We start from the raw sequence: 57,671 nt of genomic DNA on the forward strand, positions 1-57,671 counted from the left end.
CCACGACAAGGACCAAAGTCTCCACCACAAGCGTCGCCACGGCTTGCCCCTTTGCAAATCAAGCACTTACGCGCAACCCAAGATCCAATTCCCGGGAAAGCAACGGCGAGTTGAGAAAGATGGGTTAGCGTCGGTCTCGGCCGATCCCGAGTTCAGCGTCAAGTACAAAGCGCATTTCTTACTTGGCGCAACCGATGTTAGGCAGCCATCCTGAAAGCAATCTGAACGTTTTCTGAATCTTTATTCAGGCACGGCACAGGTCAAGATCGACAGAGCGCCGGCACCCGGCGCGAAGCGCGCGGCATGGGCTGCTCTGTGGCCTACAGATCCAGCACCAGCAGCGGGCTGCGGGCCCGCGAACAGCAAGGTGTGAACAGACCGTTGCCGGCGCGCTCCTGTGCCGTCAGGAAGCGGTCGCGATGTTCCACCTCACCCTCCAGAACCCGGGTCAGGCAGGTGCCGCAGACGCCTTGCGCGCAGGAGGTCGCAATGTCGATTCCGGCTTCGGCCAGGGCCGCCGTCACGGTCTTCTCCCTGGCGACGTGAATGATCTTGCCGCTGCGGGCCAGCTTGACGTCAAACGCCACGTCGTTCTCCGAGCTGTACAGCTCGGCCGAGAAATACTCGCGATGCAGCTGCGCTTCGGGCCAGCCTTTTTGCTGCGCCGTGGCCATCACCAGATCCATGAAGGCGCTCGGGCCACACAGGTACAGATGGGTATCCGGCGCCGGACGATCGAGCAAGGCCGGGATGTCGAGCAGTTGCTCCGCCGGTCCGTCGCTGTAGTGAAACGAGACCCGCCTGGCAAAGCTTGAGCGCTTGATACGGTCGGAAAACGCGGTGCGTTCGACCGAGCGCGTGCAGTAGTGCAAGGTGAAATCGGCCCCGACCTCGGCCAGCCGTTCCGCCATGCACAGAATGGGCGTTACACCGATGCCGCCCGCCAGCAGCAAATAGCGCTGACGCGAATCATCCAGCGGAAAGTGATTCTTCGGCGCGCTGACTTCAAGCAGGTCGCCAACCTTGAGTTCATCGTGCATGGCACGCGAGCCGCCGCGCGAGGCCGCATGGCGCAGCACGCCAATGACATAGCGGTGTGTTTCTTTCGGGTCGTTGCACAAGGAGTACTGCCGCACCAAGCCATCGCCAACGCTGACATCGATGTGTGCCCCGGCACTGAAGGGCGGCAAGCTTTTCCCCTTCGGGTCGACCAACTCAAAACTGCAGATGGCGTCCGCCTCGACCGTCTTTTTGACCAGTTTCAGTACCAGCTTGGGATTGACCGATTTACGGAATTTGCGGCGAAGATAGGGACTGAACCCGGAGTAGGCTTGAACACCGACGCCCAGCGAAGCCAGCAACAGCAGCAATTGGTAAGGCAGTCCGCCCACCATCCCGGCGTGAATGGCGATGCAGTACAAATAGATTTTCCGGCCGATCTGCTGATCGGCGGCATAGTGCTCCAGCCTGAGCGTTTCGCCGCTGAACGCATCCATGTAGTGATAGCTTTTTGCAAGCTCGTGCGGCCGGCCTTTCTCAAGAATCTCTGCGCCGTAAGCATCCTCCGGTTTGGCCGGATAGCGCAGCGAAGCCCACTCGATATCCGGCACCCGCGCTTTGGTTTTTTGCCAGAAGACTTCCATCGGAAGGCGCTTGGCTGCCTGTGCCGTCGGCTTCGATTTCGGCTTCTCCGGCGGCACATAGCCGGTTGCGCTGTAAATCAGGTTCTTCACCGGCTCAAACCCAATCGGCAATCCTGTGACAGTGATCACGATCAGCACCAGGGCGCTGTAAAGACCAACGAACTTGTGCAGGCTCAGGGTGCGGGCACTGCCCGGCAGCCGCGCATTGAACTTGAGCGCCGCCTTCAGAGCTTGCCGGCTGCGCGGCCACCAGAGCGCAACGCCGCCGCCAATCAGAAGCAGCAGGAAGACGGTGTTGACCCAGCCGGCCAGCGTCCGGCCAAGCTTCAGATCGGTAAAGAAGCGAAAACGGTGCAAGCCGTCCATGACGCCAAAGAAACCGCCGTATTGATTTTGCACACCCAGCACCTGCGCATTGCAGGGATTGAGGTAAACGTAGTCCTTGTCGGTGAACATCACGGCGACCGAAGCGCTGTCGTCGGTAGTGACCTCGATGCCTTGTAGCTTGGCTTGTGGATGGGCGGCTTTGGCAGCGGCGGCCAGTTTGTCGAGCGCCAGGGGTGCCTCGCATTTCGGAACCACATGCAAATCGCGGTAGACAAGGTCCTCAAGTTGCGGTTTCAGGACGAAGCCGGCGCCGGTCAGCGCCAGGAACACAACCACCAGACCCAGCGTCAGCCCGGACCAGGTATGCAGCCATAGCAATTTTTTTCGAAAAGAAGAATTCATCGCCATCGTGATCCGTGCATTGAGAAAGATGAGGGCTGCTCAGGCGCATCCGACCATGGCCTGACCCAGCCGCCTCCCGGCAAGGCAAATGAAAGCAAGCTCGATTTCAATCTGCCATGCCACCAATCATGACGGCCCAACCTGAAAGCAAGCTGAAGACTTCCTGAACAACAATTCAGGAAGGCCCCGAAAAGCGGCAGTCGAGGCTTAGCTGAAGACGCCCCCGTACTGCTTGCGCAGATCGCCTTTTTGCACCTTGCCGGTTCCGCCCACCGGCAGGGCATCGAGAAAGACGACGTCGTCCGGCACCCACCACTTGGCGACGCGCTGGCTCAGGAACGCCAGTATTTCGTCGCGTTCCAGCGCCTGCCCGGGCTTGCGCACGATGAACAGCAAGGGGCGCTCGTCCCACTTGGGGTGCTTGACGCCGATGACCGCCGCCATCGCCACCGCGGGATGGCCCATGGCGGCGCTTTCCAGGTCGATCGAACTGATCCACTCGCCGCCGGTCTTGATGACGTCCTTGGTCCGGTCCCGGATCTGCATCACACCCTGGGCGTCGATGGTGGCGATGTCGCCGGTCGGGAACCAGCCGTCGACCAGCGGCGAGGTTTCACCCTTGTAATAGCCGGTCACTATCCATTGCCCGCGCACCAGCAACTCGCCCTGCGACACACCATCGCGCGGCAAGGTGGCACCGTTCTCGTCGACCACCTTGATCTCGACGCCAAACAGCGATTTGCCTTGCTTGGCGACGATGGCGTGGCGCTCGGCGGCAGGCAATTCCATCTGCCCGGGGGCCAGGGAACTCATGGTGGCCACGGCCGTGGTTTCGGTCATGCCCCAGCCATGGCGCACCTCAACGCCGTAGTCGTCGACAAACCTGGCAATCAAGGCGGCCGGCATCGCCGAGCCACCGACCGCGGTGCGCCGCATGCTGGAAAAACGCAAGCCGTTTTGCTGCACATGCTGCATCAGCGCCAGCCAGATGGTGGGCACGCCGGCACTGACGGTGACCTGCTCCGCTTCCATCAACTCATACAGGCTGGCACCGTCCAGGCGCGGCCCCGGCAACACCAGCTTGGCCCCGGCCAGCGGTGCCGCATAGGGTATGCACCAGGCGTTGATGTGAAACATGGGAACCACCGGCAGCACCGTCTCCTGCGGCGACAGCGACATCACGCCCGGCATGCAGCCGGCCATGGCATTGAGCACGATGGCGCGCTGCGAATAGAGCGCACCTTTGGGGTTGCCGGTGGTACCCGACGTGTAGCACAAGGCGGCGCCGCTGCGCTCGTCGAACTGCGGCCAGTCGAACTGCTCGCTGTGCGGCGCAATCAAGTCCTCATAGCTGAGCACATTGGCAACGCCCTCCAGCGCCGGCGTGTTGGCCGCATCGCTCAGGCAAACCCAGGCTTTCACCTTGGGGCAGTGCGCGGCAATGCCCTTGACCAATGGCGCGAAAGTGGCGTCGAACAGCATCACCGCATCTTCGGCGTGGTTGATGATGTAGATCAGTTGCTGCGGGTGCAGGCGCGGGTTGCAGGTATGGATCACCATGCCGCTGCCCGACACCGCGTAATAGGCTTCCAGGTGGCGGTGGTTGTTCCAGGCAATGGAGCCGACCGCGCTGCCGGCGCCCAGGCCCAGTTGTCTCAAAGCATTGGCCAGCTTGCGCGCACGCGCGGCGCACTGGGCGTAGGTGTAGCGAAACAGGGGGCCGTGGGTCTCGCGCGCCACCACTTCGACCGCGCCGTACTGGGCGGCTGCGTGTTCGATGACATCGGAAATAAGAAGGGGGCGGTCCATCATGAGGCCGGGCTGAAGCATGGGTTGTCTCCGGGGTTGGTTGTTGAAAGTCAGCCCGGTACTGTATCAGCCGCCGCCACGCAACATGTACAAATCAAAGCGTTTCATGAAGCTGTAGCGCTGGGCTTCACTTAGGCCAGCGAAGCGAAATGTCACCAGCAGGCGCGGTATGCGCACCAGGGCAATGACGCGCGGCTCGCCGACTTGCCATTTCAAACCCAGCGCGCCGTCCCCGATGCGCACGCCGGCCGAGTGGTCCTGCAACTTCCAGGGATGCTCGCCAATGGCAGCCGGCAGCCAGCGCAGCCACTCGGTCTCGGTGCAGCCCATCTCGCGCTCAAAGCGCTCAGCGTAGAAAGACTGCATGCTGGTCAGTTCCAAAATTCACGATCTCATCCCTTCGTTGCCGACGTCAGGGGCTTTGTCATTGCGGGCCTGACCCGCAATCCATGGATGCCGGATCGGGTCCGGCATGACAGCTTTGGAGATTCAACATGACAAGCTATCAACCACCCGCAATAGGCGGCCAGATCGCCAGTACGTCGCCATCGCTCAAGGTCTGGCTAGCGTGTTTTTCGGGCTCTATGTATTTGCCGTTGACCAGCACCAGATGCACCAGCGCCGGCGGCAATTGGTAGGGTTCCAAGACCTGAAGAATGGTGGCGCCGTCCGCCACCTCCAGCTCCACGATATTGGTATAGCGCGACGCCGCGGGCAGGTAATCGGTGAGCGTGGCAAAGAGCTTGAGCGTGATCTTCATGCGTCGCAAATTCTAGCGACGCCGCTCGTCCTGCGCACCGGCCCAGGCGCTTTGTCCCTGGGCGCTGGCCAGGTAGGCTTGCATCAGCCGGGTCGGGTCGTTCATCAGGGTGTCTTTCCAGGCCCCCAGCTTCACCTGGCCTTCCACCAGGCCGCGCATGACGCCCACGTGCTCGGTCCAGCCGACCGCGTTGCAGCCCACCAGCACCTGGTCCTTGAACTGCAGACTCAGGTGCCTACCCGCAGCCTTGTCGGTCAACTCGACATGCTCGCCACCGGGCACGCCTTGCCAGTCACCAAAGCTGGCGGAAACCAGGCCCAAAGTGTCCAGCACGTTGATTAGCGTCACCCCCTTGAGCTCGGCGCCGGGCGCTTTGCCGGCGGCAAATGCCACCATGTTCAGGGCGGCCACCCGGGCCTGCTCGGCGGCGTTGGGCTGGATCGCGCTGACCATGGTTTTGCCCGACACCTTGTCAAAGGCTTCGGCGCAGTCGCCGGCCGCAAAAATGCCCGGCACATTGGTTTGCAGATGCTCGTCGGTCAGCACGCCCAGCAAGCAGATGACGCCGGAGTTTTCCAGAAAGCCGATGGCGGGCCGCACCCCCGCCGCGCTGATCACCAGGTCCGCCGACAGCGTCTGGCCATTGCTCAGGCGCACGCTCAGCGGGCTTCCCTGATCTATCGCTTCGACCCGCGTATCGGTAAACACCTGCACGCCTTTGGCCTCGACCCAGTCGCGAATCATGCCACCGGCGGTAGCCCCCATCATGCGCGGCACCATGCGGTCGCCCATCTCGACCACGCTCAAATGCACACCGCGCGCCGCCAGCGCTTCCATGATGATGCAGCCGATGAAACCGGCACCCAGTTGCAGCACCCGGGCTCCTTTGGTGGCCAGCGCCATGATCTGGCGGGCGTCGTCCAGCGTCCAGCAGGAGTGGACGCCCGCCGTGTCGATGCCGCGAATGGGAGGTCGCACCGGCCGCGAGCCGGTGGCAATCAGCAAGGTGTCGAAGCCCAGCACCTGAGCGTCCTCCAGCGTGACTGTCTTGCCGGCCGCGTCGACCTGTTTGACCGACGCCTGCAGCACTTTGACCTGCAAGTCGGCAAAGTGGGAAGCACTCTTGCGCAGGTAAGTGCCACTCTCACCCACCTTGCCCATCAGCAGGTAGGGAATCGCCATGCGCGAGTAAGGCGGCTCGCGCTCGTCGCCAACGATCGTGATGCGGTCCGCCGGTGCGTGCTTGCGGATGGTTTCGGCGGCGATGACACCGGCCGGGCCGGCGCCTAGGATGAGGTGATGGGTCATGACACTTTCAGAGGCTCAGACGCGCGCGGGTTTCGGCCGTTGGGCGCCCTTCGCTGTCCCAGCCGCGAACCTCGTAGTACTTGGGCAGCATCTTGGCCAGCTCATTGACTTTGCCCTTGGCCGGGCCGGTCTTGCAGGCCTCGGTCAACAGACGCGGGGGCAGGCTATCGTCCTTGGAGGTAAAGCCGGCCCGGTTGTTGAACTCGCGCTCCATGTTCCAGATGCGCTCACCGATCTTGGCCAGTTCCTCGATCGTGAACTGCTCGCCGCAAGCGCCTTGCATTTGCGGTGCCAGATCCTGCAGACCCCAGGCAAAAGTGGTGAAGATGCACAGGCCGGAGGAGTCGAAGGCGGCGGTGGCGTCCTGGAACGCCTTGACCAGATCGGGCTTGCCCTCATGCTCCAGCGGATCGGTCTTGACCGGAATGCCCAGCACTTCGGAGGCAATGGTGTAGCCGCGCAAGTGGCAGCCGCCCCGGTTGGAGGTGGCGTAGGCCAGACCGATACCCTGAATGGCGCGACCGTCGTAGGCCGGGAACTCCTGGCCCTTGGAACTCATGCTCAGCTCGGGGTGCCCATACTTGGCCGTCAGGCGCTTCGAGCCCTGACCGATTTCCTTGCCGAAGCCGCGGCCATTGACGGTCTCTTCGGCCAGGAAGGCCAGTGCCTGGGCCGAGCCGAACGGCGCTGCTATGCCTATCAGTTCCTTGGACAGCACGCCCATGTCGTACAACTCCATCACCGCACCCACCGTGGTGCCGAAGCTGATCGGGTCTATGCCCTCCTCGTTGCACAGCAGGTTGGCATATTGCAGCGCTTCCAGGTCGTTAACGCCATTGGCCGCGCCCAGCGCCCAAGCCGCTTCGTACTCCAGTCCACCGTTGGCACCGCGGTACTGCGGCTTGTTGACAATCGTGAAGTGACCCTCGTCCATCTTGCTGATGCGACCGCAGGCGATGGTGCAACCAAAGCAGGCCTGATTGGTGACCAGGTGCTTCTTGCCGTCGCTCTTGCGCGGCGCCGCCATGGCTTCGGCACCGATGTCCTTGGCGCCTTCAAACTGGTTGTCGCGGTGGTTGCGGGTCGGCAAGGCGCCCACTTCGTTGATGACACTCATCAACACCTGGGTACCCATCGCGGGCAGGCCGGTGCCGGTGACGCCGTTCTCCGCCAACACCTTTTTGCCGGCCTTGACGGCCGCCATGAAGGCTTTCGGGTTCTGGATATTGCCAACGCCCTTGGTACCGCGCACGGCGATCGCCTTCAGGTTCTTACTGCCCATCACGGTGCCCACGCCGGAGCGGCCGGCAGCCCGGTGCAAGTCGTTCACGACACTGGCAAACAGCACGCCGTTCTCGCCCGCCTTGCCGATGCTGGAAACGCGCGTCAGCGGGTCTTGCAGGCTCTTCTTGAGCATCTCCTCGGTCTGCCACACGCTCTTGCCCCACAGGTGGCTGGCATCGCGCAGTTCAGCCACATCGTCGTTGACGTAGAGGTACACCGGCGTGGCGCTCTTGCCTTCGAAAATCACCATGTCCCAGCCGGCCATCTTGAGCTCGGCACCCCAGTAACCGCCCGAGTTGGAACAGGCAATGGCGCCGGTCAGCGGGCTCTTGGTGATCACCGTGTAGCGACCACCGGTGGAGGCCATGGTGCCGGTCAACGGGCCAGTGGCCCAGATGATCTTGTTGGCACTCGACAGGGGATCGGTTTTGGCGTCCACCTCTTCCACCAGGTATTTGGACCCCAGGCCGCGCGAGCCCAGGTAAGCACGCGCCCAGTCCATATTGAGCGGCTCGGATTTGACGGTACCCGCGGTCAAATCAACGCGAAGAATTTTTCCAGCCCATGACATGATGCGTGCTCCTTAAGCGGCGGTAGGTTGATTGCCAAGCTTGTCGGCCCATTGCGCCATCTTGCCCAGACCGGTCCAGTTGGCGTCAATGAAGGTGATGGCGCCGGTGGGGCAGGCATCGGCACAGGCCGGCTCGCCGCCGCACAGATCGCACTTCTGCACCTTGCCTGTTGATTCGACGTAATTGATGGTGCCGAACGGGCAGGCGATGGTGCAGACCTTGCAGCCGACACAGGTGGCCTCGTTGACCACCTTGGCACCGGTCGCCTTGTCCACCGTGATGGCCTCCACCGGGCAGGCATGCAGGCACCAGGCCTCGTCGCATTGGGTGCAGGTGTAAGGCACTTTTTTGCCGGTATGGTGGAAGTCGAACACCTTGATACGCGATTTGGCGGTGGCGAAAGTGCCGTAGTTCTCGAAAGAACAAGCCATTTCGCATTGCAAACAACCGGTGCATTTGTCGGCGTTGATATGCAACACTTTTTGCATGTATGTCTCCTGCGGGTTGTGGCACCTATGAAGTGCCGTTCCTATGAAATTGAGTACATAGCGATTGTTGGGGGTTCGGGAGATTTTTGCCTAGGTAGTAACCCTAGGCCGACACACGAGGCAGTGCGAAATTCTCAATTTGAAACACTGGGCAGGAAAGTCCTTTGTGTACGAGAATTATCAAAATCGTGAAATCGCCAACACACCCAGCCCCATGACCAGTCCTGTCACCGCCAGCACCAGCCTGCGACTGAGCGCGATAGCGCAGGCCCGCCGCACCGCGCTGCAAGACCGCGCGGCGCTGCCGCCGGGCTGGATTGCGCCCTGGATCGAGCGCTCCTGGCAGCGCTGCATCGGCCTGGGCCTGCAGCCGCAGGAAGCGGTGACTTTTGATGTGATAAGCCACCTGCAGATGCGCCAGACCACGGAGGCCAACCAGCGGCTGGTGGCGACGGCCAAACCGGTTTTGGAGAGGTTGGGACGCGCCATCGTGAACACGCGCTACTTTGCCATTCTGACCAACGCCGACGGCATCGTGGTGGATGTCGGCGGCGCCGTCGATCGCTCCGACCGGCGCGCCGACAGCATCACCCGCATCGGCACCGATTTGTCGGAACGCAAGGTGGGCACCACGGCCATCGGCGCGGTGCTCAATGATTTGCAGCCGGTCTGGCTGCACCGGGGCGAACATTTCTTTTCCGACACTTCTCATTACAGTTGCGCTGGCGCGCCCCTGTTCGGCCCGACCGGTGCTTGCGTCGGCATGCTGGATTTGACTGGTATTGATGCGGTCGAGCGCCCGGAACTCAAGCATCTGGTCACCCAGTCGGCGCAAAAAATTGAGAACGCGTTGCTGCTGGCGCAAACGCACAAATTGATGTTGCGTCTGAACTGGCCAGGCAACGCGCTGGGCAGCGAAACCGATGGCATCCTCTGCCTGGACGCCGACGGCTGGATCACGGGAGCGAACCAGATCGCGCGCCAGATGGTGCCGAATCTGGCCAGCGCGGGTCAGCCCGGCGTGCATGTCAGTTCGGTCTTCGGCATGGCTTACGAGCTGCTGTTCGATGCCGTTCACCGCCCTGACGCGACGCTTGAAATTCCGCTCTGGACCGGTCTTCGCTTGCAGGCGCTACCCCTGGCGAGTTCGCTGGAGGCTTGGTCGGTTGATGCCGGACAACGCCCCCGCAGTGCGGAAAGTGTGCCGCTCAAGGAAATCGAGGTCAGCCTGATCCGCAAAGCCGTCGAACAAGCCCGCGGCAATGTGGCCCAGGCCGCTCGCGCCCTGGGCATCAGCCGCGCCACGGTGTACCGCAAATTGGGCAACACCAAATGACGATGGCCCGGCGCTGCCCAAGGTGAAGAGCTTAGTCCTTGCGCGGCACGCTGCAAACCGTGTCGCCGGGATCGTTGGGGGGCACCGCGTTGCCATCTTTCGCCGGGCCCACTTCCATCGCGCGCGGCAAGGCCACGCCGTTTTTAATGGCCAGAATTTCAGCCATCACGCTGACCGCTATTTCGCTGGGCATCTTGCTGCCGATATAGATGCCTATCGGTCCGTGCAAGCGCGCCAGCGTCTGCTCGCTCATCCCGAAATGCTGGCGCAGACGTTCGTGGCGCGCCTGGTTGTTACGGCGCGAGCCGATCGCGCCAACGTAGAACGCCTCCGAATTCAAGGCCTCCAGCAAGGCCAGGTCGTCCAGCTTGGGGTCGTGCGTCAAGGCCACGACGCAACTGCGTTTGTCCGGCTTGAAGGCGATCACGACGTCGTCCGGCATCTCGCCCAGAACGTTCACCCCCAGCACCGACCAGGAGCCGCGGTACTCCTCGCGCGGGTCGCATACCGTCACGGCGAAGCCGTTGAACAAGGCCATGGTCGCCAGATATTCCGTGAGTTGCCCGGCGCCTATCAACAGCATGCGGTAGCCCGGTCCGAAGGTGTTCACCAGTTCCTGGCTGGACAGGGACAGTTCGCTGGCCACGCTGGCGGGCCGCAGGCTGACCGCGCCGTCGCTCAGCCGGACGCAGCGTTGCACCAGTTGCCCGCCATCCAGCAGCGCCACCAGTTCCGCCAGTTTCTGCGGGTCGGGATCGTACTCCAGCAACAACTCCAGCGTCCCGCCGCAAGGCAATCCGAAACGGTGCGCCTCATCGGCCGTGATGCCATATTTGACGGTCGCCGGCGCACCCCTGGGCATGCTGTCGACGCCGCTCTGCTTGGGCTCCGGTGCCGCTTTTGCAGCGGCCCGGGTGTAGCGGTAAATCAGGTCGTCCTCAATGCATCCACCCGACACCGAGCCAACCACCGAACCGTCTTCGCGCAGCGCCATGATGGAGCCGACCGGACGCGGCGACGAGCCCCAGGTTCGAACCACGGTGGCGAGAATGGCCCGCTGGCCGGCCTGACGCCACGCGCTCAGGGTGCGCAAAACAATGAGGTCCAGGTTTTCCATAGCTGCTCCTTGGCGCTGGCCGCCCTCAACCGAACGAGCGCAGCACCCAAAAACCGATACCCAGCACGATCAATCCGGCAATCCAGATCCATGCCGGCAGGCCACTGGCCGCGCTGGGTGCGGGCGTTTCTGACGCAGCCACCCGAGCGGCGTAGGCCTGCGGGTACTTCTTCTGCATTGCTTCATCGAAACGTTTGAAAAAATCTTCCGCCATCGACTTGGCGGCGCCGTCGATCAGGCGCTGGCCCAACTGCGCCACCTTGCCACCGACCGATGCATGCACCAGGTAACCCAACTCGCAGCCTTGCGGGTTCGCCAGCAGCTTGATCTGGGCCGTTCCCTTGCCGAAGCCGGCAACGCCACCCTGACCATCGAAGGCAATGGTGTAGCTGCTGGGGACCACGATGTCGTTCAGGCTGATCTTGCCCGTGAACCTGGCGGCAATCGGGCCGATCTTGAGTGCCAGGGCGACTGCGTATTGGTTTTCACCGCTGGCTTCCATCTTGTCGCAGCCCGGGATGCAGCTCTGAATGACCGCGGGATCGTTCAGCGCCTCCCAGGCTTGTTGTTGCGTGATCGCCAGTTGCCGATTGCCTTGCATGTCCATGGTGTGAATCCTTTATTCGGGTGCCAATCAGGGTGTTTGATTCGAAGTATTCAGACAGACCGCTTCAACGACCCATCAAGGCCGCCAGGCTGCCTGCCAGTTCTTCGAGTTTGCTCACGTTGTGCACTGCCAGCATGCCGTGTGCCTGGCGTTGCAGCACGGCGGCGCCGCGTGCCAGCGCTGCGTAGCCGTCAAAGCGCAGCAACGGGTTGAGCCACAGCAGGCGCCGGCTGCGCCGGCGCAACCAGACCAACTCCTGTTCCAGCAGCTCGGGCGCACCGGTATCCAGACCATCGCTGATGATCAACACCAGGGTTCGGCGCCCAACCAGTCGCCGTGCATGCTGCTCGCGCAAGGTGCCAAGGGCGGCGCCGAGTTGAGTCCCGCCGGCGAAATCTTCAATCGCCTGGCTGGCGTGGGCCAGCATCTCGTCGCTGTCGGCCAAGCGGAACGCCGGCGTCAGGTCGGTCAGCTGGGTGCCGAAGGCAAACACGTCGCGGCGTGGATGGCGGCGCGTGGCGGCATGCAAAAACGCCAACAGCAAACGGGCATAACGTTCCATCGAGCCCGACACATCGACCAGCACCAGCAACGGCAGCAACTGCTGGCGCCGCCGCAGCAGGGGCAGCCGCATGATTTCGCCGCCCGAGCGCACCGCTTGCCGCAGCACGCCGGGCCAGTGCAGTTGCGTGCCGATGGCCGCCGACCGGGTGCGCCGCGAGGCGAACTGCGGCAGCGGCAACGCGACATCGCGCGCCAGGCGTTCGACCAGACGGTATTCGGTGGCCGACAGCGCATTGAAATCGGCATGCTTGAGACGATGCAGGTCGCTGGCCGTCATGGCGGCGTCGAAGTCCACCTTCTGCTCCTGCGGTTTCGGCTGGACTGGCTGGCCAAAAGCTCTCTGCGGCGACAAGGCCTCGCGCACCCGCGGCCGGCGCTTGCTCGGCTCGGCCTTCCCTTCGGCGCTGGGCAGCAATTGCGACAACAGCTTTTGCGCCACTTCGGGGTTGCGGAAGAAGGCGTCGAACAGTTCCCGGAACACCAGCCGGTCCTGCTCGCGATTGACCATCACCGCTTCCATCGCCGCGCCGACGTCGGCCTTTGAGCCCAGTCCGACGGCCAACGCCGCATCGGCCGCCAGCGCAATGCGCGAACTGTCCACCCGCACCCCAGCGCGGCGCAAGGTGCGCCCAAAAGCGGTGAAGTTGTCGGCCAGCTTGCCCGACCTGGAATCGCCCAGCAACATGGTGCGCTCAGTCCAGCATCATGCCGGCGCCTCTTGCGGCTTGAGCAACTCGGCGCTCATGTCGCGCGTCAGCGCCGCCACGTCCTCGCGTTGCTTGAACAGGATGCCGGCGGTGTCCGCCATCACCTCCGGATCAATGTTCAGCGTGTCCAGCGCCACCAGGGCCCTGGCCCACTCAACGCTTTCGGCAACCCCCGGGACGCGCTGGAAGGCATCGGCGAAGGGCCGGCTGCGCAGCCGGCTCACCACCGTCGCCACCTGGGCCGACAAGCTGGCCGAAGCCTCGGGCACCTGCGCCCGGACGATGGCCAGTTCACGCTCACGCTCCGGATAGTCCAGCCAGTGGTAGAGGCAGCGGCGCTTGACCGCATCGTTGAGCTCGCGGGTGCGGTTGCTGGTCAGAACGGTGACCGGCTTGACGACCGACCGGATGGTGCCGATCTCCGGAATGCTGACCTGGTATTCCCCCAGGTATTCCAGCAGGAAGGCCTCGAACGGCTCGTCGGCCCGATCGACTTCATCGATCAGCAACAGCGCGCCCGGCGCCGGCGTTTGCAGCGCCTGCAGCAGCGGGCGCCGAATCAGGTAGCGGTCCTGGTAGACCTCGCGCTCGACCCGTTCGATTTCGTTGCTGGCCACCCCTTGGGCGGCCCGCATGTGCAGCAACTGCGCCGCGTAATTCCATTCGTACAAGGCCTCGCGCTGCTCCAGGCCGTCATAGCACTGCAGGCGCAGCAACTGACGTCCCAGCAGCAGGGCCAGGGCCTTGGCCAGTTCGGTCTTGCCGGCCCCCGGCTCGCCTTCCAGCAGCAAGGGACGCTCCAGCTTCAAGGCCAGAAACACGGCGGTGCAAAGCCGGCGCTCGGCGTAGTAGCCGACCGACTCCAGCGCCTGGCTCAAAGCATCAATATCCGGGAATAGTGTCATGGATTCCGCCATTCAAGGTCGCCGCTTCAATCTTCAAATACCGTCGTAGCGTGGCATAAAAAAGCCCCGGGTCCGACAACCCGGGGCCGCCCCAGTGGGCCGGCTCAAGCCAGCATCTGCGTCACGGCACGTTGCGTCAGCACACTGATGAGATTGGCGCGGTAGGCGGCCGAGGCGTGCAGGTCGGCGTTGAGTTCCGAGGCATCGATAGCCACGGCGGCGGCGGCCGAGGCGCTGAAGCTGCGGTTCAGCGCGTCTTCCAGCCCGCGGTGCCGGAATACCCCGTTGGCAGCGCCCGTCACCGCCACCCGCACGCCGGACCCGGTTTGCGCCACAAACACGCCCACCAGGGCGAAGCGCGAAGCCGGCTGGTTGAACTTGATGTAGGCGGCTCGTTTCGGCAGCGGGAAACTGATCGCCGTGATGATCTCGCCGTCCAGCAAGGCGGTGCTGAACATCCCTTGAAAAAAGTCGTCCGCGGCAATTTTTCGCTGCGTGGTGTGGACGCTGGCACCGAGGCCCAGCACGGCGCTGGGATAGCAGGCGGCCGGGTCGTTGTGCGCCACCGACCCGCCCAGCGTGCCCATGGCGCGCACCTGACGGTCGCCGATGTGCGCCGCCAGCTGCGCCAGCGCCGGAATCGCGGCCTTGACCTCGGCGCTGCCGGCGACGTCGATATGGCGCGTCATGGCACCTATGACCAAGGCATTGCCGTCACGCCGGATGCCGCTCAACTCTTTGATGGCACTGATATCGGCCAGGCGACCCGGGGCGGACAAGCGCAGCTTCATCGACGCCAGAAGGCTCTGCCCGCCGGCCAGAAGCTTGGCACCGCCGGCGGCCAGTTGGGCGGCATCGGCCAGGGTCGTGGGCTGCTCTAAGGTAAATGGATACATGTTCCTTGATCCTCTCGTGTTGATTTCAGACTTTGCTGGCCTGAATGGCTTCCCAGACCCGTCCCGGCGAGGCCGGCATGTCAAACTCTTTCACGCCCAGTGGCTTCAGCGCGTCCAGCACGGCGTTGATGACGGCCGGCGGCGAGCCGATGGCACCGGCCTCGCCGCAGCCTTTGGTCCCCAGGGGGTTGTGCGTGCAAGGCGTGCAGACGGTGCCGATCTTGAACTCGGGGAAATCGTCGGCCCGCGGCATGGCGTAGTCCATGAACGAGCCGGTCAACAACTGACCGGTTTCACGGTCGTAGACGCAGTTTTCCAGCAGCGCCTGGCCAATGCCCTGGACCAGGCCGCCATGCACCTGGCCTTCGACAATCATCGGGTTGATGATGGTGCCGAAATCGTCCACTGCCGTGAACTTGTCGACCCGCGTCTTGCCGGTGGCCGGGTCCACCTCCACCTCGCAGATGTAGGTGCCCGCCGGGAAGGTGAAATTGGTCGGGTCGTAGAACGCGGTTTCGTTGAGGCCAGGCTCCAGCTTGTCCAGCGGGTAGTTGTGCGGCACGTAAGCGGTCAGCGCGACCTGGCCGAAGGTGACTTTTTTGTCGGTGCCCTTGACCGTGAACTCGCCGTTGGCGAAATCGACGTCGGCGTCGCTGGCCTCCATCAGGTGCGCGGCGATTTTCTTGGCCTTGGTTTCGATCTTGTCGAGCGCCTTCATGATGGCCGCTCCGCCGACCGAAATGGAGCGCGACCCATAAGTGCCCATGCCGAATGGCACCCGCCCGGTGTCGCCATGCACCACGTCCACCGCCTCCACCGCGATGCCCAGGCGTGCCGCGACGACTTGCGCAAACGTGGTCTCATGCCCTTGCCCATGGCTGTGCGAACCGGTGAAGACGGTCACGCTGCCAGTGGGATGCACGCGCACTTCGCCGCATTCGAACAAACCGGCGCGGGCACCCAGGGCACCGGCGATATTGCTGGGTGCGATGCCGCAGGCTTCGATGTAGCTTGAATAGCCGATGCCGCGCAGCAAGCCCTTGGCCGCACTGGCCGCCTTGCGCGCATCGAAGCCGGCCACATCGGCCAGCGCCTGCGCCTGGTTCATGCAGCCCAGGTAGTCGCCGACATCGTATTGCAGGGCCACCGGCGTCTGGTATGGCCAGCTGCTGATGAAATTGCGCTTGCGGATTTCGTCCTGCCCGATGCCCAGTTCCCAGGCACAGCGGCTGACCAGCCGCTCCAGCAGGTAGGTGGCTTCGGGACGCCCGGCACCGCGATAGGCATCGACCGGCGCGGTATTGGTGAACCAGGCATCGACTTCGACGTAAATCTGCGGCGTGCTGTACTGGCCCGCCAGCAAGGTGGCGTACAGGATGGTCGGCACGGCGGTGGAAAAGGTCGACAGGTAAGCGCCCAGGTTGGCGTCGGTGTGCACCCGCAGCGCCAGGAACTTGCCGTCTTTGTCGAGGGCCATTTCGGCGTGGCTCACATGGTCCCGGCCATGGGCATCGGTCAGGAAAGACTCGCTGCGTTCGCAAGTCCATTTGATGCTGCGGTTGACCTGCTTGGCGGCCCAGGTCAGCGCCACGTCTTCGGCGTAGAGAAAGATCTTGGAACCAAAACCACCGCCCACGTCCGGTGCAATCACACGCACCTTGTGTTCCGGCAGGCCCAGCACAAAGGCCGTCATCAGCAGGCGCTCGACATGCGGATTCTGATTCGCCACATGCAGCGTGTACTCTTCATTGGCCCGGCTGTAGCTGCCGATGACGGCGCGCGGCTCCATGGCATTGGGCACCAACCGGTTATTGACCAGGTCCAGCTTGGTCACATGGGCCGCCTTGGCAAAGGCCGCATCGACCTGCCCCTTGTCGCCGATGGCCCATTTGTAGCAATGGTTGTCGGGCGCCGCCTCGTGCAGCGCCGCTCCCTTGGCGGCATCGCGCACATCGACCACGGCATCGAGAACCTGGTACTCGACCTCCACCGCTTCCGCCGCATTTTTGGCTTGCTCCAGGGTCTCGGCAATCACCATCGCCACCTGGTCGCCAACGTAGCGCGCCTTGCCGAGCGCCAGCACCGGGTGCGGCGGCTCTTTCATGGGCGTGCCGTCGGTGCTGGTGATGAGCCAACCGCAGGGCAGACCGCCCATCTTTCCTTCCAGGTCCTTGCCGGTGAAGATTTCGACCACGCCCGGCAGCGCCTTGGCGCGGTCCACGGCAATGCTCTTGATCTCGGCATGGGCATGCGGGCTGCGCACAAAGACGGCGTAAGTCTGCCCCGGCAGGTTGATGTCGTCGGTGTACTGGCCGGCGCCGGTCAGGAAACGGTAGTCTTCCTTGCGCCGTATCGAGGCGCCGATGTGCGGCAGTTTTGCGAAGTCGGATGCACCCATGTCTGTCTCCTTCAGGCGGCCATGGCAGCTTGTCCCTGCTGCACGGCCTTGACGATGTTTTGATAGCCGGTGCAGCGGCAGATGTTGCCCTCCAGCAATTCGCGGATTTCGCCCTCGGTCGCCTTGGGATGATGCTTGCACAGGTCAACCGCGCTCATCACCATGCCGGTGGTGCAATAACCGCACTGCAAGCCGTGGCTCTCCTTGAAGGCGGCCTGCATCGGGTGCAGCGTGCCGTCCGCTTGAGCCAGACCTTCGATGGTGGTGATCTCGGAGCCATTGACCTGGGCCGCCAGCACGTTGCAGGATTTGATGGCGTGCCCGTCCTTGATCACGGTGCAGGCGCCGCACTGCGCGGTGTCGCAGCCGACATGCGTGCCGGTGAGTTTGAGCTGCTCGCGCAACACCTGTACCAGCAATGTGTTGGCGGGAACATCAACCGTGATGGACTTGCCGTTGACCGTAAGCTGAACCTGCATGGGAATAGTCTCCGTTTAGGTGGTTTCGACGAAAGAGGCTGATTATTGGTTTTGACCCAAGCGATCTGCCTAGGCAAAACCCTTATCGGTTTCGCAAGGTTCCGAAATGACACCGAGCCAGTGCGCTTGCCGAACCGGCTTCAAGTTGTTCGGAGGGTTTGTTTCTCCAATGAAAAACGCCTTGAATGGTGATTTTCTTCAGCCACTTTTTTCGTCCTAAGAAGGCGATTTCATAAGTACAACTCCTAGGTGGCTATACCCAGTCGGTCAGCATGGGTATAGGCCGTCAAACGCTGGCCACGGACAAACCCGCACAAGGTGATGCCGACCCGCTGCGCGGCCGCTATTGCCAGTGACGATGGCGCCGAAACCGCCGCCACCAACTCGATGCCGGCGCGCGCCGCTTTCACGATCATCTCCAGGCTGACGCGTCCTGAGAGAACGACACAGCCGGCGGCGCTGGCTTGGGCGTGCAGCAGGCAGTGGCCAATCACCTTGTCCAGCGCATTGTGTCGACCCAGATCCTCGGCCACCGCCAGCAGGTGGTCATGGGCATCGAACAAGGCGGCCGCATGGGTGCCACCGGTGGCCGCAAAAATGAATTGCTGCTGCTGCATCGCCAGCAGGTAGCGATGCACCTGGGCTGCGCTGACCTGCCGCGTTCGGCCGACCTGCAGGGCATCCGGAAAGGCCGCCTCCAGACTGTCCACATTGCCGCACATGCCGCACGAGCTGGTGACCAGGCCGCTGCGGCGCGCACTTTGCACACCCGCGGACCGCAGCAGCTTGACCTTGACCACGGCCGGATCGTCCGGACAAACAGCCATCGACTCGACCTCGCCCATGGCCTTGATAATCCCCTCGGTGAACAGGAAGCCGGCCGCCAGCGCCAGGTCACCGGGCTCGCCGGCCACCCCCAGCACGCCGTCTTGCGCCAGGTATCCGGCGGCGCCCGCCGATCCGGTGGGCGTGCTCATCAAGGTGTAGCTGCCGACCTCGGCCACCTCCACCCGCAGCGCCTGTTCGACCACCACCCAGCAACACTCCTGCGCCGCTCCAGGCTCCGGCCCCTCGATGCGGCGCGCCATCACCGAACGCATGCCGCGCCGCGGCGCCAGCAGATCGGCGAGAACGACCGGTGACTCTCTCTTCATGATGCTTGACCTGTCAGCGGCGCGCCAGCGGCCTGACCGCCACCCGCACGATATCGGCACCGGAACCGGTGGCGTCGGTCAGTTCGATCGACATCGGCGCAATGGTGTTCAGGCTGGGCGACTGGAGGTCTTTGGCGTAAGGTGTAGCCCAGTAGTCGAACTGGCCCACCATCACCAGCGTGTCGGGGCGTATGCCCTGCACCACAATGGCCGGCCCCTGGGTTGCGCCGATCGCCGAAGTAACCTCCAGCAGGTCGCCTTCTTCAATGCCCATCTTGCGCGCCGCGCCGGCATTGATCATGACGCCGCGGTGGCCGCGCACGTTTTGCGACACCTCGTCCATCAACTGGATCGCGGCATTGCCGCCGGCGTGGTACTGCATGCTCTTGGTGGTGATCAGCCAAAACGGATAGTCCTCGGGCTTCAGGCCCCGGCGCACCAGATCCTGCACCCAGATGCCCGGAAAATCGTGCCACCGCGGCAGCGCCTGGTATTCGTTCAGTTGGGCATCCCACCAGTCGATGCCGGCGTCGTGCAAACGCGTGCCCAGCTCCTGGCCGGAGCGCATCAACCGCTCCTGGTAGGGCAACTCAAAGCGCACCTGCTGGCGCTGCATGGTGGGGTACAGGTACCAGCCGGTGCGCTGGTAGGGCTTGGCCAGCAGGCCGTGCTGCTTGAACCAGTCCAGCCCATGCGCCTGGGCGCCTTCCGTCAAGTCATGGCTGGCGGCGCGGCACACCGCGTCCCAGATCTGGTCCACCGAATGGACTTGCTCCACGGCCAGCGAAAAGTCGCGCCCCTCGGCTTTCAAGGGGGCGCCAAAGATGCCGCGGTTGATGGCGGCGTTATAGGCTGGCAGCAAACCGGTGCGGCGCGCCAGCTCGGTCGAGATCCAGGTGAAGTCGCGCGCCTGGCCTTGCGGCGCCACCGCCGGCTGGCGCAGCACGTAGCCTTGATGCTCCCAGTACTGTTCCATGTACTTGGTCTTGCCCAGGCGAATCAGTTGCGTGGCCTCCAGGTCGGTGGCGTCGGGCAACAGGATGTCGGCCATGTGATTGGTCTCATCGGGCGTGAAGGCAAAGCAGACCGTGTACGGAAAGCGCGCGATGGTCTTGGCCACATTGGGTGTGTCCCAGAATGAAATCGACGGGTTGGTGCGGTAGGCAAACCAGATCTCCGGCGCCGTCGGACGCGGCCAGTTCTTAGGCACGTGGGTCTGAAACATCCAGGCCAGGTGCGACGGCCCCAGCGACTGGCTCCAGGAGCCGCTGTTGCCCGACAGCGGCACCAGGGTACGGTGTGCGTTGCGGCCGGTGGGTTGCTGCAGCCATTTATTTTTGCCGGTGGGGTTGAGCTTGTTGAGCATGAAACCATCCGGACCCGGCTGCACGCTTTTGTGACGGTCCTCGCGCGGACTGTTGATGCGCACCGTGGTGCCCAGGATGCCGCCGGGCACCTCCAGCGCGCCGACCAATACCGCCAAGGTGGTGCGCGACCAGCAGCATTCGTAAGCGCCCCAGCCGTTGTTGACGGTCTTGCCCAGGGTGACGGCCACCGGACGGTAGGGCAGCAGCTTGCCATCGACTTCGACACTCTGGCCGACACAGGCCTGGGTTACAAACTCCAGCGCCACGCTGCGGATCTTGCTGGCCGGCACCTCGCACAAGGCCTCGGCCCACTCCGGGCTGTATTGCTGTATGTGGGCCACCAGTTTCGAAAACGAGGTCTCGGCCTCGACCTCTTGATAGACCCAGCGCTCGTCATCGGCGCCGACCTCGACCACGTCCGTCACCTGGAAGCGGCCTTCCAGCTGCGGCTCCAGATCGGCTGCATCGTGCGGCAACGCGCGCTGGCTGCGGGCGTCCCACAGCAAGGGTTTGAGCGTCTCGGGGTCGCGCAGAAAAAAGCCATTCGGTCCCACCAGGTAAGGCGATGAAGTCATGTCGCGCAAGAACGGCAGGTCCAGGTGCTCGCGCGCCACCTCGTGCAACAGCACATGAATCATGGCGAACATGAAGGCCGGATCGGTCTTGGGCTTGATCGGAATCCACTCGGCCGACGCGGCTGCCGTGACCGACAGATGCGGCTCGATCTGGACCCGCTTGGCGCCGCGCACGCGCGCCTCGGAATGCCGTGCCACGGCGCAGACGCCGCCGGTGACTTCCACGTTGGCGCCGAAGGAAACGATGTAATTGCAGTGCGGCGTGTCGGCCGAGACGGTGAAGGCGCGATGCCAGTATTCGCCGTACAGGTGCTCGGAATGCACGCACTTGACGCCCTGACCGGAACCGAAGCTGTAATCCATGTCGCCCCAGGCCGCAATAAAGGCCGGGAAGGTTCCCATGTAATTGGCCGGTGTGCCGCCGTGCCCCAGCGTCAACGCGACCCGCGGCAGGTTCTGCTCGTCGAGCAGGCCGCGCGCGCGAATGTCGTTCAATTTGGCCGCCACCGTATCGAGCGCCTCGTCCCACGAAATCGGCACAAAACCGGGATCGTGCTCCCGACCCTTCTTTGGATTGGTGCGCTTCATGGGCGTCAGAATCCGGTCCGGGTGATACGTCTTCTGGATCAGTCCATAGGCTTTGACACAAGGTTTGCCATTGCCGGGATAGAGCCCCTGGCCCTCGAAGTTGGGGCCGATTTCGGTCGCCACGCCGGCTTCCACCTTGACGCTCAGCAGGTCCGGGCCGGAGACGCAGTTGTAGCAGTAGGTTGGAACGTGTCGGGTGTTGGGTGGCGTGAATTGTTGGACGGGCAAAGCTCGGTTTGCGCTGACGCTGGTCATGGTCTTGTCTCTCGCTATCTTGACTTATTGGAAGCAGTCACGATAGGACACAAGCGCCAGCGCCGCAATATGTTCGCCATTGCATAGCGCGGCCACTGTCAGGGCGCAAAGCAGCTACACCAAGGCCAGAACCACCGCGTTTTCCTCCAGGCAAGCGGTCGCCCGGCTGCCCACCCGCAGCCGATTCGGCCGCGCCGCGAAACCGACCAGTTGCAGATCGCCGGGCACGCTGAGGACCACCTCGTCACGCAAGCTGCCGCGCGACAGGCGGGCGACCCGGCCGGCCAGTTGGTTGCGCTGCGGGTGCGGCGGCAGTTGGCCGGCGCAGACCGTCACCGCCGTCGCCTTGCACAGTGCCAACAGCGCCAGGCCAGGCTGCAAGCCCAGCAACTCGGCGCTTTCACGGGTGATCGAAGAAAAGATCTCGCCGCCTTCGGGCAGGCACAGCAGCACACGCACCATCGGGTCGCCGGGCTGCGGCGCCTGCAGTTGCGCAACGCGGCACGGCAAATGATTGCGCATGCTGGTACGCAAACCGGCTCTTGACAAAGCCTGCGCCGCCCCGCCGCTGAAGCGCTCCAGCACGTCCTGCCGGGCGTGTTCCATCTGGCGCGCGGCCTCCAGCAATTGCGCGCCCGCGGCAGTGAGCTGCGCACCGCCACCGCCAGCCCCGCCGACGGCCCGCGTCACCAGCGCCGCACCGGCCAGATTGGTCAGCGTGTCGATGGCCTGCCAGGCCGCTTTGTAACTTACCCCCGCCTCCCGCGCCGCCTGCGAAATGGAACCACCCTGCCCCACCAGCCGCAGGATCTCGATGCGCTTGTCGGCCGGCGCATGCCCCAGCGCACCGGCGTAGGAAAGAATCGGCTCCTGGCTTTTTTTCATGGTCAGATTGTGCCCTGTGCAGCGCAGTCGCAATCGGGCTGCTAAACTTTCGCTATTCCATTTCAGAATAACGAAATCCGCATGCAACAACCCTACGCCAAGCTCTGCGCAACGCTGCTGCTGACCCTCCTGTCGGGCGTCCTGCATGCCGACGAGGTCCGGGTTGCCGTCGCCGCCAACTTCGCCGCGCCGCTGAAAGCCCTGGCCATCGCTTTTGAAAAAGACAGCGGCCACAAGCTGCTGCTGTCGGCCGGGGCCAGCGGCAAGCTCTACGCACAGATCAAGAGCGGCGCCCCGTTCGACGTATTCCTGTCGGCCGACGAAGAGACACCGGCCAAGCTGGAAAGAGAAGGCAACGCGGTGGCCGGCTCGCGTTTCACCTACGCCGTCGGCAAGCTGGTGCTGTGGTCGGCACAGGCCGACCTGGTCGACGCGCAAGGCGAAGTGCTCAAGAGCGGCAACTTCAGCCATCTGGCACTGGCGGCGCCGAATCTGGCCCCCTATGGCGCTGCGGCCGTCCAGACCCTGACGGCGCTGGGCCTGCTGGGCGCACTGACGCCGCGCTTCGTGCTGGGCGAAAGCATCGGCCAGACCTACAGCTTTGTCGCCTCCGGCAACGCCCAACTGGGCTTTATCGCCCTGTCCCAGGTCTATGAAATGGGCCGGATCAGCAAGGGCTCGGGCTGGATCGTGCCGGCCCAGCTGTACCATCCACTGCGCCAGGATGCAGTGCTGCTGCTGGCCGGGCGCGACAAGCCGGCGGCCCAGGCGCTACTGGCCTTTTTGAAAACGCAGCAATGCAAGACCGTGCTACGCTCCTTCGGCTATGAAATTCCCTGAGCGAATCCTGTAATGCCAGAGCTCTATTGGGGCGCCGTCGCGCTGACGCTCAAACTGGCGGGTCTCACCACCTTGCTGCTACTGTTTTTGGGCACGCCGCTGGCCTGGTGGCTGGCCCGCACAAACTCTTGGTTCAAGGGACCGCTGGCGGCCCTGGTGGCCTTGCCCCTGGTCCTGCCCCCTACCGTGATCGGGTTTTACCTGCTGGTGGCCATGGGACCACAAGGGCCTATCGGGCAAGCCACGCAGGCGCTGGGGCTGGGCCTGCTGCCCTTCACTTTTGCCGGCCTGGTGGTGGGCTCCGTGTTCTATTCCCTGCCGTTCGTGGTGCAGCCCCTGCAGAACGCTTTTGCGGCCATCGGCGAGCGACCGCTGGAAGCCGCCGCCACCTTGCGCGCCTCCCCGTTGGACACCTTTTTCAGCGTCGTCCTGCCGCTGGCCCGGCCCGCCTACCTGAGCGCCGCCGTGATGGGGTTTGCCCACACGGTGGGCGAATTCGGCGTCGTGCTGATGATAGGCGGCAACATTCCGAACCAGACCCGGGTCCTGTCGGTACAGATTTATGACCATGTCGAAGCGCTTGAATACGCGCAAGCGCACTGGCTGGCTGGCGGCATGCTGTTGTTCTCGTTTGCGGTGCTGCTGGCGCTCTACAGCGTCAATCCCGGCGGCCGGCGCAAAGCGGGTGGCGCCCCATGAACAGCCTGGAACCGCAGCGGGTGCAGGCCCGCTTCAAGCTCGGCTACCCCGGCTTTCAACTCGACGTCGACCTCGATCTGGCCGGCCGCGGCGTGACCGCCTTGTTCGGCCCCTCGGGCTCCGGCAAGACCAGTTGCCTGCGTGCCATTGCGGGACTGGAGCGGCGCGCCAAAGGCTACCTGGCGGTCAACGGTGAAGTCTGGCAGGACGACGACCATGACCTGTTCCGGCCAGTGCACCGGCGCGCTCTGGGTTATGTGTTTCAGGAGGCCGATCTGTTCGGGCATCTGAACGTCGCGCAAAACCTGGCTTACGGCCTGAACCGCGTGCCACTGGCGCAGCGCCGGGTGGCGCTGGAGCAAACCGTCGCCTTGCTGGGCATTGGCCACTTGATGCAGCGCCAACCTGCCACGCTGTCGGGCGGTGAGCGCCAGCGGGTGGCGATCGCCCGCGCACTGGCCTGCAGTCCGCGCATTTTGCTGCTGGACGAGCCGCTGGCGGCGCTGGATGCCCAGCGCAAGGCGGAGGTTCTGCCCTACCTCGAAAAACTGCAGGGCGAACTCGACATCCCGGTGCTGTACGTGAGTCACGCGCTGGACGAAGTGGCGCGGCTGGCCCAGCACATGGTGCTGCTGGAAGCCGGCAGCGTCAGCGCCAGCGGCCGCACCGATGCCTTGTTGACGCGTCTGGATTTGCCGCTGGCGCATGGCGATACGGCCGGCGCCGTGCTCAGCGTCACCGTGGCCAGCCATGACCCCGACGACCACCTGACGACGGCGCGCCTGGGCGATGCCCTGCTGAGCCTGCCGATGCAGGTCGCCAACGTGGGCCAGCCCCTGCGCATCCGGGTGCAGGCGCGCGACGTCAGCCTGACCTTGCAGCAGCAAAGCGGCACCAGCATCCTCAACATCCTGCGCGCCACAGTCAGCGCCATCGCCGCCGACAGCCCCGGTCAGGTGATGGTCTCACTCGATGTGGCAGGTTGCCCCCTGCTGGCCCGCATCACCGCCCGCTCCGCGCGCACCCTGGGCCTGACGCCGGGGCTGGCGCTGTACGCGCAAATCAAGGGGGTGGCGATTCTGGGTTAGGGTTTGCCGAGGTAATCGCGCTTGCCGATCTCGACACCGTTGTGGCGCAGGATGTTGTAGGCCGTGGTCACATGAAAATAGAAGTTGGGCAGCACATTGCCCAACAGAAATTGCTGGCCTTTGTAATGGGTTTCGGTGTCGCCGCGCTTGATCACGATGTCCTTCTCCTCGCTGCCGTCGATCTGCGCCGGCGTCACGCTCTGGACAAAAGCCAGCGTCTTGGCAATGCGCGCCTGCAATTCGGCCAGCGTCTTTTCGCTGTCTTCATGCACCGGTATCTCCAGCCCGGCCAGCCGCGCCACCCCAGCCTTGGCGGCGTCGCAGGCAATCTGCACCTGCCTTGTCATGGGAAACATGTCGGGGAATAGACGGTAGGCCGTCAGCGCGGCCGGATCGAGTTTCTTGGCATCCACGTAGGCCTGCGCCTTGTCCAGAATGGCCGACAAGTTGCCCAGCGTTCTGACGAAACAGGGAACGCTGGCCTGGTACATGGAAATGGTCATGGGAAATCCTCTCGGTAAAAAATGAAGCAACGATGCGCGTCATCTTAGACCGTAGCCGATGCCATCGGGCCGCGGCAGGCCATTCAAGGGCTCGTCGGCAGAGACGCATAAGCCCGACCCCATTGAAGCTGTTGAAACTACAATCCGCCAAACTGGAGAATTCTGATGCCCGATCTTGTCATTGAGTTGTCTCAGCAGGCTCAAACCCTTCGCCCCGAGGATCGGGCTCGCCTGGCTGAATTGTTGCTTGATTCGATACACCAAAGCGTCGATCGGACAGTTGAATTAGCTTGGGATGAGGAGTTGCAAAGGCGAATTGACGAAGTTGATCGAGGTACTGCCAGACTTGTGCCGGCTGAGGAAGTCTTTGCGCAGGTTCGACGCTCAATTCAGTGAACAAAACAGTTCGCTTTGCGCCTGGAACGCGAGTGGGAGCAAGCCGGCGATCCAGACCCGTACGTCTTCGAGGCCATTGCGCGGGCCGAGCAGCCACCATGGATCAGGCTGGTGGGGCACTCAGCGCAGCGGCATAAAGGCGGAGACCGAAGGTCGGGGGACAGCCGCGGAGCTGAGTGCCCCGCCAGCCTGATCCACACCCGATTGGCCAAGTCGCTCTGCGATTCGCTGAGCCACGCAGGCGTAGACCTTGAAGGACGGCTCCGGTCGCTCACCGTAGGCGTCCTTAGAGACGGCAAGTTGCACCCCCTTGCAGAGCACCCCCTGGCACCTGCCAAAGCAGCATCAAATCAACAAGGTTTCATAGAAGCGCCGGATGCGTGACCCATCTGTCCTGTGGTTTATGAGAGGAAGGGGCCGCGAGGCTCCGGCTCAAGGCGGCGCAAAACCAAAGCGCTGAAACACCGCCTGCGCCGGTGCCGCCAGCAGGGCCTGCGCAAAAGCAGACGCCGCCGGCGAGGCTCCGGAGCGCAGCGTCAGACCGTAGGCCGCGGCCACCTGCAACTCGGGCGGCACTGGCACCACTTTCAGGCGCGGCACCTCCTTTTGCGCTGCCACGGCGTTGGTGCAATAGGTCAGAAACACATCGGCCCGACCCTGATCCATGAGCCAGCCGTAGGCGCTGATGCCGTCCGGTGGCTTGGGTGAATCGGCGCCGCCGGCCAGTTTCAGGGTCTTGGCATCGAGCCTGGCGTAAGCGCCGGCTTGCAAGCCATCGGCCTTTCGAAACAAGGCCCAGGTGTAATCGCCCGACGGGTCGGACTTGGGCGTGGAAGCACCGACACGCACCTCGGGCCGCAACAAGGTGTCCAGCAAGGTGGCAGCTGTGGCGTCGATCTTTTCGCTGGTCAGGGCACACAAGCCGTTGCGCACAAAAACGCTTGGCGTCTGCCAGCCGCCGCGCGCCGCCAGGCGCTGCGGGTGCTCCGTATCGGCAGAGGCGAACAGTTGCGCCGGCTCGCCTTTTTCAATGCGTTCCCGCAACAGTCCGGAAGGACCGAAAGTGAAGGCGATCTTTTGCCCGGTCCGCGCCTGGTACTCACCGGCTATGGCCGTGAGGGCGCCGCGCAGGCTGCCGGCAGCGTAGACCTGAAGCGCTGGCGCCGGCTCGTCAGCCAGCACCGGCGTCCTGCCAGGGCTGGCGCAACCCGCCAGCGCCAGACCGATCGCCAGCAGGGCTGCGCTGCTTGAAATTTTTGTCATGCCAGTGCCTCACTTGGCCGCGTTAGGAAAAAACAATTGCTCGCCGCCAATCTTGTAACTGGCGATCACGCCCTGGCCGGCTGGCGAGACCAGCCAATCGACAAACTTCTGCCCTTCCGCCGCCTTCACATGCGGGTGTTTGATGGGATTCACCAGCATCACGCCGTACTGGTTGAAGAGCCGCTTGTCGCCCTCCACCAACACCGTCAGATCGCCGCGGTTCTTGAAGTTGAGCCAGGTGCCGCGATCCGCCAGCACGTAGGCACCGCTGCTGGATGCGATGTTGAGCGCCGGGCCCATGCCGCAACCGCACTCCTTGTAGCCGGCGCCCTTCTTGTCCGTCAATTCGGCCAGCTTCCAGAAGCGCAGTTCGGCCGCGTGGGTGCCACTCTTGTCGCCGCGCGAAATAAAAGAGACGTTGCCGGTGGCCAACTTCCGGAGCGCTTCGACGATGTCATTGCCTTTGGTTTTGGCCGGGTCGGCGACCGGACCAATCAGCACAAAGTCGTTGTACATGACGGGAAAGCGCTTGACGGCAAAACCTTCCGCCACCACCTTCTCTTCGGCGGCCTGGTCGTGCACAAACAGCACGTCGGCATCACCCCGGCGCCCCATGTCGATGGCCTGCCCGGTGCCCAGCGCCACCACTTTGACCTCGATGCCGCTGGCTTTTTTGAACTCCGGCAACAGATAGGCAAACAGGCCCGACTGTTCGGTGGAAGTGGTCGATGCGACCACGATAGCTTGCCCTTGCGCACTCACAGCGGCGACAAAAATGGCTGCCGCCAACGTTGACCGCAGCAGGGACCGCGGTTTCATGGACTTTAAAAAATTCATACCAGTTCTCCTTTGACAAACAAATGGGCGGCCGGAAACTGCTGCTGCAATAACGGTCCGCTGAAAAAATCGGCCACCGGCAAGTCGGCCAGCACGCGGCCGTGCTCCAGGTAAATCACCCGGCTCGCCAGCCGCTTGACCTGACCCAGGTTGTGGCTGGCGAACACCAGCGTCATGGCCGCAGCGGCATCGGCAAACTCTTCCATCAGCGCTTCCACTTCGCGCTTGGCATGGGGGTCCAGGCTGGCGGTCGGTTCATCGAGCAGCAGCACCTGGGGATCGAGTGCCCAGGCGCGTGCCATCGCCACGCGCTGCTGTTGCCCACCGGAGAGCTGGCGGGCATTGCGCAAGGCCAATTCCGTCAAGCCAACCCTGGCCAGCGCGCGCAAGGCCAGGGCTTTGGCCTCGGCCCAGGAGCGGCCGCGCAGCCACAGGCCCAGCGCGATATTCGCATGCACCGTCAGGCGCATCAGATGCGGTCTTTGAAACAGCATGGCCTGGCGTACCGCCGGGTCGCGCGTCACCTGCCCCGCGGTTGGCGCCGCCAGGCCGTGCAGCAGGCGCAGCAGCGTGCTCTTGCCACAGCCATTGGCCCCCACCAGCGCCACCCGCTCACCGGGATGGATGGCCAGCGTAACGTCCGAAAGCGCGCGCACCGGGCTGGCCGAACGGCCAAAATGCACGCTCGCCGCCGCCAGCCGAAAAACCGCTGTCACGCGGAAACCTCCAGCACCGGCAGCGCCAATTGACGGCTCTTGTCGCCGCCCTCGGTGCGCTCGCGCCAGCGCCGCAGCAGCGCAATCAACACGTTGAGCAACAACACCACGCTGAGCAATATCAGTCCCAGGCCCAGTGCCAGCGGCAAGTCGCCTTTGCTGGTTTCCAGCGCTATGGCCGTGGTCATGACGCGGGTAAAGCCGTCAATGTTGCCGCCCACTATCATGACCGCGCCGACCTCCGAGATGGCGCGGCCGAAGGAGGCGATCAGCACCGTCAACAGCGCATAACGCTCGTCCCAGGCCAGCAACAGGCTGCGCATCAAGGGCCCGGCGCCGAGCGAGCGCAATTGCTCGCCATGCGTGCTTTCAACGTCTTCCACCGCCTGGCGCGTCAAGGCCGTGACCACCGGCAACACCAGCAGCGCCTGCGCCAGCACCATCGCCTTGAAGCTGAACAGCCAGCCCAGGTAGCCCAGCGGGCCGGAGCGTGACAAAAGCAGGTACACCACCAGGCCCACCACCACCGAAGGCACCGCCAGAAAAGTATTCAGCAAAGTGAGCAGCACGCCGCGCCCGGCAAAGCGTGCCACACCCAACCAGGCGCCAGACACGAGGCCCAGCACGCAGGCAATGGCACAGGCGGTGGCGCTGACCGACAAGGAGCGGCCCACAATGGTCAGCAGGCCAGCATCAAACGAGACGATGAGTTGTAGCGCTGTGGACGCGCTTTCGGTGAATGAAGTCATATCCTCAAAATTTGCGGGACAGACCGCAGCGTAGCGTAGCTCTGTCCCCAACCATTATTTGTACTTGCGGGACAGACCGCCGTCGCGAAGCGACAAGCTCTGTCCTCAACCGTTTATATGCGGGACAGACCGCAGCGCAGCTCTGTCCTCAACTTGGGGTATCGTAGCCACCAATCCAATTACCAGCGATATGAAACGCCGTGCATAGGCTCCAGTTCCACTACACCCTCTCGCGCGACAGCAGCCCGGCGCTGGTGCGCAACCCCTTGATCGACTTGCTGCAGGCGGTCAGCACCGAAGGCTCGATCTCGGCCGGCGCCCGCGCGCTGGGCCTGTCTTACCGCCATGTCTGGGGCGAACTCAAACGCTGGGAAAACGAGCTGGGCAACGAACTGGTGGTGTGGGAGAAAGGCCAGTCGGCGCGTTTGACCGAATTCGGCGCCAAGCTGATGTGGGCCGAACGACAGGCGCAAGCGCGGCTGGCGCCGCAGATTGAAGCCTTGCGCGCGGAACTGGAACGCAGCTACGCCCAGGCGTTCGACGACTCGGTCCACGTGGTCACGCTGTACGCCAGCCACGACGACGCCCTGAGCGCCCTGCGCGAGCATGCGCTGCAGCTGGCGCACGAAGCGGGCCAGAGCCAGCTGCATATCGATATTCGCTTCACCGGCAGCGTCGACGCGATTCGCGCCCTGAACGAAGGCCGCTGCGTGATGGCCGGCTTTCATACGCTGCAAGGCAGCGCGCGCCACAGCTTGACCGAACGCAGCTACAAACCGCTGCTGCAACCCGGTCTGCACAAGATCATCGGCTTTGCCCGGCGTACCCAGGGCCTGATGGTGGCCAGGGGCAACCCCTTGGGCCTGCATTCGCTGCTGGACCTGGCCCGCCAACACGCGCGCTTTGCCAATCGGGCGCTGGGCACCGGCACCCGGGTGGTGCTGGATGAACTGCTCAGCCAGGCCGGGCTGGCGACAACGGCGATGACCGGCTATGAACATACCGAACCATCGCACGCCGCGGTAGCCAACGCCGTGGCCGCCGGTCAGTTCGATGCCGGCCTGGGGATAGAGGCGGCGGCGCGGCGCGCCGGGCTCGACTTTGTGCCGCTGGCCGACGAGCGCTACCACCTGGTGTGCCTCAAATCGGCGCTGGCACAGCCGGGCATCCTGGCCCTGTTGCAGCTCCTGAAAATGCCGGCCTGGCAGCGCGCCATGGAGAAAATTCCCGGCTACGCCGCCATGCAAAGTGGCGAAGTGCTGGCGATGCGCCGGGTGTTGCCGTGGTGGGACTACCGGCAGGAAAAAATCCACGCGGCGCCGGACCTCAATCGCTGAGCTTGCGCCAAAGGGTCTGCCGGTCAGGGCCGGTTCAGACTCATTCAGTCGCCCCGGTGCCAAGGGAAACCGAGTCCACCAGCAGGTTGATTTCCTCGGGTCCCAAACGGCGGCCAAGGGTCAACAGGATTTGCAGCCGGCTAGCCCCCAATTGAGGCGAAATCAGATCAAGGGTTTGAACCCTGAAATTCTCAACACGCTTGGCCTGCAGGCGTTCGCACATCGCATCCGCGTAACCGAGCATGCGGGCAGCACCCATGGCGTCGCCATGTTCAGCCAACAGCATGGCCACGACATCCGAGAACTCGTGAAAACGGTTCATGGGCACCGCGATGGCGGCAAACTGCCGCGCCGCAAGTTGGGCCTCACCCCAGCGGCCCAGTCCGGCGCAAGACAGCATGATGACGGCGCATCCGTTCAGAATCCAAGACGTATTGCCGTGACGCTGTTTGGCAAGCTCGACAATGTCGCGCCCCATGGCTTTCGCTTCGGCGTAATCCCCCGACCGAATGGCCAGCATGGCCTGATTCCACGTTACCAACTGGACGTAGTCGTCGTAGCCACCGGCGACCGCCAGCGCCATGCATTCGTCCAGCAGGCAGTGCATTTCATCAAAGCGGCCACGGTGCATGGCCTGCGCGAAGTCGGCAAACACCAGCGTGAAGCGTACGTTGGGACGCAAATCGCCGGCGCAGACCTGTCTCGCCTCGACACACAGCAGTTCCACATCGGCCAAATCCTGGGCATGACAGCGATAGCAAAAATTTGCCACGGCGTGCGCGAACTCCACCGACTGGTCCAGTTCGCGAAATAGCGCGATCGCCTCACGCAATCCGCCAAGCGCGGTCGCCAGGTGCTGAGAGCGCGAGAAGAAGGCGCGGCCGACGCGCAGTCGCGCCACCAACAAAGGCGGCGTTTGGGCCGACACCAAGCGGTCTGCGGCCTCCATGTACTCCAATGCCTCCAAGTCCGAGGACAAAAAATTGTGAATACGGGCCACGGCGCCGGTCAAAGCGACGGCGCCGTCCGGATCATGCGCCAACGACCAGTTGAGGGCGGAGCGGAAATTGTCCAATTCCGGCTGATAGCGCTGTAGAAAAACAATGTCGGACTCGACGATAAAGTCCTGCGCGATGGCCTCGCACAGACCGCACAGCGCTTGCGCTTGTCGGCGCCGGATGGTGTCGGCTTCGCCCGCGCGTTCGAGTTGCTCCAGCGCATAGGCGCGGGGCGTCTCCAGCAAGTGATAGCGTGGCAAGTCGCCGCCCTCCACCACCACCAGGGCCCGGTCCACCAAAGCGTCCAGATGTTCGATCACCGCCCATTCATCGTCGCCGTCCTGCGCTGCCACCGCGCCGGCCAGGCCCATCGTGAATCCGCCGCTGAACACGCCCAGGCGTCGAAAGACGACTTGCTGTTCGGGCGGCAGCAGTTCATGGCTCCAGTCCAGTGCCGCGCGCAGGGTTTGCTGGCGGTCCGGCGCAAAGCGCTGACTGCGGACCAGCAGTTTGAAGCGATCATGCAGACGCTCCAGCACGCCTTCCACGCCCAGCAAGGGCAGGCGTACCGCGGCCAGTTCAAGGGCCAGCGGCAGGCCATCGAGCTGCCGGCAAATTTCGATCACGCTGCCCACATTGGCATCCGTCAGCACAAACTGCGGGTGCGCAGTCTGAGCCCGATTCACCAGCAAGGCCACGGCGCCATAGCGGCCGGCCTCCACCGGCGACACCTGCTCCCGGGGCAGCGCCAAGGAGCCGACCCGGTACAGCTGTTCCCCCGGCAGACGCAGCGCCAGCTGGCTGGTGACCAGAATTCGCACATTCCTGGCGCCGCCGAGAATCGCGCTGACGGCTTTTGCCACGTCTTGGACCAGATGTTCCGCGTTGTCCAGAACCATCAGCAAACGCAGCGGCGCCAGCGCCATCAGCAGCGAGGTCATCGCGTCCTGCGCCGCTCCCAGATGAATATTCAAGGCGTTGGCGATCGCCTCGGCCAGCTGCGCCGGATTCGACAGCTGTGACAAATCGACCCACGCCACGGCTGGCGCCTGGGGCTGTAGGCGCCGTCTGGCGACGGCCTGTGCCAGCGATGTCTTGCCAATACCGCCAGCTCCCATCACCGTCACCAGGGGGTGCCGGTCCAACAAGTCGTGAAGTGCTGCGATGTCCTCATCACGACCAAACAGCTGGCTGGATGGCTGAGCCAGCACGGGTGGCCCCGCAACCGCCGGGCCAACGCGGGGCCGGCTGCTGTCGGGCGTTGTCACGGTCGGTCGAAGCAAGCCGGCAGTGAGCCGATAGCCGCGCCCGGCGATGGTGGCAATGGCCTTGGGACCCAGCAATTTACGCAGGTTGGAAATCTGCACCGTCAGGTTGTTTTCCTCCACCATCGAATCCGGCCAGACCAGGTTGAGCAACTGGGCCTTGGTCACGGTCTGTTGCGGATGCCGGGCCAGGGCCAGCAGCACGTCCAGCGCGCGCGAACCCAGCGCCACGGGCTGACCTTGTATCCACAACTGCCGCCCGGATGCGCAGACTTCAAAGCTCTCGAAGCGGTAACGGTGCGGCAAAAACATCTCCCGGGTATGGTATTTGCCGCGCCTTGCGGCCACGGCGACAGCACAGACAGCAGCCGCGCTGAAAGGCATTTTAGTTTGCGGTCATTTTAGAAAATTTAGCAAATTTTAAGGACAGGAACAGGCCTGGGACCGAATACTTGCAGTTGCGCATTCGCGAGCCGCAAAAGCCCGTCGAACGCGGTATTTCCTCTCTACCTCATTCCTATGATCAAAACAACAGGCTTGCTTTATTTGACGCTGGTGGGCCTGGCACTGACAGCCATCCCGGCTGGCGCCAACGCGCAGACCGCCGCGCCGCCGCAGCCCGCCGCCAGCAGTGACGCCGCCGACCAGCAGATCAGGTTCCAGGTCACCCGCTACCAGGTGCAGGGCAACACTTTGCTGGCGGCCGATCTGATCGAAAGTGTGCTGGCGCCTTACGCCGGCACGTCCCGCAGCCGGCTCGACATCCAGCACGCAGGTCAGGCGCTGGAGCTACTCTATCGCGACGCCGGTTACAACATGGTGCGCGTCGTCACGCCGCCGCAGGACATCACCGACGGCACGGTCACGCTGGTGGCCATCGAGTTCAAGCTCGGCAGCATCAGTGTCAGCGGCAACCAACACCACGATCAGGCCAACATCCTGGCCGCGCTGCCGGCCCTGACCCCGGGCGCGGTGCCCAGCAGCGCGGCGCTGGCGGAAAACCTCCGCCTGGCCAACGAAAATCCGTCGCGCCGTCTGGATGTGGCACTGGCGCTGGGCGCCGAGATCGGCAGCATGGATGCCAGGGTCGAGGTGCAGGATGAGTCGCCCCTGAAAATCTCCCTGACGCTGGACAACACCGGTAACGACAGCACCGGCAGTTACCGCAGCGGCCTGGTGTTTCAGCACAACAACCTGTTCAACCGCGACCACGCCGCCACACTCAGTTACAGCACTTCGCCCGGTCACATCCGGGACGTGACGCAGCTCTCCGCCAGCTACCGCCTGCCCTTGTACCGATGGGGCGACAGCCTGGACTTCATCGCCTCCTACTCCGATGTCAATGCCGGCAGCACCACCACGGTGGCCGGACCGATGACGTTCAGCGGCAAAGGCCATACCTACGGCGCCCGCTACAACCACTATTTCACGCGCTCGGGCGACTACAGCGCGCGCCTCACCGCCAGCCTCGACTACCGCGCCTATGCCAACAGCTGCTCGGTGGGCGAGTTTGGCGCGGCCGGATGCGGCTCCGCCGCGGCAGATACCACGGTGCACCCCATTGCCCTGACGTACAGCGGGGCATGGAGCCAGTCCGCCCTGGTGGCCGACTTCAGCGCCAGCGCCAGCCGCAACCTGCCGGGCGGCAGCCATGGCAGCGATGCCGATTTCAGCGCTTCGCGTCCCAGTCCGCTGGGCGACGGTGGGGCCAGCGCCGGCTATTCGGTTTACCAGTTGAACGGCAGTTTGCTGTATCTCACACCGCAGGACTGGCGGCTGCGCATCGCCGCCCGATCCCAATACACCCATGACGCACTGATTGCCGGTGAACAGTTCGGTTTGTCGGGCGCCAATACAGTGCGCGGCTTCATGGAGCGCGAAGCGGCGCGGGATAAAGGCTATGCCGTCAACATCGAGGCCTATACGCCTGATCTGGCGCCGCCACTGGGCGCCACCGACAGCTCGCTGCGACTGCTGGTCTTCGCCGACTACGCGCGCGGCTGGAACGAATATCTTGCCGGCGAGGCCGACGCCGCGCTGAGCCTGGCCAGCAGCGGCCTGGGCGTGCGCTACGACATCGGACGCAAGCTGACGGCGCGACTCGACTGGGGGCGCATCACCCTCGGCGCCGCCAACAGCAAGACCGGGGACCACCGCGCACACCTGAGCGTCGCACTCAATTTCTAAAAGGGATAGACATGAAATCTCGTCGGCAAACGCTTCGACTGGCGCGCAAGCCACTGGCGCTGGCACTGGCTGCGATCTTCTCGGTTGGCGCGCAGGCCAACCCGAGCGGCGCCGCGGTCGTCAGCGGCAGCGCCAGTATCAGCCAAAGCGGCAACGTCCTCACTGTCAGCAACAGCCCCAACAGCATCATCAACTGGCAGAGCTTCGGCATCCAGGCCGGCGAAACCACCCGTTTCCTCCAGCAGTCCAGCAGCAGCGCGGTTCTCAACCGCGTTGTCGGCGCCGATCCTTCGCAGTTGCTGGGAACGCTGCAATCGAACGGCCGGGTCTTCCTGGTCAACCCGGCCGGCATCCTGGTCGGGCAAGGCGCACGCATCGACGTTGCCGGCCTGGTGGCCTCGACCCTGAACCTCGGCAACCAGGAGTTCCTGACGGGCAAGCTCAATTTCCAGGCCACGCCGGGTGCCGGCAGCGTCGTCAATCAAGGCCGGATCACCACCCCAACCGGCGGCAGCGTCTACCTGGTGGCCCCCAAGGTCGAGAACAGCGGCATCATCCAGGCTCCCAACGGCGAAGTGATGCTGGCCGCCGGGCAGACGGTCCAACTGCTTGACTCCGGCAATCCCGGTGTTGCTATCGAAATCACCGGCCAACCGGGCAACGTCACCAACCTGGGCAAGATACTGGCCGACTCCGGTCGCATCGGCTTGCAAGGTGCGCTGGTCATCAACCAGGGCCAGGCCAGCGCCGACAGTGTGGTCAGCGAAGGCGGCCGCGTGCTGCTGCGCGCCAGCAACGTGCTCAACACCGGCCGCCTCAGCGCCAACGGCACGGCCGGCGGTAGCGTAGCCATCGAAGCCAGCGGCAGCATCGTCCAGACCGCGTCCGCCGAGCTGCGTGCCGACGCCAGCAGCGGCGCCGGCGGCGCCGTCAAGGTCTTGAGTACGGCCGACGGCAACGTCTTCTCCTCGGCGACCCTGTCCGCCACCGGCCAGAGCGGCGGCCAGATCGACGTCAGCGCCGGCGATGTCAAGCTGTTCGCGGCCAGGCTGGATGCCTCCGGCACCAACGCTGGCGGCAGCATCCACGTCGGTGGCGGCTGGCAGGGCAGCGGCCCGCTGGCCCACGCCTCGACGGTGCAGGTGAACGCCGCGACCGAACTGCATGCCGACGCCAGCGGCCAGGGCAACGGCGGCGAGGTGGTGGTCTGGTCGGATGGCAACACCCGCTTCGATGGCCGGGCCACTGCCAAAGGCGGCGCCAGCGGCGGCGCTGGCGGACGGATCGAGGTATCGAGCAAGGAGGCGCTGACTTTTTCCGGTCAGGGCGATGCCAGCGCACCGCAGGGACAAGGCGGCAAGTTGCTGCTGGACCCGAAGAACATCACGGTCGCCGCCGCCAACGCCGGCATCAGCTACATCGACCTCGCCAATCCCCACCCCAGCGCCGGCAACCAGCACGGCTCCAACAGCATCGTCGAACTGGCCAACGGCAATATCGTGGTCTCCAGCAACTGGGACCAGTTTGGCGCCTACAACGGCGGCGCTGTCTATCTCTACAACGGGACCAGCGGCGCGCTGATTTCCGCCTTGTACGGCGGCAGCAACAACGACTGGCTGGGTTTGAACGGCATCACCAAACTCAGCAACGGCAACTTTGTCATCACCACCAACACTTGGCATAACGCCGCTGGTGCCTCGGTCGGCGCGGTCACCTGGGGCAGCGCCAGCAGCGGCGTCAGCGGCCTGGTCAGCGCCAGCAACAGCCTGGTGGGCAGTCTGGCGAACGACAACCTGGGCGCCATCAACGGCGGCATGGGCGTCACTGCGCTGGGCAACGGCAACTATGTGGTGGCCAGCTCGTACTGGAACGGCCGCCGGGGCGCGGTGACCTGGGGCAACGGCGCCAGCGGCAGCAGCGGCGTGGTGAGCGCCACCAACAGCCTGGTGGGCAGTTCGGTCGGCGATGCCATCGGCTACAACGGTAGCGCCGGCTTGTCCGGCGTGACCGTGCTCAGCAACAACAATTACGTGGTTGCCAGCAGCGCCTGGAACGGCAACCTGGGTGCCGTCACCTGGGGCAGCGGAACCAGCGGCGTGACCGGCGCGGTCGCTGCCAGCAACAGCCTGGTGGGCAGCACGGCCGGCGACCTGGTCGGCGGCAATGGCGTCACCGCGCTGGCCAACGGCAACTACCTGGTGAGCTCGCCCAAGTGGAACGCTGTTCGCGGCGCCGTCACCTGGGGCGACGGTACGACCGGCGTCTGGGGCGCGGTCGGTGCCAGCAACAGTCTGGTCGGCAGCGCGGCCAACGACAACATCGGCAGCGGCAGCGGCGGCCCCTATGTCGGCGGTATTACGCTGCTGGGCAGCAGCAACTACCTGGTGAACAGTCCCAACTGGAGTGCCGGCATGGGTGCCGTCACCTGGGGTAGCGGCAGCAGCGGCGTGTCCGGCGCGGTGGCAGCCGGCAACAGTCTGGTGGGCAGTTCGGCCGGCGACGCTTACAACCGGACCGTCACCGTGCTGAGCAACGGCAACTACGTGGTGAGCAATCCCGCCTGGGGAGGCGGCAGAGGCGCCGCGACTCTGGGCTTCGGCAACTCGGGCATCACCGGAACCATCGGCGATGGCCTGGTGGCAGGCCCGGCAGGAACCATCATCGATACCGGTCTGGGCAACAGCATGCTGGGCGGCGCCAGCGATCTGATCGGCAGCGGCGGCGTGGTCGATCTGGGCAACGGCAAGTTTGTGCTGGTCAGCCCGAGCTGGGGCTTCAATGGCTGGGCGCGCCGCGGTGCCGTGACCTTGCTGGACGGTTCGGCCAGTCTGCGCGCCATGCAAGTCAATGCCACGACCAGTCTGGTCGGCAGCACCAATGGCGCCAATTCGGACTCGGTCGGCAGCGGCGGCGTCACGGTTCTCGCCAACCACAATTACGTCGTGAAGAGCCCCAGTTGGGGAACCCGCATGGGCGCGGTCACCTGGGGCAGCGGCAGCACCGGCGTGACCGGCCTGGTGAGCGCCAGCAACAGCCTGGTGGGCATCACCGTCGACGACTATGTCGGCGGCGCCAGCACCGGCAATGCCAGCACCAACGTGGGTGTCCTCGCGCTCAGCAACGGCAACTACCTGGTCAACAGCTGGAACTGGAATGGCAACCGGGGCGCGGTGACCTGGGGCAGCGGCAGCACCGGCGTGAGCGGCGTGGTGAGCGCCGGCAACAGTCTGGTCGGTGGCAACGCCAACGACAGCGTCGGCTATGCAACGCCCGGCTATGGCTACGTCACCGAGCTCGGCAATGGCAACTACGTGGTGCAGACCGATCGCTGGAACGGCTACCGCGGCGCGGTGACCTGGGGCAGCGGTACTGCGGGTGTGACCGGTGTGCTGGCCCCCAGCAACAGCCTGGTGGGCAGCAACGCCAACGATCACGTCGGCAATGGCGGCGTCACCGCGCTGACCAACGGCAACTACGTGGTGAAGAGCACCCTCTGGAATGGCGCCAGCGGCGCGGTCACCTGGGGCAACGGCAGCAGCGGCATCAGCGGAGCGGTCAGCGCCGCCAACAGCCTGGTCGGCAGTTCCGCGGGCGATACGCTGGGCAGCGCCTATGACCCGGTCAGCTACCTCAACAAAGGGGTGGTCGCCCTCGGCAACGGCAACTACCTGGTTGACAGCCCCAGCTGGAACGGCTCGCGCGGCGCGGTGACCTGGGCCAACGGCAGCACCGGCATCAGCGGCAGCGTCAGCGCCGCCAACAGCCTGGTGGGCGGTTCGCCCGGCGACCGCATCGGCTACGGCCTCGATGGCAAGTACCCGATTACCCTGCTCAGCAACGGCAACTATGTGGTGCTGAGTTCCGGCTGGAACGGCTCCTGGGGCGCGGCCAGCTGGGGCAGCGCCAGCGCCGGCGTCAGCGGCGTGGTGTCGGCCAGCAACAGCTTGCTGGGCGTGCGTACCAACAACTATGTCGGTTATTACGGCGTCACCGCGCTGGGTAACGGCAACTACGTGGTGGCCAATGCCGGCGACACCACCTGGGGCGACGGGACCACGGGGACTGCCGGCACGGTGAGCGCCAGCAACAGCTTGCTGGGCACCAACGGCGCCATCACCCGGCTCGGCAACAACAATTTCATCGTCAAGGGCAATGTCGGTGGTGTGCCCGGGGTGATGCTGGCCTCGGGCTCGAGTGCATTGAGCGCGACAGCGGCTTCCGCCGCCACCTTCGCCAGCAATGCCGGCGGCGACGTCACGCTCACCCCGGCCACGCTGACGGCCATCACCAACACGGGCACCGCCGTGACGCTGCAGGCCAACAACGACATCAGCGTCAACAGCGCCATCACCAGCAGCGCAGGGGGCAGCGGCGGGGCCTTGACGCTGCAAGCGGGGCGCAGCATCCTGCTCAATGCCAGCATCAGCACCGACAACGGAAATTTCAGCGCCACCGCCGGCGACCCGGGCGCCAACGCGGCCTACCGGGACGCCGGCACCGCGACGCTGTCACTGGCCAGCGGCGCCACGCTGAACGTCGGCAGTGGCACCGCCACCCTGGCAGCCGTGGGCGGCAACTTGAACATCGACGGCAACGTCAACGCCGGCACGCTCACGCTCAATGACGGAACCTGGAGTCAGGTCGCCGCCACGCTACCCGGACTGAGCGCCGGTGACTTCAGGATTGCCGGCGGCAGCTTCGTTCGCGCCCTCGGCGGCGACGGCAGCCCTGCCAGCCCGTATCGGCTGGCCGACAGCTATGGCGTGCAAGGCATGGGCAGCACGGGCATGCTGGGCAAATCGTACACACTGGCCAATAACATCGATGCCACAAGCACGGCGAACTGGAATGGCGGAGCTGGCCTGCTGCCGGTCGGCAATGCCAGCAGCGCATTTACCGGCAGCCTCGACGGCCTGAATCACACCCTCAACAACCTCACCGTCCAGCAACCCTATGCCAGCTACGTGGGCTTGTTTGGTTCGGTCGGGGCCGGCGGCGCGGTCAGCAACCTGGGCCTGGTCGGGGCCAACATCAATGGTTTGCAGTACGTAGGCGCGCTGGCGGGGGCCAATGCCGGCACGGTGAGCGCCAGTTACGCCACCGGCACGGTGAACAGCTTCGGGAGTGTTACCCCCAATACCTTCGGCCCAATTTTCGCTTACAGCAGTTTTGTGGGCGGTCTGGTTGGCAGCAATTCCGGAACGCTGAGCAACAGTTCTGCCGCGGTGAGCGTGAGCAGCACCTTGAACAATTATTCGGGAGGCCTGGCGGGCATCAACGGCGGAACGATCAGCGCCAGCCATGCCTCCGGCACGGTGACCGTCAGCGACGTCACCAGCGGATCGACCACCTACGGCAGTGCCAACGCCGGCGGGCTGCTGGGATCCAACGGCGGCACGCTCACGACCAGCTATGCCAGCGGCAATGTGGTGTCAGGCCTGGGCAGTGCCATTGGCGGACTGACGGGATCCAACGGCGGCACGCTCACGACCAGCTATGCCAGCGGCAATGTGACCAGCGGGGTGAACAGCTTTGTATCCGGCAGTGAAATTGGCGGACTCATAGGGAAGAATCAAACCAGCGGAGTGGTCAGCGACAGCTACGCCACCGGAGCGGTCGACAGCGCCCGTGGCTCGGCGATTGGCGGCCTGGTCGGAAGAAACCAGGGCAGCGTCAACAACAGCTACAGCACGTCCTCGGTCAGCGGACAAAGCAAGACCGGTGGCGTGGTGGGTTGGAACAAATTGGGTAGCGTCGGCAACAGCTATTGGAATAGCTCGACGGCCGGGGCGGCGGTGTCGTTTGGCGTTGGCTACGACGCTGCTACTCTGGCCGGCACGAACGCCGGTGCGGCCGGCCTGAGCAGCGCGCAGATGATGCAGGCCACCAGCTTTACCGGCTGGAGCCTTGCCAATAGCGCCAATGCCGGGACGACATGGCGCATCTACGAGGGCAACAGTGCCCCGTTGCTGGCCAATTTCCTGACGCCGCTGACCGTTAGCACGGTCAGCGGCAGCAAGGTCTATGACGGCACGCTGCCCAGCCTCAGCGTGAGCTACTCGCCGACCCCTGACATGAGCAAGGTCCTGGGCACCGCCAGCTACAGCGGCGCCGGCAGCAACGCGGGTTCTTACACGGTCACACCGGGCGGGCTCTACTCCAACCAGCAAGGCTACGACATCGGCTATGCCAGCGGCACGCTGACCATCACTCCGGCCAGTCTGAGCGCCATCAGCTTGAGCGGCACCCGGGTCTACGACGGCACGGTCAATGTGGATGCCAGCATCTTCAAGCTCAGCGGCCTGGCGAGTGGCGAAAACCTCACTCTCAGCGGCGTCGGCAGCATCGCGGACCCGAACGTAGGAACCAACAAACCGGTCGCCCTGGGCAGCCTGACCCTGGGCAACGGCAGCAACGGACTGGCCAGCAATTACACCCTCAGCGGCGGCACGCGAACCGTGGACATCACTGTGCGACCCCTCTCCACCTGGATCGGCCGCGGCGATGGTCTGTGGAGCGACCCCGCCAACTGGGATGCCCTGCCCAGCGGCAACAACGTGCTGGCCGCGTCCATCCCCAGCGGCCAGTACACGGTCACCTACAACGCCGGCGCCGGTTCGACCCACCTGCAAACCCTGAGCAGCGGCCAAAACATCTTCTTCAGCGGCGGCAGTCTCGATGTCAGCGGCCAACTCAGCAGCACCGACTATGTTCAAAAAGGCGGCAACCTGACGGGCGGCAGTCTCAGCGTCAGCGACAGCTTCGGGCAAACCGGCGGCAGCATCGTGCTGAGCGGTGCCGCCACCCTCACGCAAGCGCAGGGCAAGCTCAACGTCGGTAGCCTGAGCGCCAGCAGCGTCAGCCTGAGCGCACCGACCGGCGTCATCACGCAGAGCGGCCCGCTGGTCACCGACCAATTGTCCACCCTGTCGGCCATGGGCACCACGCTCAGCGCTGACGGCAACCGGATCCGCAGCTTCAGCGCCAGCAACAGCGGCGGCGACGATATCGTTCTGGCCAACGGCGTCGCACTGACCCTGGCCGGGATCAGCAACAACGGCAACGTCTCGATCAGCAACACGGCCGGCGATCTGCGGCTGGCCCAGCCACTGACGGCCGGCAACGCCACGCTGGTGGCCAGCGCCGGTGACATCCTGGGCGACGGCAGCGTGACGGCACGCAACGTGACGCTTGAGGCGGCCGGCGGCATCGGCATCGGTGCGCCGGTACGGACCGCCACCGACGCCAGCGGGATGCTGCGCCTCGTCAGCCACGGGGTCGGCTCAGCCGGCAACATCAGCGTGATCGAGTCCAACGCGATCGATAGCAGGCGCATAGCGCTGTCGACCGACGCCTCGGCGCAGACGGTGAGCCTGAGTTCGCCCCTGACTTCGGTAAGCAGCAACTTCGGCGATCCGCTCGACGACCTGGTATTCGGAGGCAACACCTTGATCGGTATCGGGCTCAGCGGTAGCGGCCGGCTGATCAACGCGGCGGGTGCGGCGATGACCTTGAACCCGAGCAACGCGCTGACGATCGCTAGGCCGGTGCTGAACCTCGGGGCTCTGGATTGGGCCAGCAGCGGCACCAGTCCGGCCGCCAGCGTGACCCTTACCGGTGGCCTGAGCAACGCGGCCGGCGCGACCGTCACCCTGCCAGGGTTCGGCTCCCCCCTCTATTTCTCGGCCACTGTGCACAATGCCGGCACTATGTCGATAGCCAATTTCCTCGGCTTGATCGACAACACCGGCACGGTGGAATTGAGCGGCGGCAGTGACACAAACCAGTCGATCCGTTCCATGACGCTGCACAACCTGGCAGGCGGGACGGTCAATTCGCGGGGCGCCTACATCCGGGATTCGTCGATCGACGCGCAGGCCGGCTCTACCCTGACCGGCAGCAGGCTGAGCCTGTACAACTACGGTGGCTTGACGGTGGGCACGACCAACTCGACGCTGGGGGTGCTGGAACTCAATGGCACCAGCGGCGCCTCGCTGAATGCAGCGGGCGGCCGGATTGCCGGCAGCATCCAGTTGGACGATAAGTCGTCGGTCTCCCTCAACGCCGCCACCTCCAACGCCGCGGACGGCGTCACGCTGCGCAGAGGAAGTAGCAATGCCAATCCGGTCCTGAACGTCAACACCAATGCCAGCATCGGATCGCTGGTGCTGTACGGCGGCGAAGTGCGGGGCAACGGCGACCTGAGCCTGAGCCGCGCCTCGACCATCAGCGGCGGAACGCTGACGGGAACCGGCAAGCTGATCAACGATACGACCGGCACGCTGACGCTCAACCCGAGCAGTGCACTGACGATCGATCGGCCGGTGGTCAATCGCGGCAAGCTAGCCGCCAGCAGCGGCAGCACCACCTTCAACGCAGGGTTTACCAACGAGATCGGTGCCACGCTTGAATTCGAAGCGCGCAGCAGCAGCGACTACGGCAAAGTCAAGCTGGCTGGCACGGCCAGCCTGGATGGCAAGCTGAAGTTCGTGACGGGCGCGCAGTTTGTGTCCGACGACAAGGTGCTGACGCCGATGACCTATGCGAGCAAGACCGGCAGCTTCGCGACCAGCGCCTTGCCGGCCGGTTACAAGGAGAGTTATCTGCCCGACCGGATCGAAATCCTGAAGCCCGCGCTAGCGCTCTTCCCGAGCGCCAACAACCTGGCCAACGGCGTGCTCAACGCCAGCCTCGCCACCCGCAATGGCCCACCGACCGGGCCCTTGTTGGCGGCTTTGGCGGCGCTGCCGGCGCCGCCAGCGAGCGACCCGATCAGCAACCTGTATGAAGTGCAGCTCCCCGACGCCGGCGCCCTGGTGGCGCTGAACGGCATCGTCGCTGCCGGGCCGGCTGCAACGGATTCGGGGCCGAAAGAACTGGTCGATATCTGCCGGCCTTGAAGACATGAACCCGGTCGCCTTCACATCCACTCGCCCAGTGCCTGCCCCCACTGCCGTGGGCCACGCATATTTCGCCCCGTTACAACTACAGCGGGACGCGTCCTTTTCCCACACTTGCAAGCGTTGCACGCGCTGCTGCCGGCATTACCGGATTGCGGTGACGCCCTTCGACCTGCTGCGGCTGGCGGACAAGCTTGGAATAAGCACCACCGAAGTGATAGCGCGGCACCTCGACGGCAGCCAGCACTTGCGCCGGCGCAAGGACGGCGCCTGCGAGTTCCTGACGGACCAAGGCTGCGCGGTCCATGGCGGCCGCCCGCTGGTGTGCCGCATGTACCCCCTGGTGCGAAACGTGACGCACCAACGCGAGTGGTTCTCGGTGCTAGCCCAGGTACCGCAGAGCGCCGCCCAGTGGGGGCTCGATGGCACTGTCGCGGCCTACCTGGAGGGGCAGGATGCGCTGCCTTCCATCGAAGGCTATGGCATCTACGCCAGACTGCATTACCGCATCGAACAGCTTTTCAGGCAGACCTTGGCCGGGGCCCAGACCGCCGGCGCGGGCAAGGCAGATGCCCGGGCGCTGAACCTGGGGCTGTTTGCGCACAGCGTTCTCGATCCAGATCCGAGCATTCGGGACTATTGCCAGCGGCACGGCATGCCGCTGCCGACCACCCTGCGCCACAAGGCGGCCTGCCATGTGATGGCCACCGAGGAATGGGCCGTCAACCAGTTGAAGGAAATGAACCATGACAAACTCTGAGCGACGTCTTCACAAGCAGCGCACAGCGGCACTGACGGTGGGTGGCCTGCTGGCCTGCCTGGGCGCGTCGCTGGGCGTCATTCCCGACCAGGCGCTGGCGCAAGCCAATGGCCCGGTGGCTTCCAACGCGGCAGGTACGCCCGGCGCAACAACGGGACCAACCGGCCAGACGACGGCGGCGCGGCAGGCCAAGTATCAGCGCGAGGCGATGGCGCGCGGGGACGGCAGTCAGGGGGCCAGCGGGTTTGGCAAGGTTCTGGCTTCCGGCCCCTGGGCCAACGGACTGACGCCGGCGCAGAAGACGGACGAACAGGCGCGCCGCACGGCGTTGCTGAATCAGGGCATGACGCTGGTCGATCTGGACCGGGCCGACGCCGCGCTGCAGGCCGAAGCGGTCAAGCGCGCACCGCCGGGGGATGCGGCGGCGCAAGCGCAGATGCTGCTGCAACTCAAGCGCAACCGGATTCTGGATTACCAGTTCGGCGTAAGCGGTAGCGCGGCAACCGGGGAGCCCAGCGCGCAGTACAAGCTGCTGCTGCACGATCTGCTGCCCAACGCGCAGCTTGGCAAGACGCAAATCGACGCCGACACTGACATGGAAATCGAGAAGCGGCTCAATATGCTCAAGTCGGGCATGAGCTACCAGCAGGTGGTCGATGCCGAGACCAAGCTGGATGCGGACCTCAAAACCCAGGCGGCGTTGCGTGCGCCGAACGACCCGGCGGCAGCGTTACAGATCTACCAGCAACTCAAGCACCAGCAACTGGTGCAATACCTGTGGGAACATCTTGCTCCGGACCAGCACTACCAGATGCTGCTTCAAGCGATTGCCAAGGAGCCACCGGGAAACTTGACGCCTTTGCAGATCGAGACAGAGGCCGTCAAGCGCATGGCGATGATGAATGCCGGCATGAACTACCAGGATGTAATGGTCGCGGCGGAGGCGCAGCGCAAGCTGCTGATTGCCCAGCAAATGAAAGCGCTGGCGGTCGCGATGCTGGCCCAGCACCAGCAGGGCAAACACACAGCGACAGCGCAGGCGCCGGCGCTACCCAGCCCCACGGTCACGCCCACGGCGCCAGGCAGCAACCGCATCATTCTTTGCAATTAGGCATGGAAGAATTCACGCGACGCCGGACCTCAATCGCTGAGCTTGCGGTACAGGGTCTGCCGGCTGATGCCCAGCCGCCGCGCCGCTTGCGACATATTGCCGCGACTGGCGTCCAGCGCTTGCCGGATGGCCAGACGGGAAAGCTCTCCCAGATTGTGCGAAGCCTCTGCCAGTGACGCTGGCGGCGGCGCGTGCTGCCCGCTAGGCACCAGCGCCGGCGCAAGGTCTTGCAGCCAATCATCCGGCAGATGCTGCCAGGCGATGCAAGTCTCGTGCGGGTCCAGCATGGCACTGGCCGTGCGCAGCAGGTTGACGTACTGGCGCAAGTTACCGGGCCAGGCATGGGCGCTCAGGCGCGCCAGCAGATCGGGTGCGATGTGCAGGTCCAGCTCGGGATGAAGATTGCGCAGCAGGCGCTCGGTCAGGGCCTGAAAATCAGTGCGCTCACGCAGGGCCGGCAGCAGCACGGTAAGGCCGTTGATGCGGTAGTACAGATCACTGCGAAACCTGCCGCTCTCGGCCGCTTCGCGCAGCTTGCAGTGGCTGGCGCAGACCAGGGCGAAATCGACATCGACCGAGCGGCCACCGCCCAGGGGCGTCACGCGGCGCTCTTGCAGCACGCGCAGCAAGCGAGTTTGCAGGCCCAGTGGCATATCGCCAATTTCATCCAGAAAAAGTGTGCCGCCATGGGCTTCGCGCAAACGCCCCGGGCTGCCCTCGCGCCGGGCCCCGGTAAAGGCGCCGGGGGTGTAGCCGAACAACTCGGCCTCAACCAGATTCTCCGGCAGCGCAGCGCAGTTGATGGCGACAAAGGGGCCGTCGCGGCGCGCGCCGCTGTCGTGCAGGGCGCGCGCGAAAAGCTCTTTGCCGACGCCCGATTCGCCTTGAATCAACAAGGGGATAGGTTTGTCCATGACGCGCCTGGCCTTGTCGCTGGCGCTGCGCCAACGCAGGTCGCCGGTGTCGAGTCGGCTCAGGGCATCCTGGGGTGTGGCGCCGGGCAAACTGGCGGCGGAGAGCGCAATCGCCGGAAACGCCAGTCTGTCGGTCTGCACTTGCACAAAACAGGTGGCACCGTCGGCCAGGTGGACCTGGGTCGGCTGGCCCGGTCGGCGCTGCTGGCGCGCCAGCAGATCGTCCAGCCGCACATCCATCGCGCGGGCCAGCGGCGTGGCGCCCAGATCGTGCGCCGTGAGATGCAACTGCGCCAGGCCGCTGCGGTTGGCACCCACAATCCAGCCATCGTCCGACAGCACCAGAATGCCTTCGGCAACGCTGCCTATGCCTTCCAGCTGGGCATGCAGGTGCAGCCGGACCTGACGCCGGCAGGTGGCTGACAGGAGGCGGTTTTCAATCATGCTGGCCGCCATGCTGACCAGCCCCAGGGTGTGGGGATGGCCGCTGCGATGGTCGCCGGAGATGTCGATAATGCCCAGCAGTTCGCCTTTGGCCGACAGGATGGGCGCCGCCGTGCAGGTGAGAAAACCGTTGCGTTCCAGAAAGTGCTCGCCGCCATGTATTTCGACCCCGCTGGCTTCAATCAGGGCCGTGCCGATGGCATTGGTGCCGCGGTACTGTTCGTGCCAGTTGGCGCCACAAGACAGCGCCACGCGTTCCGCCTTGCCAAGAAAATCGGGATGCCCCAGCGTGTGCATCAAGGTGCCGCGCTGGTCGGCCAGGATCACCATGCCCTGGCTGTGGCGCACTTGCTGGAACAGAAATTCCATGACCGGCCGAGAGTGCGACAAAAGATCGACGTTGAAGGCCAGCGTGTCGCGCAAGCCGATGCCACCGGCATGTTGGCTATCCAGCAAACGAGCGCCTGGCGACAGGCCGGCGGCAAGGCTGCGCCGCCAGGAGCGTGCCACCCGCTCGTCTATTCCTTCGACCGGGAAGTCGCCGTGTTCCAGCAATTGCAGGCGCGCCTGGCGCAAGGCCAGGGCCGGTGATGGGTTGCGCAAGCTTGTCTCCTGAACGGATTCCTGTCCGTTCTGTGTCTTCCGAACTACCGGGATCGTAGCGAAAGACCCAATCTCCAGCGATATGAAACGTCTTGCATAGACCAGAAGGATCTTGACTGTCGCGTTTTGTGACAGTTGTCGCGTATCGCACCATGACCTCAGGCCCGGCGGAAAGTCAGGATTTACAAAAAGTTGTTTGAAATCATGGCTCCGCCGCGCCTGATCGAAGCTGGCACGGGACTTGAGGGAAAGATCGGCCCGCAAGGGAATTTTTCAATCTTTCGCCCATAACGAGGAAACACCATGATTTATGCAGCCCCCGGCACCGCTGGTGCCAAAATTGCCTTCAAAGCCCAGTACAACAACTTCATCAACGGCAAGTTTGTGGCCCCGCTCAAAGGCGTCTACTTTGACGTCATCAGCCCGATCAACGGCAAGGTTTACACCAAGGCGGCACGCTCCGGGGCCGAAGACATCGAACTGGCGCTCGATGCCGCGCACGGTGCCGCCGACAAATGGGGCAAGACCTCGGTCGCCGACCGCGCCAACGTGCTGCTGAAAATTGCCGACCGCGTCGAGGCCAACCTGGAACTGCTGGCCTACGCCGAAACGGTGGACAACGGCAAACCGATCCGTGAAACGCTGGCCGCCGACATCCCCCTCACGGTGGACCACTTCCGCTACTTTGCCGGCTGCATCCGGGCCCAGGAAGGCGGCGTCAGCGAGATCAATGAAACCACGGTGGCCTACCACTTTCATGAGCCGCTGGGCGTGGTGGGCCAGATCATTCCCTGGAACTTCCCGATCCTGATGGCGGCCTGGAAGTTGGCGCCCGCCCTGGCGGCCGGCAACTGCGTGGTACTCAAGCCCGCTGAATCAACCCCCATCAGCATCCTGATCCTGATGGAATTGATCGCCGACCTGCTGCCCGCCGGCGTGGTCAACGTCGTCAACGGCTATGGCCGCGAAGCCGGCATGCCGCTGGCCAGCAGCAAGCGCATCGCCAAGATTGCCTTCACCGGCTCCACCAACACCGGGCGTGTGATTGCGCAAGCGGCCGCCAGCAACCTGATCCCGGCGTCGCTGGAACTGGGCGGCAAATCGCCCAACGTCTTCTTCAGCGACATCGCCAAGGCCGACGACGGCCTGTACGACAAGGCGATTGAAGGCCTGGTGCTGTTTGCCTTCAATCAGGGCGAGGTCTGCACCTGCCCGTCACGCGCGCTGATTCAGGAATCGATCTACGACCAGTTCATGGAGCGCGTGCTCAAGCGCGTGGCGGCGATCAAGCAAGGCAACCCGCTGGACTCCGAAACCATGCTGGGCGCGCAAGCCTCCAAGGAGCAGCTGAGCAAAATCCTGTCCTACCTGGACCTGGGCAAGCAGGAAGGCGCGCAAGTGCTGATCGGTGGCCAGCAGGCCAATCTGGGCGGCGACCTGGCCGGTGGCTATTACGTGCAGCCGACCCTGTTCAAGGGCCACAACAAGATGCGCATTTTCCAGGAAGAAATCTTCGGCCCGGTGCTGGCCGTCACCACCTTCAAGGACGAAGCCGATGCGCTGGCCCTGGCCAACGACACGCTGTACGGCCTGGGCGCCGGAGTCTGGAGCCGTGACGGCAACGTCGCCTACCGCATGGGCCGCGCCATCAAGGCCGGCCGCGTCTGGACCAACTGCTACCACGACTACGCAGCCCACGCCGCGTTCGGCGGCTACAAAGAGTCCGGCATCGGTCGCGAAACCCACAAGATGATGCTGGACCACTACCAGCAAACCAAGAACCTGCTGGTGAGCTACAGCGAAAGCAAGCTGGGCTTCTTCTGATCCGGCGCCGGCCGTTCGGTGCATCAAACTGATTGGGGGCGGGCAACCGCCCCCAATTTTTTTGGCGGCCTGGTCGCCTGAAATTGGAACAACCGGGGCAACCAGCCGGCCATGAATAAACAGGGATGTAGCCCTCGCTTGCCCTCGGCCAAGCGCCATCAGTGTTTACCCTAGACCCTAAAATACCGGCGCTTCACGTTTTTCCGGGTCACAACACGTTACGCTCTCGTGTTGGCAAAGGTTGAACCGCGGCGATTTTTTACGGCTCACGGTAACTGGCTGATTTGCAATTTTTCTAATGATGGAGACTCCATGCAGGCGCTTCTAAAACTCTCGAAAGCAGTCGACTGGCTCAACAGCCAGGTCGGCAAACATGTGATCTGGCTGATTTTGGCGTCCACCGTCATCAGCGCCGTCAACGCCGCCGTGCGCAAGATTTTCAACGTCAGCTCCAACGCCTACCTTGAAGTGCAGTGGTATCTGTTTGCAGCCGCTTTTTTGCTGGCTTCGGCTTATACGCTGCTGAACGGCGAACATGTGAAGATTGATGTCATCTACGGCCGCTGGTCCAAGCGCACCCAGACCTGGATCGATGTGTTTGGTTTCATTTTCTTCCTGCTGCCTTTTTGTTCTGCCGTTCTCTGGTTCGGCATTCCGTTCTTCCTCAATGGCTATAACTCCGGTGAAGTGTCTTCCAACGCCGGCGGCTTGATCCTGTGGCCGGTCTACGCCATGATGCCGCTGGGCTTTGGCCTGTTGCTGTTGCAGGGCATCTCCGAACTGATCAAGCGCCTGGCTTTTCTGCAAGGGCTGATTGAAGATCCAACGCACAAAAAGGTCGAAAAAACCGCCGAGGAAGAGCTGGCCGAAGCGATTCAAAAGCTGGCCGAAGAAAAAGCCGCCAAAGCCAACGCGGCTTGATCCCGGAGACACGCATGGAATTTCTCACTGCCAACATTGCCCCCGTCATGTTCGGGGGCCTGATTATTTTTCTGCTGCTGGGTTTTCCGGTGGCCTTCAGCCTGGGCGCCTGCGGCCTGTTCTTCGGCTTTGTCGGCGTCGAGCTGGGCGTCCTGCCCGAAGCGCTGCTGCAAGCGCTGCCGCTGCGCATCTTCGGCATCATGAAGAACGACACCTTGCTGGCGATTCCCTTCTTCACGCTGATGGGCTTGATACTGGAGCGCAGCGGCATGGCCGAGGATTTGCTCGACACCATAGGCCAGTTGTTCGGACCGCTGCGCGGCGGCCTGGCTTTTGCCGTGATTTTTGTCGGCGCCCTGCTGGCGGCGACCACCGGCGTGGTGGCGGCCTCGGTGATTTCGATGGGCTTGATTTCCCTGCCCATCATGCTGCGCTATGGTTATGACCGCCGCGTCGCCTCGGGCGTGATTGCGGCCTCCGGCACGCTGGCCCAGATCATTCCGCCGTCGCTGGTGCTGATCATTCTGGCGGATCAACTGGGCCGCAGCGTCGGTGAAATGTACAAGGGCGCCTTCATTCCCGGCTTTGCCCTGACCGGCCTGTACGTCGGCTACGTCGTGCTCCTCACCTTTATTCGCCCGACCTGGGTGCCGGCCTTGCCGATCGAGGCGCGCACGATCCGCGAAGACAATGGCAAAAGCGGCCTGCGCTCGCTGCTGCTGCTGACCATCGTGTCCAGCGCCCTGGCGATCTACCTGGGACAGAACTACGCCAAGGTCACCAGCTGGCTGACCGGCGAAACGGTGCTGACCGTGGCCACCGACGAAACCATCGTGGTATCGCTGTGCGCCGGCGTGATACTGGCTTTTGTCATCGCCTTGTTCAACAAGGTGACGCGCCTGGGATTGCTGTCGCGCATGGCCGAGCGCGTCACCTTTGTGCTGATTCCGCCGCTGCTGCTGATCTTTCTGGTGCTAGGCACCATTTTCCTGGGCGTCGCGACACCGACCGAGGGCGGCGCCATGGGCGCCATGGGCGCCTTGATCATGGCCATGAGCCGCGGCCGCCTGAGCATGAAACTGCTCAAACAAGCCCTCACCTCCACCACCAAACTGTCCAGCTTCGTGGTCTTCATCCTGGTCGGCTCGACCGTCTTCAGCCTGGTATTTCAAGGGGTCGACGGCTCCAAATGGGTGGAGCATCTGTTGACCTCCGTCCCCGGCGGGCAGGTCGGCTTCCTGATCGTGGTCAACCTGCTGATCTTTTTCCTGGCCTTCTTCCTGGACTTCTTCGAACTCTCGTTCATCGTGGTGCCCCTGCTGGCGCCGGTGGCGGAGAAAATCGGCATCGACCTGATCTGGTTTGGCGTGCTGCTGGGCGTGAACATGCAGACCTCCTTCATGCACCCGCCGTTCGGTTTCGCCCTGTTCTATCTGCGCAGCGTGGCGCCGAGCCGGGAATACACCGACAAGCTGACCAAGAAGCTGATCCAGCCGGTGACCACCATGCAGATCTACTGGGGTGCCATGCCGTTTGTGCTGATCCAGATCATCATGGTGGGGTTGATCATCGCCTTCCCCGGCATCGTCTCCAGCGGCCTCGACAAGACCGAGAAAGTCGATCTGAACACGGTGGTATTGGAGGCCCCGGCGGAAGCACCCGCCGCGCCGGCGTCCGATCCGACCATGGGTGATGCCGCTCCGCCCGCCAACGACAAACAGAGCGATGACGACCCGATGAAAGCGATGCAGGAGTCGATGGACAAGGCCAAGAAGTGAGGCGCTGGCCTAAGGCCGAAACCATCCTTGCGCTGTGAGCTCAACGCAAGCGAAGAGAGGGCAGCAGTTTCTTGACGGTCCACAGCCGGTTCGACAGGACGGCCAAGCCAAAGGTGGCGATCAATAAGCCGCTCACATAGGAAGGACCCACTGAAAACAAGGTAGGACCGCGCGATTGGCCAAAGGCCCACAGCATGGCGCCGCCGAGCAGCAGAAGCGTGACGGTCAAGGAAGAAAGTAGCACGACGAAAGCTCTGACGGAAGCTGCGCCCATCGCGCGAAGAACCACTGCGAGGCTGGTCGCGAAAAACCATTCCAGCGGGAACACACGGTACTTCCACGCCGTTTCCAGGGTGCGGGAAACGGGGACGTCGAACGCCGCCCAGTTCACCATCGTCCAGAGACTCGCCAAGAGCAACAGGGCCAGCATTTGAAAGGTCAAGGTGGTACGCAAAATAGGCCATCCGAGTTGCCCACGATGCAAGCCGCCAGGGGCCAGCAACTGGCGCCAGTGCAGGTCTTTGCACACCACCGAAGGCACGGTCAACAAAGCAACCAATCCGAAACCAAGCAAATGGTAGGGGCCAATATTGCCGTGCCACGGCACAGCCAGCCCCTGAATCGCCACCGGTGCAATCCAGAAGAGCGAGCTGAACTCTTTAAACAAGGTCCAGAAAGGCGAGGTCTGGACCAGGTTGTCTGAAGTTCGATTGCGGGCAACGGGGTTCAGCCGGGTGTAGCGTCGCGCGTAAGCCGAACTGCGTGACCAGAAACCTTTGGCTGATTGACCCGTGCCTGCCGGCGCCATCGGTGCCTGGCGCTGCCAGATCGTCATCAGCCAGTACGCCAGCAGCGGCCACGAGAGGGCCAGCAGTCCCTGCAAAACAAAGGACGTTTGTCCCAGTTGGTTTGGAATATTTACAAGACCTATCGTCAAGGTCGCGAACAGAGTTAACAGCACGCCACCAGCCACAATAGCCCAGGCCCAGGCACGGTGCAGCAGGCCATGGTTCGACAAAGCCGCGAGGGTGCTCAGGCTCAATATCGCCGAAAACATTGCGACGGCGCTACTCCATTGCCAGGGAGACTCAGACAGCAGCAGCAGGGCGACGGCGCCCAGCACGAGAAGGCCCCAAACGCGCATCGCTTCGGCCAACGAGCCGCGCAACCAGGCACGCCAAAGGTGTTCCGGCGTGCGCAATTGACCGAGCACGCGGGCGCCGCTGGCGATGGCTAGCGACTGCCGCCGGCCCTGCACCAACAGGCACAGACCGGCCACAACGATCCAGACTTTGACGCCTGCAGCGCGGCCTGGCATGGCGCTGTTGACAAGCAGCACAAGCCAGAACACAGCCAAAATCAGCAGTGTCGCAGCCATGATCATCCGCGTGAGGTCAGGTTGCCGCCTGAATGACAAGCTGGTTTTCACGAGTTCAACTCCACAAACAACTCGTCCAGCGACAAAACGCGTCCGGCATCGACCCAGTGCGGCGCCAGGCGGGTGTCGATCACGCACTGCGCGGCTTTCGGGTTTTCGCAAACGATTGCGGAAGCTGGCAGGCCGACCGCCGGCAGGGAAATCAATCGAAAATGCTCCAGCATCGCATCCCAGGCTTCAAACAATTGCAAGCGGCCTTGGCGGATAAATGCCACGTGGGACACGACGCGCTCCAGGTCGGTCAGCAGGTGGCTCGAAATAATGATGGTGCGCTCGCCGCCCGGCACACCGTCTTCTTCTCCCAATGAGCGGTCCACAAACAGCGCACGCATGAATTCGGCGCGCGTCATCGGGTCCAGATTCGAGACCGGCTCGTCCAGTAACAGCAGGTCCGGATCGTGCGCCAGCGCCAGCACCACGGCGAGCTTCTGCTGATCCCCGACGGACAGGTTTTTCACCGTGCGCCCGATCGGCAAACCCATGCGAACCGCCAGCAGCAGGCAGCGTTCCTCGGTCCAGCGCGGGTAAGCCTGGCCGATGGTACGCAAGTGCTCGAAGACTTCCATCCACTCGAACAAGTCCGGGGTTTGCGCCACATAGCCCAGGCGTTCGCGCACCGCATCGCTCAGGTCCATCGACGGACAGCCCAGCAGGCGCGCCTCGCCCTGACTGGGCTCGGCCAGCCCCACCAGGCAGCGCAGCAGGGTCGACTTGCCGGCGCCGTTGCGCCCGACCAAGCCGACGACGGCACCACGTGGAATGGCCAGCGTGATGTGGTCGAGAATGGTGGCGGCCTCGACATGCAGGCTCAAACAGTTGATTTCGATCACGGGTTCATCGAGGTTCATGGAGCTTCCTTTTTGGACCATTCGTTCAGACAGGTTTGAAATGCAGCCAGCGCCTGCTTGTCGTCCAGACCCAACTGTTTGGCGATTTGGCTGGCAGTGCTCAGTGCCGGGCGCAGCAGCGCCAACTTGTCCTGCTGCGTTGACCGGGCCCTGGTTTGGGCGATCACCATGCCCAGGCCGCGCCGGCGCTCCAGCAGCCCTTCGGTTTCAAGCAGGCTGTAGGCCTTGCTGACCGTCATGGGGTTGATGGCGTGGTGCAAAGCGACGACGCGCACCGAGGGCAAATCGTCACCGGGACGCAACTGTCCGCTGGCCACCAAGCGGCGCACCTGTTCCACGATCTGGCGGTAGATCGGCGTCGGCGCATTGGGAGCGATGTCGAAATTCATTGTGCATCAGTGTATCACTAATGCAATACACATCATGACAAAAAAAATCACACCCTATTCAGGTTTCCGAAATTCACGACACTGTTGCGCAAAAACGGATCCGATGTTGTCATTGCGGGCCTGACCCGCAATCCATGGATGCCGGATCGGGGTCCGGCATGACAGCGCCTCCTGCTGCGCGTGTCACGGATTAAGGAACCCTCAATGGCCGCGGCTCTCTCGAGGACCGACAGCCTACTGTGCACCAAGCACCAGGTCGGGCGCCAGTTCCACCCGGTTGCGGCCATTTTCCTTGGCACGGTACATGGCCTCGTCGGCGCTCTTGAGCAGCAGCACTTCGTCGGCACCATGTTCGGGGAATACCGCGACGCCGGTGGAGGACGAGACCTTGAGCTGCAACCCGGCAATTTCAATGGTCTGGTTGAGCCGGTAGCGGATTTTTTCGGCGACATCCAGCGCATCCTGCGCTTTTTCAAGCCCTGACAGGATCACGACAAACTCGTCTCCGCCCAGGCGCGCAACGGTGTCGGTCTCGCGCCGCACGCATTCCAGCATGCGCCGGGCTACTTCCTTCAGCAGCAGGTCGCCCACGTGGTGGCCATGCATGTCGTTGACGGGCTTGAATTCGTCGAGGTCTATCATCAGCAGCCCCATGCGCTTCTTGTCGCGCCTGGCCTTGGCCAGGCCCTGGCGCAAACGGTCGGAAAACAGGGCGCGATTGGACAGCCCGGTCAGCACGTCGAAATGCGCCAACTGCTGCAAGCGCTCTTCCAGCGCCTTGCGCTCCGAGATGTCGGTGTGGGTGCCTATCATGCGCAAGGGTTTTCCTTGCGCATCGCGCGCCACCACCATGCCGCGCGAAAGTATCCATTTCCAGCTACCGTCCCGGCACTGCATGCGCCGTTCATTCACGTAGCTTGGCTTTTCTCCCCTGAAATAGGCCGCGCGGTCGGCCTCCACCCGGGCCAGATCGTCCGGGTGAACGCGCGCATCCCACGACTCGTTGCGCGCCTCCAGTTCGTTCTCGGCAAAGCCATAAATTTCCTTGTAGCGTTTTGAAAACACCACCTTGCCAGTTTGCAGGTTGCGGTCCCAAACCCCGTCGCCGGCGCCTTCCAGGGCAAACTTCCAGCGCTCCTCGCTCAAACCCAGGGCCTGCTGGACTTTTTCGCGCTCGCGATTCTGCTCATCAATATGGTCCTGCGCTCTTTTCACAATCACCGACAACGCCAGGTACAGCAGAGCCAGCAAGCCGACCACGGCGCCAACGACCAGCCGCTGGCGCTGGTCGATTTCGGCCACCAGGAGGGTGGCATCGCCGTAGATCTCGAACACGCCGCTGACCTTGCCGCTGACCGGGTCGTAGCGCGGCACATAGGTCTCCACCAGATCGCGGTTCTGCACCTCGCCCTCGAACGCGCTGAAAGTGTCCTGGTGCACCAGCTCGGAACCGCTGACACCGCGCAAGCCGTCCATCACACCGGCATTGTTGTGTTTGTCTTCACCGATCTGCTTGAGTTCGGTCGAGTAGATGGTCATGCCCTTGAGGTCATAGACCTTGATCTTGAAGATTTTGGTACCACTCAACAGCCGCAGCACCTTGCTGTGCACAACCAGGGTCTGCGGCTCGGTCTGAAGCTCGATTGCCGACTTGCCGGCGGACGCCGCCAGCAGCGGCACGAAGTCCCGGTCCCACATCTCGTTGGCGATAATCTTGGCGTGATTGACGTGCTCGTTTTCGTAGCCGCTCAACAACCCGTCTATGGCCAGTTTGCGAAAAACGTAGCCCAGCAGAACTGCCACCACGAGAAACGCGACCAGACTGGCGGTGGTGAAATACCGCAATAACTTGAAATCACCTTTGTCGCTGGCAGTTGCGTTAACCATCCGGTCCATCTCCTGCGCAGATGGTAACCACAATTTCAGGCCAAGCCTGGGCTGTCGGACACTTTCACCATGCGAACCGATTGCGGCAGATCAAGGCAAACGCTGAACCATGGCTTTCACAGGTGTCAGAAAGCCTGATCCCAGCGAATCGACAGTCGGATGGCGGCGTTGATCAATCCCACCATGCTGTAGGTCTGCACGAAGTTACCCCACTGTTCGCCACTGCACAAATCGATGTGTTCCGCCAGCAAGCCATGCGGGTTGCGGCAAGCTAACAATTTTTCAAAAAGCGCACGCGCCTCGGCGCCACGATCCAGTGTGGCCAGGGCATTGACGTACCAGAAAGTGCAGACGATAAAAGCATTCTCCGGTTCGCCGAAGTCGTCCTTCTCCACATAGCGGAAAATGAAATCCCCTCGGCGCAAGTCCTTTTCCACGGCAGCGACGGTAGCGGCAAAACGCGGGTCGCTGGCGTCCAGAAAACCCAGCTCGGCCAGCAGCAACAGGCTCGCATCCATGGCTTCGCCCTCGAAGGTCGCAACAAAGGCGC

General features: G+C 63.7%; 43 protein-coding genes (1 of these 43 running past the window's edge). 14 read left to right on the forward strand and 29 right to left on the reverse strand.

The genetic code is table 11. From position 1 onward, the window contains the following. The coding region (locus tag PHS32_RS10105) for a hypothetical protein (RefSeq protein WP_301078825.1) at window positions 1-214 on the forward strand (214 nt) is incomplete at its 5' end. Window positions 215-320: 106 nt separating this feature from the next. Here the strand turns inward: PHS32_RS10105 and PHS32_RS24225 are convergent. The 7 genes from PHS32_RS24225 to PHS32_RS10145 all read right to left on the reverse strand — a co-directional run bounded on the left by PHS32_RS24225 (window position 321) and on the right by PHS32_RS10145 (window position 8,593). Continuing rightward, the gene (locus tag PHS32_RS24225; protein ID WP_366143472.1) at window positions 321-2,372 is read right to left on the reverse strand and encodes a PepSY domain-containing protein; all 2,052 of its coding nucleotides are present in this window, start codon (window positions 2,370-2,372) and stop codon (window positions 321-323) included. Between the two features lie 207 nt (window positions 2,373-2,579). Then, window positions 2,580-4,202, reverse strand: coding sequence for a long-chain-fatty-acid--CoA ligase (locus PHS32_RS10120; RefSeq protein WP_301078826.1), 1,623 nt, complete (start codon window positions 4,200-4,202; stop codon window positions 2,580-2,582). A 45-nt stretch (window positions 4,203-4,247) separates the two neighbouring features. Next, the gene (locus PHS32_RS10125) at window positions 4,248-4,547 is read right to left on the reverse strand and encodes a hypothetical protein (RefSeq protein ID WP_301078828.1); all 300 of its coding nucleotides are present in this window, start codon (window positions 4,545-4,547) and stop codon (window positions 4,248-4,250) included. Window positions 4,548-4,686: 139 nt separating this feature from the next. Beyond that, the gene (locus PHS32_RS10130) at window positions 4,687-4,941 is read right to left on the reverse strand and encodes a MoaD/ThiS family protein (RefSeq protein WP_301078829.1); all 255 of its coding nucleotides are present in this window, start codon (window positions 4,939-4,941) and stop codon (window positions 4,687-4,689) included. Window positions 4,942-4,953: 12 nt separating this feature from the next. Next, a complete protein-coding gene (locus PHS32_RS10135) occupies window positions 4,954-6,249 on the reverse strand; it encodes an FAD-dependent oxidoreductase (RefSeq protein WP_301078830.1) in 1,296 nt (431 codons plus the stop codon). Window positions 6,250-6,256: 7 nt separating this feature from the next. Beyond that, a complete protein-coding gene (locus PHS32_RS10140) occupies window positions 6,257-8,104 on the reverse strand; it encodes an aldehyde ferredoxin oxidoreductase family protein (RefSeq protein ID WP_301078831.1) in 1,848 nt (615 codons plus the stop codon). 12 nt (window positions 8,105-8,116) lie between these two features. Continuing rightward, window positions 8,117-8,593 carry a 4Fe-4S dicluster domain-containing protein gene (locus tag PHS32_RS10145; protein WP_301078832.1) on the reverse strand — a complete coding sequence of 159 codons (477 nt, stop codon included), beginning with the start codon at window positions 8,591-8,593 and terminating at the stop codon, window positions 8,117-8,119. 214 nt (window positions 8,594-8,807) lie between these two features. Between PHS32_RS10145 and PHS32_RS10150 the strand changes: the two genes are divergently transcribed. Next, window positions 8,808-9,929 carry a helix-turn-helix domain-containing protein gene (locus PHS32_RS10150; protein WP_301078888.1) on the forward strand — a complete coding sequence of 374 codons (1,122 nt, stop codon included), beginning with the start codon at window positions 8,808-8,810 and terminating at the stop codon, window positions 9,927-9,929. Between the two features lie 31 nt (window positions 9,930-9,960). On the opposite strand, the gene PHS32_RS10155 is transcribed toward PHS32_RS10150, so the two are convergent. The 10 genes from PHS32_RS10155 to PHS32_RS10200 form a co-directional block, all read right to left on the reverse strand. After that, a complete protein-coding gene (locus PHS32_RS10155) occupies window positions 9,961-11,046 on the reverse strand; it encodes an XdhC family protein (RefSeq protein WP_301078833.1) in 1,086 nt (361 codons plus the stop codon). 25 nt (window positions 11,047-11,071) lie between these two features. After that, the gene (locus tag PHS32_RS10160; RefSeq protein WP_301078834.1) at window positions 11,072-11,653 is read right to left on the reverse strand and encodes a carbon monoxide dehydrogenase subunit G; all 582 of its coding nucleotides are present in this window, start codon (window positions 11,651-11,653) and stop codon (window positions 11,072-11,074) included. Window positions 11,654-11,717: 64 nt separating this feature from the next. Beyond that, window positions 11,718-12,902 carry a VWA domain-containing protein gene (locus PHS32_RS10165; protein WP_301078835.1) on the reverse strand — a complete coding sequence of 395 codons (1,185 nt, stop codon included), beginning with the start codon at window positions 12,900-12,902 and terminating at the stop codon, window positions 11,718-11,720. Window positions 12,903-12,920: 18 nt separating this feature from the next. Next, on the reverse strand, window positions 12,921-13,829 hold the full coding sequence (locus tag PHS32_RS10170; RefSeq protein ID WP_301078836.1) for a MoxR family ATPase: 909 nt from the start codon (window positions 13,827-13,829) through the stop codon (window positions 12,921-12,923). Window positions 13,830-13,933: 104 nt separating this feature from the next. After that, a complete protein-coding gene (locus PHS32_RS10175) occupies window positions 13,934-14,725 on the reverse strand; it encodes a xanthine dehydrogenase family protein subunit M (RefSeq protein WP_301078837.1) in 792 nt (263 codons plus the stop codon). 25 nt (window positions 14,726-14,750) lie between these two features. Continuing rightward, window positions 14,751-17,123 (reverse strand): xanthine dehydrogenase family protein molybdopterin-binding subunit, encoded by a 2,373-nt coding sequence (locus PHS32_RS10180; RefSeq protein ID WP_301078838.1) that lies wholly within the window; start codon window positions 17,121-17,123, stop codon window positions 14,751-14,753. 11 nt (window positions 17,124-17,134) lie between these two features. After that, window positions 17,135-17,602 carry a (2Fe-2S)-binding protein gene (locus tag PHS32_RS10185; RefSeq protein WP_301078840.1) on the reverse strand — a complete coding sequence of 156 codons (468 nt, stop codon included), beginning with the start codon at window positions 17,600-17,602 and terminating at the stop codon, window positions 17,135-17,137. Window positions 17,603-17,847: 245 nt separating this feature from the next. After that, window positions 17,848-18,756, reverse strand: coding sequence for a formate dehydrogenase accessory sulfurtransferase FdhD (fdhD, locus tag PHS32_RS10190; protein ID WP_301078841.1), 909 nt, complete (start codon window positions 18,754-18,756; stop codon window positions 17,848-17,850). 13 nt (window positions 18,757-18,769) lie between these two features. Continuing rightward, the gene (locus tag PHS32_RS10195) at window positions 18,770-21,514 is read right to left on the reverse strand and encodes a molybdopterin-dependent oxidoreductase (protein WP_301078842.1); all 2,745 of its coding nucleotides are present in this window, start codon (window positions 21,512-21,514) and stop codon (window positions 18,770-18,772) included. A 141-nt stretch (window positions 21,515-21,655) separates the two neighbouring features. Further along, complete coding sequence (locus PHS32_RS10200; RefSeq protein ID WP_301078843.1) at window positions 21,656-22,426, reverse strand: TOBE domain-containing protein; 771 nt, start codon at window positions 22,424-22,426, stop codon at window positions 21,656-21,658. Between the two features lie 81 nt (window positions 22,427-22,507). Between PHS32_RS10200 and modA the strand changes: the two genes are divergently transcribed. From modA to modC, 3 genes are read left to right on the forward strand one after another with little or no spacing between them, the layout of a single operon-like run. Beyond that, window positions 22,508-23,266: a molybdate ABC transporter substrate-binding protein gene (modA, locus tag PHS32_RS10205; RefSeq protein ID WP_301078844.1), complete on the forward strand. Its 759-nt coding sequence runs from the start codon at window positions 22,508-22,510 to the stop codon at window positions 23,264-23,266. A 12-nt stretch (window positions 23,267-23,278) separates the two neighbouring features. Continuing rightward, on the forward strand, window positions 23,279-23,965 hold the full coding sequence (gene modB / locus PHS32_RS10210; RefSeq protein WP_301078845.1) for a molybdate ABC transporter permease subunit: 687 nt from the start codon (window positions 23,279-23,281) through the stop codon (window positions 23,963-23,965). Continuing rightward, complete coding sequence (modC, locus tag PHS32_RS10215; protein WP_301078846.1) at window positions 23,962-25,053, forward strand: molybdenum ABC transporter ATP-binding protein; 1,092 nt, start codon at window positions 23,962-23,964, stop codon at window positions 25,051-25,053. The genes modB and modC overlap by 4 nt, the downstream gene beginning before the upstream one ends. Here modC and PHS32_RS10220 read toward each other — a convergent pair. Next, the gene (locus tag PHS32_RS10220) at window positions 25,050-25,556 is read right to left on the reverse strand and encodes a DUF1993 family protein (RefSeq protein ID WP_301078847.1); all 507 of its coding nucleotides are present in this window, start codon (window positions 25,554-25,556) and stop codon (window positions 25,050-25,052) included. The genes modC and PHS32_RS10220 overlap by 4 nt on opposite strands. A gap of 165 nt (window positions 25,557-25,721) precedes the next feature. On the opposite strand from PHS32_RS10220, the gene PHS32_RS10225 reads away from it, so the two are divergent. Next, window positions 25,722-25,952 (forward strand): addiction module protein, encoded by a 231-nt coding sequence (locus PHS32_RS10225; protein ID WP_301078848.1) that lies wholly within the window; start codon window positions 25,722-25,724, stop codon window positions 25,950-25,952. 432 nt (window positions 25,953-26,384) lie between these two features. On the opposite strand, the gene PHS32_RS10230 is transcribed toward PHS32_RS10225, so the two are convergent. From PHS32_RS10230 to PHS32_RS10245, 4 genes are read right to left on the reverse strand one after another with little or no spacing between them, the layout of a single operon-like run. Then, window positions 26,385-27,215, reverse strand: coding sequence for a molybdate ABC transporter substrate-binding protein (locus PHS32_RS10230; protein ID WP_301078849.1), 831 nt, complete (start codon window positions 27,213-27,215; stop codon window positions 26,385-26,387). Window positions 27,216-27,224: 9 nt separating this feature from the next. Then, window positions 27,225-28,052, reverse strand: coding sequence for a substrate-binding domain-containing protein (locus PHS32_RS10235; protein ID WP_301078850.1), 828 nt, complete (start codon window positions 28,050-28,052; stop codon window positions 27,225-27,227). After that, on the reverse strand, window positions 28,049-28,768 hold the full coding sequence (locus PHS32_RS10240; protein ID WP_301078851.1) for an ATP-binding cassette domain-containing protein: 720 nt from the start codon (window positions 28,766-28,768) through the stop codon (window positions 28,049-28,051). Before PHS32_RS10240 ends, PHS32_RS10235 begins: the two co-directional genes overlap by 4 nt. Further along, on the reverse strand, window positions 28,765-29,517 hold the full coding sequence (locus PHS32_RS10245) for an ABC transporter permease (RefSeq protein WP_301078853.1): 753 nt from the start codon (window positions 29,515-29,517) through the stop codon (window positions 28,765-28,767). The genes PHS32_RS10240 and PHS32_RS10245 overlap by 4 nt, the downstream gene beginning before the upstream one ends. Window positions 29,518-29,717: 200 nt before the next feature. Between PHS32_RS10245 and PHS32_RS10250 the strand changes: the two genes are divergently transcribed. Then, window positions 29,718-30,854, forward strand: coding sequence for a substrate-binding domain-containing protein (locus PHS32_RS10250; protein WP_301078854.1), 1,137 nt, complete (start codon window positions 29,718-29,720; stop codon window positions 30,852-30,854). 40 nt (window positions 30,855-30,894) lie between these two features. On the opposite strand, the gene PHS32_RS10255 is transcribed toward PHS32_RS10250, so the two are convergent. Next, on the reverse strand, window positions 30,895-33,501 hold the full coding sequence (locus PHS32_RS10255) for a winged helix-turn-helix domain-containing protein (protein ID WP_301078855.1): 2,607 nt from the start codon (window positions 33,499-33,501) through the stop codon (window positions 30,895-30,897). A 135-nt stretch (window positions 33,502-33,636) separates the two neighbouring features. On the opposite strand from PHS32_RS10255, the gene PHS32_RS10260 reads away from it, so the two are divergent. Genes PHS32_RS10260 through PHS32_RS10275 form a run of 4 tightly spaced genes read left to right on the forward strand, consistent with a single transcriptional unit; the run spans window position 33,637 to window position 46,075 of the window. Beyond that, window positions 33,637-35,304 carry a ShlB/FhaC/HecB family hemolysin secretion/activation protein gene (locus PHS32_RS10260; RefSeq protein WP_301078856.1) on the forward strand — a complete coding sequence of 556 codons (1,668 nt, stop codon included), beginning with the start codon at window positions 33,637-33,639 and terminating at the stop codon, window positions 35,302-35,304. An 11-nt stretch (window positions 35,305-35,315) separates the two neighbouring features. Further along, window positions 35,316-44,204, forward strand: coding sequence for a filamentous hemagglutinin N-terminal domain-containing protein (locus PHS32_RS10265; RefSeq protein WP_301078857.1), 8,889 nt, complete (start codon window positions 35,316-35,318; stop codon window positions 44,202-44,204). Between the two features lie 4 nt (window positions 44,205-44,208). Then, entirely contained in the window at window positions 44,209-44,964 is a 756-nt protein-coding gene (locus tag PHS32_RS10270; RefSeq protein WP_301078858.1) for a YkgJ family cysteine cluster protein, read from the forward strand. Further along, the gene (locus PHS32_RS10275; RefSeq protein ID WP_301078859.1) at window positions 44,951-46,075 is read left to right on the forward strand and encodes a hypothetical protein; all 1,125 of its coding nucleotides are present in this window, start codon (window positions 44,951-44,953) and stop codon (window positions 46,073-46,075) included. The genes PHS32_RS10270 and PHS32_RS10275 overlap by 14 nt, the downstream gene beginning before the upstream one ends. Window positions 46,076-46,104: 29 nt before the next feature. On the opposite strand, the gene PHS32_RS10280 is transcribed toward PHS32_RS10275, so the two are convergent. Beyond that, window positions 46,105-48,036 (reverse strand): sigma-54-dependent Fis family transcriptional regulator, encoded by a 1,932-nt coding sequence (locus PHS32_RS10280; protein ID WP_301078860.1) that lies wholly within the window; start codon window positions 48,034-48,036, stop codon window positions 46,105-46,107. A gap of 303 nt (window positions 48,037-48,339) precedes the next feature. On the opposite strand from PHS32_RS10280, the gene PHS32_RS10285 reads away from it, so the two are divergent. From PHS32_RS10285 to PHS32_RS10295, 3 genes are all read left to right on the forward strand, one after another. After that, complete coding sequence (locus PHS32_RS10285; RefSeq protein ID WP_301078861.1) at window positions 48,340-49,860, forward strand: aldehyde dehydrogenase family protein; 1,521 nt, start codon at window positions 48,340-48,342, stop codon at window positions 49,858-49,860. 312 nt (window positions 49,861-50,172) lie between these two features. Beyond that, window positions 50,173-50,781, forward strand: a complete 609-nt coding sequence (locus tag PHS32_RS10290) for a TRAP transporter small permease subunit (protein ID WP_301078862.1) — start codon at window positions 50,173-50,175, stop codon at window positions 50,779-50,781. A gap of 14 nt (window positions 50,782-50,795) precedes the next feature. Beyond that, complete coding sequence (locus PHS32_RS10295; RefSeq protein WP_301078863.1) at window positions 50,796-52,559, forward strand: TRAP transporter large permease subunit; 1,764 nt, start codon at window positions 50,796-50,798, stop codon at window positions 52,557-52,559. A 40-nt stretch (window positions 52,560-52,599) separates the two neighbouring features. Here the strand turns inward: PHS32_RS10295 and PHS32_RS10300 are convergent, their stop codons facing one another. From PHS32_RS10300 to PHS32_RS10320, 5 genes are all read right to left on the reverse strand, one after another. Further along, window positions 52,600-53,988: a hypothetical protein gene (locus tag PHS32_RS10300; protein ID WP_301078864.1), complete on the reverse strand. Its 1,389-nt coding sequence runs from the start codon at window positions 53,986-53,988 to the stop codon at window positions 52,600-52,602. Beyond that, window positions 53,985-54,845: an ABC transporter ATP-binding protein gene (locus tag PHS32_RS10305; RefSeq protein WP_301078865.1), complete on the reverse strand. Its 861-nt coding sequence runs from the start codon at window positions 54,843-54,845 to the stop codon at window positions 53,985-53,987. The genes PHS32_RS10300 and PHS32_RS10305 overlap by 4 nt, the downstream gene beginning before the upstream one ends. After that, on the reverse strand, window positions 54,842-55,234 hold the full coding sequence (locus PHS32_RS10310) for a GntR family transcriptional regulator (RefSeq protein WP_301078866.1): 393 nt from the start codon (window positions 55,232-55,234) through the stop codon (window positions 54,842-54,844). Before PHS32_RS10310 ends, PHS32_RS10305 begins: the two co-directional genes overlap by 4 nt. 234 nt (window positions 55,235-55,468) lie before the next feature. Further along, window positions 55,469-57,121: a diguanylate cyclase gene (locus PHS32_RS10315; protein WP_301078867.1), complete on the reverse strand. Its 1,653-nt coding sequence runs from the start codon at window positions 57,119-57,121 to the stop codon at window positions 55,469-55,471. Between the two features lie 125 nt (window positions 57,122-57,246). Further along, window positions 57,247-57,671: the end of a glycoside hydrolase family 15 protein gene (locus tag PHS32_RS10320; RefSeq protein WP_301078868.1), read on the reverse strand. 1,354 nt of this gene lie beyond the right edge of the window; the window shows 425 of its 1,779 coding nt (coding positions 1,355-1,779); the start codon falls outside the window, past its right edge — the gene reads right to left on this strand; it ends in the stop codon at window positions 57,247-57,249.

This window comes from Rhodoferax sp. (assembly GCF_028714215.1).
In the GTDB taxonomy this organism is placed as follows: domain Bacteria; phylum Pseudomonadota; class Gammaproteobacteria; order Burkholderiales; family Burkholderiaceae_C; genus Rhodoferax.

Coding starts and splice junctions, on each gene's coding strand:
- PHS32_RS10310 (WP_301078866.1), bottom strand. CDS start 55,234: ATGAATTTCGACATCGCTCCCAATGCGCCGACGCCGATCTACCGCCAG.
- PHS32_RS10145 (WP_301078832.1), bottom strand. CDS start 8,593: ATGCAAAAAGTGTTGCATATCAACGCCGACAAATGCACCGGTTGTTTG.
- modA (WP_301078844.1), top strand. CDS start 22,508: ATGCAACAACCCTACGCCAAGCTCTGCGCAACGCTGCTGCTGACCCTC.
- PHS32_RS10135 (WP_301078830.1), bottom strand. CDS start 6,249: ATGACCCATCACCTCATCCTAGGCGCCGGCCCGGCCGGTGTCATCGCC.
- PHS32_RS10290 (WP_301078862.1), top strand. CDS start 50,173: ATGCAGGCGCTTCTAAAACTCTCGAAAGCAGTCGACTGGCTCAACAGC.
- PHS32_RS10160 (WP_301078834.1), bottom strand. CDS start 11,653: ATGGACATGCAAGGCAATCGGCAACTGGCGATCACGCAACAACAAGCC.
- PHS32_RS10295 (WP_301078863.1), top strand. CDS start 50,796: ATGGAATTTCTCACTGCCAACATTGCCCCCGTCATGTTCGGGGGCCTG.
- fdhD (WP_301078841.1), bottom strand. CDS start 18,756: ATGAAGAGAGAGTCACCGGTCGTTCTCGCCGATCTGCTGGCGCCGCGG.
- PHS32_RS10255 (WP_301078855.1), bottom strand. CDS start 33,501: ATGCCTTTCAGCGCGGCTGCTGTCTGTGCTGTCGCCGTGGCCGCAAGG.
- PHS32_RS10305 (WP_301078865.1), bottom strand. CDS start 54,845: ATGAACCTCGATGAACCCGTGATCGAAATCAACTGTTTGAGCCTGCAT.
- modC (WP_301078846.1), top strand. CDS start 23,962: ATGAACAGCCTGGAACCGCAGCGGGTGCAGGCCCGCTTCAAGCTCGGC.
- PHS32_RS10235 (WP_301078850.1), bottom strand. CDS start 28,052: ATGAATTTTTTAAAGTCCATGAAACCGCGGTCCCTGCTGCGGTCAACG.
- PHS32_RS10265 (WP_301078857.1), top strand. CDS start 35,316: ATGAAATCTCGTCGGCAAACGCTTCGACTGGCGCGCAAGCCACTGGCG.
- PHS32_RS10150 (WP_301078888.1), top strand. CDS start 8,808: ATGACCAGTCCTGTCACCGCCAGCACCAGCCTGCGACTGAGCGCGATA.
- PHS32_RS10170 (WP_301078836.1), bottom strand. CDS start 13,829: ATGACACTATTCCCGGATATTGATGCTTTGAGCCAGGCGCTGGAGTCG.
- PHS32_RS10185 (WP_301078840.1), bottom strand. CDS start 17,602: ATGCAGGTTCAGCTTACGGTCAACGGCAAGTCCATCACGGTTGATGTT.
- PHS32_RS24225 (WP_366143472.1), bottom strand. CDS start 2,372: ATGAATTCTTCTTTTCGAAAAAAATTGCTATGGCTGCATACCTGGTCC.
- PHS32_RS10275 (WP_301078859.1), top strand. CDS start 44,951: ATGACAAACTCTGAGCGACGTCTTCACAAGCAGCGCACAGCGGCACTG.
- PHS32_RS10315 (WP_301078867.1), bottom strand. CDS start 57,121: ATGGTTAACGCAACTGCCAGCGACAAAGGTGATTTCAAGTTATTGCGG.
- PHS32_RS10260 (WP_301078856.1), top strand. CDS start 33,637: ATGATCAAAACAACAGGCTTGCTTTATTTGACGCTGGTGGGCCTGGCA.
- PHS32_RS10225 (WP_301078848.1), top strand. CDS start 25,722: ATGCCCGATCTTGTCATTGAGTTGTCTCAGCAGGCTCAAACCCTTCGC.
- PHS32_RS10130 (WP_301078829.1), bottom strand. CDS start 4,941: ATGAAGATCACGCTCAAGCTCTTTGCCACGCTCACCGATTACCTGCCC.
- PHS32_RS10165 (WP_301078835.1), bottom strand. CDS start 12,902: ATGTTGCTGGGCGATTCCAGGTCGGGCAAGCTGGCCGACAACTTCACC.
- PHS32_RS10155 (WP_301078833.1), bottom strand. CDS start 11,046: ATGGAAAACCTGGACCTCATTGTTTTGCGCACCCTGAGCGCGTGGCGT.
- PHS32_RS10125 (WP_301078828.1), bottom strand. CDS start 4,547: ATGCAGTCTTTCTACGCTGAGCGCTTTGAGCGCGAGATGGGCTGCACC.
- PHS32_RS10245 (WP_301078853.1), bottom strand. CDS start 29,517: ATGACTTCATTCACCGAAAGCGCGTCCACAGCGCTACAACTCATCGTC.
- PHS32_RS10285 (WP_301078861.1), top strand. CDS start 48,340: ATGATTTATGCAGCCCCCGGCACCGCTGGTGCCAAAATTGCCTTCAAA.
- PHS32_RS10175 (WP_301078837.1), bottom strand. CDS start 14,725: ATGTATCCATTTACCTTAGAGCAGCCCACGACCCTGGCCGATGCCGCC.
- PHS32_RS10140 (WP_301078831.1), bottom strand. CDS start 8,104: ATGTCATGGGCTGGAAAAATTCTTCGCGTTGATTTGACCGCGGGTACC.
- PHS32_RS10270 (WP_301078858.1), top strand. CDS start 44,209: ATGAACCCGGTCGCCTTCACATCCACTCGCCCAGTGCCTGCCCCCACT.
- PHS32_RS10180 (WP_301078838.1), bottom strand. CDS start 17,123: ATGGGTGCATCCGACTTCGCAAAACTGCCGCACATCGGCGCCTCGATA.
- PHS32_RS10200 (WP_301078843.1), bottom strand. CDS start 22,426: ATGAAAAAAAGCCAGGAGCCGATTCTTTCCTACGCCGGTGCGCTGGGG.
- PHS32_RS10230 (WP_301078849.1), bottom strand. CDS start 27,215: ATGACAAAAATTTCAAGCAGCGCAGCCCTGCTGGCGATCGGTCTGGCG.
- modB (WP_301078845.1), top strand. CDS start 23,279: ATGCCAGAGCTCTATTGGGGCGCCGTCGCGCTGACGCTCAAACTGGCG.
- PHS32_RS10220 (WP_301078847.1), bottom strand. CDS start 25,556: ATGACCATTTCCATGTACCAGGCCAGCGTTCCCTGTTTCGTCAGAACG.
- PHS32_RS10120 (WP_301078826.1), bottom strand. CDS start 4,202: ATGCTTCAGCCCGGCCTCATGATGGACCGCCCCCTTCTTATTTCCGAT.